This window comes from Streptomyces virginiae, from assembly GCF_040638905.1.
GTDB classification, from domain to species: Bacteria; Actinomycetota; Actinomycetes; order Streptomycetales; family Streptomycetaceae; genus Streptomyces; species Streptomyces virginiae_B.
Map to the genome: position 1 here is coordinate 1 of NZ_JBEZYV010000008.1, position 55,657 is coordinate 55,657.

55 protein-coding genes and 1 pseudogene (1 of these 56 cut by a window edge) are annotated in these 55,657 nt (G+C 72.7%); 26 read left to right on the plus strand and 30 right to left on the minus strand.

Annotated features, from left to right (window positions below; translation table 11 throughout):
- Nucleotides 1-680 precede the first annotated feature (680 nt).
- Complete coding sequence (trpS, locus tag AB0F82_RS13530) at nt 681-1,679, plus strand: tryptophan--tRNA ligase (protein WP_362626648.1); 999 nt, start codon at nt 681-683, stop codon at nt 1,677-1,679.
- A 52-nt stretch (nt 1,680-1,731) separates the two neighbouring features.
- Here trpS and proC read toward each other — a convergent pair whose 3' ends face one another.
- The 5 genes from proC to AB0F82_RS13555 all read right to left on the minus strand — a co-directional run bounded on the left by proC (nt 1,732) and on the right by AB0F82_RS13555 (nt 5,268).
- A complete protein-coding gene (gene proC, locus AB0F82_RS13535) occupies nt 1,732-2,541 on the minus strand; it encodes a pyrroline-5-carboxylate reductase (protein ID WP_356815480.1) in 810 nt (269 codons plus the stop codon).
- Between the two features lie 112 nt (nt 2,542-2,653).
- Nucleotides 2,654-3,391, minus strand: a complete 738-nt coding sequence (locus tag AB0F82_RS13540) for an ABC transporter permease (RefSeq protein ID WP_362626652.1) — start codon at nt 3,389-3,391, stop codon at nt 2,654-2,656.
- Nucleotides 3,388-4,188 carry an ABC transporter ATP-binding protein gene (locus AB0F82_RS13545; protein WP_362626655.1) on the minus strand — a complete coding sequence of 267 codons (801 nt, stop codon included), beginning with the start codon at nt 4,186-4,188 and terminating at the stop codon, nt 3,388-3,390. Before AB0F82_RS13545 ends, AB0F82_RS13540 begins: the two co-directional genes overlap by 4 nt.
- Nucleotides 4,189-4,272: 84 nt before the next feature.
- Entirely contained in the window at nt 4,273-4,866 is a 594-nt protein-coding gene (locus AB0F82_RS13550) for a hypothetical protein (protein ID WP_436842086.1), read from the minus strand.
- A gap of 99 nt (nt 4,867-4,965) precedes the next feature.
- Nucleotides 4,966-5,268 carry an SH3 domain-containing protein gene (locus tag AB0F82_RS13555; RefSeq protein ID WP_362626658.1) on the minus strand — a complete coding sequence of 101 codons (303 nt, stop codon included), beginning with the start codon at nt 5,266-5,268 and terminating at the stop codon, nt 4,966-4,968.
- Between the two features lie 106 nt (nt 5,269-5,374).
- Here AB0F82_RS13555 and AB0F82_RS13560 point away from each other — a divergent pair, with 106 nt between their 5' ends.
- Complete coding sequence (locus tag AB0F82_RS13560; RefSeq protein ID WP_362626661.1) at nt 5,375-7,519, plus strand: protein kinase domain-containing protein; 2,145 nt, start codon at nt 5,375-5,377, stop codon at nt 7,517-7,519.
- Nucleotides 7,520-7,625: 106 nt separating this feature from the next.
- On the opposite strand, the gene ilvD is transcribed toward AB0F82_RS13560, so the two are convergent.
- The 5 genes from ilvD to AB0F82_RS13585 form a co-directional block, all read right to left on the minus strand.
- Nucleotides 7,626-9,476 (minus strand): dihydroxy-acid dehydratase, encoded by a 1,851-nt coding sequence (gene ilvD, locus AB0F82_RS13565; RefSeq protein WP_356815487.1) that lies wholly within the window; start codon nt 9,474-9,476, stop codon nt 7,626-7,628.
- Nucleotides 9,477-9,601: 125 nt separating this feature from the next.
- On the minus strand, nt 9,602-10,222 hold the full coding sequence (locus AB0F82_RS13570; protein WP_362626664.1) for a TetR family transcriptional regulator: 621 nt from the start codon (nt 10,220-10,222) through the stop codon (nt 9,602-9,604).
- Nucleotides 10,219-11,046, minus strand: a complete 828-nt coding sequence (locus AB0F82_RS13575; RefSeq protein WP_362626667.1) for a sugar phosphate isomerase/epimerase family protein — start codon at nt 11,044-11,046, stop codon at nt 10,219-10,221. Before AB0F82_RS13575 ends, AB0F82_RS13570 begins: the two co-directional genes overlap by 4 nt.
- A gap of 68 nt (nt 11,047-11,114) precedes the next feature.
- Nucleotides 11,115-11,765 (minus strand): DUF7691 family protein, encoded by a 651-nt coding sequence (locus tag AB0F82_RS13580; RefSeq protein ID WP_362626670.1) that lies wholly within the window; start codon nt 11,763-11,765, stop codon nt 11,115-11,117.
- Nucleotides 11,766-12,138: 373 nt separating this feature from the next.
- Nucleotides 12,139-13,080: a Ppx/GppA phosphatase family protein gene (locus AB0F82_RS13585; RefSeq protein ID WP_362626673.1), complete on the minus strand. Its 942-nt coding sequence runs from the start codon at nt 13,078-13,080 to the stop codon at nt 12,139-12,141.
- 135 nt (nt 13,081-13,215) lie between these two features.
- Between AB0F82_RS13585 and AB0F82_RS13590 the strand changes: the two genes are divergently transcribed.
- The gene (locus tag AB0F82_RS13590; protein WP_436842092.1) at nt 13,216-14,016 is read left to right on the plus strand and encodes a hypothetical protein; all 801 of its coding nucleotides are present in this window, start codon (nt 13,216-13,218) and stop codon (nt 14,014-14,016) included.
- A 90-nt stretch (nt 14,017-14,106) separates the two neighbouring features.
- On the opposite strand, the gene AB0F82_RS13595 is transcribed toward AB0F82_RS13590, so the two are convergent.
- Nucleotides 14,107-15,873 carry a BACON domain-containing protein gene (locus AB0F82_RS13595; protein WP_362626679.1) on the minus strand — a complete coding sequence of 589 codons (1,767 nt, stop codon included), beginning with the start codon at nt 15,871-15,873 and terminating at the stop codon, nt 14,107-14,109.
- 207 nt (nt 15,874-16,080) lie between these two features.
- Between AB0F82_RS13595 and radA the strand changes: the two genes are divergently transcribed.
- The 3 genes from radA to disA all read left to right on the plus strand — a co-directional run bounded on the left by radA (nt 16,081) and on the right by disA (nt 18,869).
- Nucleotides 16,081-17,499, plus strand: a complete 1,419-nt coding sequence (gene radA / locus AB0F82_RS13600) for a DNA repair protein RadA (RefSeq protein ID WP_326475372.1) — start codon at nt 16,081-16,083, stop codon at nt 17,497-17,499.
- A gap of 29 nt (nt 17,500-17,528) precedes the next feature.
- Nucleotides 17,529-17,663: a hypothetical protein gene (locus AB0F82_RS13605; RefSeq protein WP_362626682.1), complete on the plus strand. Its 135-nt coding sequence runs from the start codon at nt 17,529-17,531 to the stop codon at nt 17,661-17,663.
- An 81-nt stretch (nt 17,664-17,744) separates the two neighbouring features.
- On the plus strand, nt 17,745-18,869 hold the full coding sequence (gene disA, locus AB0F82_RS13610) for a DNA integrity scanning diadenylate cyclase DisA (protein WP_356810152.1): 1,125 nt from the start codon (nt 17,745-17,747) through the stop codon (nt 18,867-18,869).
- A gap of 166 nt (nt 18,870-19,035) precedes the next feature.
- Here disA and AB0F82_RS13615 read toward each other — a convergent pair whose 3' ends face one another.
- Nucleotides 19,036-19,839 (minus strand): hypothetical protein, encoded by an 804-nt coding sequence (locus AB0F82_RS13615; protein ID WP_362626686.1) that lies wholly within the window; start codon nt 19,837-19,839, stop codon nt 19,036-19,038.
- 246 nt (nt 19,840-20,085) lie between these two features.
- Here AB0F82_RS13615 and AB0F82_RS13620 point away from each other — a divergent pair, with 246 nt between their 5' ends.
- The 6 genes from AB0F82_RS13620 (at nt 20,086) to AB0F82_RS13645 (ending at nt 25,942) form a co-directional block, all read left to right on the plus strand.
- Nucleotides 20,086-21,051 carry an A/G-specific adenine glycosylase gene (locus AB0F82_RS13620; protein WP_362626689.1) on the plus strand — a complete coding sequence of 322 codons (966 nt, stop codon included), beginning with the start codon at nt 20,086-20,088 and terminating at the stop codon, nt 21,049-21,051.
- A 299-nt stretch (nt 21,052-21,350) separates the two neighbouring features.
- A complete protein-coding gene (locus AB0F82_RS13625) occupies nt 21,351-21,917 on the plus strand; it encodes a SigE family RNA polymerase sigma factor (RefSeq protein WP_030027405.1) in 567 nt (188 codons plus the stop codon).
- A gap of 83 nt (nt 21,918-22,000) precedes the next feature.
- Nucleotides 22,001-22,642, plus strand: a complete 642-nt coding sequence (locus tag AB0F82_RS13630; protein WP_362626692.1) for a hypothetical protein — start codon at nt 22,001-22,003, stop codon at nt 22,640-22,642.
- A gap of 34 nt (nt 22,643-22,676) precedes the next feature.
- On the plus strand, nt 22,677-23,390 hold the full coding sequence (gene cseB, locus AB0F82_RS13635) for a two-component system response regulator CseB (RefSeq protein WP_356810157.1): 714 nt from the start codon (nt 22,677-22,679) through the stop codon (nt 23,388-23,390).
- The gene (cseC, locus tag AB0F82_RS13640; protein WP_362626695.1) at nt 23,387-24,727 is read left to right on the plus strand and encodes a two-component system sensor histidine kinase CseC; all 1,341 of its coding nucleotides are present in this window, start codon (nt 23,387-23,389) and stop codon (nt 24,725-24,727) included. The genes cseB and cseC overlap by 4 nt, the downstream gene beginning before the upstream one ends.
- A 54-nt stretch (nt 24,728-24,781) precedes the next feature.
- Nucleotides 24,782-25,942, plus strand: a complete 1,161-nt coding sequence (locus AB0F82_RS13645) for a LamG-like jellyroll fold domain-containing protein (RefSeq protein ID WP_362626698.1) — start codon at nt 24,782-24,784, stop codon at nt 25,940-25,942.
- Between the two features lie 105 nt (nt 25,943-26,047).
- Here AB0F82_RS13645 and AB0F82_RS13650 read toward each other — a convergent pair whose 3' ends face one another.
- Nucleotides 26,048-26,632 carry a M23 family metallopeptidase gene (locus AB0F82_RS13650; protein ID WP_362626701.1) on the minus strand — a complete coding sequence of 195 codons (585 nt, stop codon included), beginning with the start codon at nt 26,630-26,632 and terminating at the stop codon, nt 26,048-26,050.
- Between the two features lie 730 nt (nt 26,633-27,362).
- Here AB0F82_RS13650 and AB0F82_RS13655 point away from each other — a divergent pair.
- The gene (locus tag AB0F82_RS13655) at nt 27,363-27,536 is read left to right on the plus strand and encodes a hypothetical protein (RefSeq protein WP_362626704.1); all 174 of its coding nucleotides are present in this window, start codon (nt 27,363-27,365) and stop codon (nt 27,534-27,536) included.
- Between the two features lie 69 nt (nt 27,537-27,605).
- Here the strand turns inward: AB0F82_RS13655 and AB0F82_RS13660 are convergent, their stop codons facing one another.
- Nucleotides 27,606-30,131, minus strand: coding sequence for an ATP-dependent Clp protease ATP-binding subunit (locus AB0F82_RS13660; RefSeq protein ID WP_356810162.1), 2,526 nt, complete (start codon nt 30,129-30,131; stop codon nt 27,606-27,608).
- A 462-nt stretch (nt 30,132-30,593) separates the two neighbouring features.
- On the opposite strand from AB0F82_RS13660, the gene AB0F82_RS13665 reads away from it, so the two are divergent.
- On the plus strand, nt 30,594-31,178 hold the full coding sequence (locus tag AB0F82_RS13665; protein WP_362626707.1) for an SCO3374 family protein: 585 nt from the start codon (nt 30,594-30,596) through the stop codon (nt 31,176-31,178).
- Here the strand turns inward: AB0F82_RS13665 and AB0F82_RS13670 are convergent.
- From AB0F82_RS13670 to AB0F82_RS13700, 7 genes are all read right to left on the minus strand, one after another.
- Nucleotides 31,157-31,495 (minus strand): histone-like nucleoid-structuring protein Lsr2, encoded by a 339-nt coding sequence (locus AB0F82_RS13670; RefSeq protein ID WP_030656421.1) that lies wholly within the window; start codon nt 31,493-31,495, stop codon nt 31,157-31,159. The two genes, AB0F82_RS13665 and AB0F82_RS13670, sit on opposite strands and share 22 nt — an antisense overlap.
- Before the next feature lie 165 nt (nt 31,496-31,660).
- A complete protein-coding gene (locus AB0F82_RS13675; protein WP_030656423.1) occupies nt 31,661-32,191 on the minus strand; it encodes an amino-acid N-acetyltransferase in 531 nt (176 codons plus the stop codon).
- An 11-nt stretch (nt 32,192-32,202) separates the two neighbouring features.
- On the minus strand, nt 32,203-32,751 hold the full coding sequence (locus AB0F82_RS13680) for a BlaI/MecI/CopY family transcriptional regulator (RefSeq protein WP_362626711.1): 549 nt from the start codon (nt 32,749-32,751) through the stop codon (nt 32,203-32,205).
- Between the two features lie 122 nt (nt 32,752-32,873).
- Entirely contained in the window at nt 32,874-33,041 is a 168-nt protein-coding gene (locus tag AB0F82_RS13685; protein ID WP_030027391.1) for a hypothetical protein, read from the minus strand.
- Nucleotides 33,042-33,094: 53 nt separating this feature from the next.
- A complete protein-coding gene (locus AB0F82_RS13690; RefSeq protein WP_356810165.1) occupies nt 33,095-33,679 on the minus strand; it encodes a hypothetical protein in 585 nt (194 codons plus the stop codon).
- A 72-nt stretch (nt 33,680-33,751) separates the two neighbouring features.
- Nucleotides 33,752-33,937 carry a DUF397 domain-containing protein gene (locus AB0F82_RS13695; RefSeq protein WP_356810166.1) on the minus strand — a complete coding sequence of 62 codons (186 nt, stop codon included), beginning with the start codon at nt 33,935-33,937 and terminating at the stop codon, nt 33,752-33,754.
- A gap of 244 nt (nt 33,938-34,181) precedes the next feature.
- Entirely contained in the window at nt 34,182-35,312 is a 1,131-nt protein-coding gene (locus tag AB0F82_RS13700; protein WP_362626715.1) for a threonine aldolase family protein, read from the minus strand.
- A gap of 108 nt (nt 35,313-35,420) precedes the next feature.
- Here AB0F82_RS13700 and AB0F82_RS13705 point away from each other — a divergent pair, with 108 nt between their 5' ends.
- The 5 genes from AB0F82_RS13705 to AB0F82_RS13725 are packed head-to-tail and all read left to right on the plus strand — an operon-like array spanning nt 35,421 to nt 40,838.
- Nucleotides 35,421-36,332 carry a Rossmann-like and DUF2520 domain-containing protein gene (locus tag AB0F82_RS13705; RefSeq protein WP_362626718.1) on the plus strand — a complete coding sequence of 304 codons (912 nt, stop codon included), beginning with the start codon at nt 35,421-35,423 and terminating at the stop codon, nt 36,330-36,332.
- The gene (panC, locus tag AB0F82_RS13710) at nt 36,329-37,321 is read left to right on the plus strand and encodes a pantoate--beta-alanine ligase (protein ID WP_356810169.1); all 993 of its coding nucleotides are present in this window, start codon (nt 36,329-36,331) and stop codon (nt 37,319-37,321) included. The genes AB0F82_RS13705 and panC overlap by 4 nt, the downstream gene beginning before the upstream one ends.
- The gene (locus AB0F82_RS13715) at nt 37,318-39,054 is read left to right on the plus strand and encodes an L-aspartate oxidase (protein ID WP_356810170.1); all 1,737 of its coding nucleotides are present in this window, start codon (nt 37,318-37,320) and stop codon (nt 39,052-39,054) included. Before panC ends, AB0F82_RS13715 begins: the two co-directional genes overlap by 4 nt.
- A 2-nt stretch (nt 39,055-39,056) precedes the next feature.
- The gene (gene nadC, locus AB0F82_RS13720; protein WP_362627126.1) at nt 39,057-40,025 is read left to right on the plus strand and encodes a carboxylating nicotinate-nucleotide diphosphorylase; all 969 of its coding nucleotides are present in this window, start codon (nt 39,057-39,059) and stop codon (nt 40,023-40,025) included.
- Between the two features lie 3 nt (nt 40,026-40,028).
- Nucleotides 40,029-40,838: a type III pantothenate kinase gene (locus tag AB0F82_RS13725; RefSeq protein WP_030961766.1), complete on the plus strand. Its 810-nt coding sequence runs from the start codon at nt 40,029-40,031 to the stop codon at nt 40,836-40,838.
- 77 nt (nt 40,839-40,915) lie between these two features.
- On the opposite strand, the gene AB0F82_RS13730 is transcribed toward AB0F82_RS13725, so the two are convergent.
- Nucleotides 40,916-41,125 (minus strand): hypothetical protein, encoded by a 210-nt coding sequence (locus AB0F82_RS13730; protein WP_362626723.1) that lies wholly within the window; start codon nt 41,123-41,125, stop codon nt 40,916-40,918.
- A gap of 274 nt (nt 41,126-41,399) precedes the next feature.
- Between AB0F82_RS13730 and AB0F82_RS13735 the strand changes: the two are divergent.
- Nucleotides 41,400-42,525, plus strand: a pseudogene (locus AB0F82_RS13735) (DUF5937 family protein).
- A 252-nt stretch (nt 42,526-42,777) separates the two neighbouring features.
- A complete protein-coding gene (locus tag AB0F82_RS13740) occupies nt 42,778-44,331 on the plus strand; it encodes a M28 family metallopeptidase (protein ID WP_362626726.1) in 1,554 nt (517 codons plus the stop codon).
- Nucleotides 44,332-44,469: 138 nt separating this feature from the next.
- Here AB0F82_RS13740 and AB0F82_RS13745 read toward each other — a convergent pair whose 3' ends face one another.
- On the minus strand, nt 44,470-45,444 hold the full coding sequence (locus AB0F82_RS13745) for an SAM-dependent methyltransferase (RefSeq protein WP_362626728.1): 975 nt from the start codon (nt 45,442-45,444) through the stop codon (nt 44,470-44,472).
- A gap of 106 nt (nt 45,445-45,550) precedes the next feature.
- On the opposite strand from AB0F82_RS13745, the gene AB0F82_RS13750 reads away from it, so the two are divergent.
- Together AB0F82_RS13750 and AB0F82_RS13755 are read left to right on the plus strand one after the other, a co-directional pair.
- Nucleotides 45,551-46,753 (plus strand): sensor histidine kinase, encoded by a 1,203-nt coding sequence (locus AB0F82_RS13750; RefSeq protein WP_362626731.1) that lies wholly within the window; start codon nt 45,551-45,553, stop codon nt 46,751-46,753.
- Between the two features lie 17 nt (nt 46,754-46,770).
- Entirely contained in the window at nt 46,771-47,445 is a 675-nt protein-coding gene (locus AB0F82_RS13755; protein WP_356810176.1) for a response regulator transcription factor, read from the plus strand.
- An 80-nt stretch (nt 47,446-47,525) separates the two neighbouring features.
- Here the strand turns inward: AB0F82_RS13755 and AB0F82_RS13760 are convergent, their stop codons facing one another.
- The 4 genes from AB0F82_RS13760 to AB0F82_RS13775 all read right to left on the minus strand — a co-directional run bounded on the left by AB0F82_RS13760 (nt 47,526) and on the right by AB0F82_RS13775 (nt 50,743).
- Complete coding sequence (locus AB0F82_RS13760; protein ID WP_356810177.1) at nt 47,526-48,122, minus strand: hypothetical protein; 597 nt, start codon at nt 48,120-48,122, stop codon at nt 47,526-47,528.
- On the minus strand, nt 48,119-48,394 hold the full coding sequence (locus AB0F82_RS13765; protein WP_362626736.1) for a hypothetical protein: 276 nt from the start codon (nt 48,392-48,394) through the stop codon (nt 48,119-48,121). Before AB0F82_RS13765 ends, AB0F82_RS13760 begins: the two co-directional genes overlap by 4 nt.
- A 148-nt stretch (nt 48,395-48,542) precedes the next feature.
- Nucleotides 48,543-49,985 carry a PH domain-containing protein gene (locus tag AB0F82_RS13770; RefSeq protein ID WP_436842087.1) on the minus strand — a complete coding sequence of 481 codons (1,443 nt, stop codon included), beginning with the start codon at nt 49,983-49,985 and terminating at the stop codon, nt 48,543-48,545.
- Nucleotides 49,986-50,251: 266 nt separating this feature from the next.
- On the minus strand, nt 50,252-50,743 hold the full coding sequence (locus AB0F82_RS13775; protein ID WP_356810179.1) for a PH domain-containing protein: 492 nt from the start codon (nt 50,741-50,743) through the stop codon (nt 50,252-50,254).
- 31 nt (nt 50,744-50,774) lie between these two features.
- Here AB0F82_RS13775 and AB0F82_RS13780 point away from each other — a divergent pair, with 31 nt between their 5' ends.
- The 3 genes from AB0F82_RS13780 (at nt 50,775) to AB0F82_RS13790 (ending at nt 53,102) form a co-directional block, all read left to right on the plus strand.
- Nucleotides 50,775-51,917: an NADH-quinone oxidoreductase subunit D gene (locus AB0F82_RS13780; RefSeq protein WP_356810180.1), complete on the plus strand. Its 1,143-nt coding sequence runs from the start codon at nt 50,775-50,777 to the stop codon at nt 51,915-51,917.
- Nucleotides 51,918-51,986: 69 nt separating this feature from the next.
- Nucleotides 51,987-52,856: an arylamine N-acetyltransferase family protein gene (locus AB0F82_RS13785; protein WP_362626741.1), complete on the plus strand. Its 870-nt coding sequence runs from the start codon at nt 51,987-51,989 to the stop codon at nt 52,854-52,856.
- Between the two features lie 30 nt (nt 52,857-52,886).
- Complete coding sequence (locus AB0F82_RS13790; protein ID WP_030656464.1) at nt 52,887-53,102, plus strand: hypothetical protein; 216 nt, start codon at nt 52,887-52,889, stop codon at nt 53,100-53,102.
- Nucleotides 53,103-53,117: 15 nt separating this feature from the next.
- On the opposite strand, the gene AB0F82_RS13795 is transcribed toward AB0F82_RS13790, so the two are convergent.
- The 3 genes from AB0F82_RS13795 to AB0F82_RS13805 form a co-directional block, all read right to left on the minus strand.
- The gene (locus tag AB0F82_RS13795; RefSeq protein ID WP_362626745.1) at nt 53,118-54,116 is read right to left on the minus strand and encodes a hypothetical protein; all 999 of its coding nucleotides are present in this window, start codon (nt 54,114-54,116) and stop codon (nt 53,118-53,120) included.
- Between the two features lie 97 nt (nt 54,117-54,213).
- On the minus strand, nt 54,214-55,191 hold the full coding sequence (locus tag AB0F82_RS13800; protein ID WP_362626748.1) for an ABC transporter substrate-binding protein: 978 nt from the start codon (nt 55,189-55,191) through the stop codon (nt 54,214-54,216).
- Between the two features lie 43 nt (nt 55,192-55,234).
- On the minus strand, nt 55,235-55,657 hold the 3' portion of the coding sequence (locus AB0F82_RS13805; RefSeq protein WP_356810184.1) for an ABC transporter permease. It continues 246 nt past the right edge of the window; 423 of the gene's 669 nt are visible here — the last part of the coding sequence; its start codon lies off the right edge, out of view; the stop codon is at nt 55,235-55,237.

A 55,657-nucleotide genomic window follows, 5' to 3' on the forward strand; every position in this document is an offset into this window, starting at 1 on the left:
TCGCGGGCTTTCCTCCGGGCTTTCGTTCTGCTGTCTTGCGTTTCCGACTCTATCAGACTCTTTCGTGTCCGATTTCCTCGGCGCTTTCCAGGTTCTCGCTTTCGCGTTTCCCTTTCCGGCGGTGCCGACTCTATCAGATCCTTTCGGGCCTGACTCCCGGTCAGCGGGTTGTGCCGCTTGGGCTGTTGGCCCTTGCGGCGAGTGAGACAGTAGCGGATTCCTCGTCCCCGAACCTAATCGGCGACGGCGTCCTCGGACACGGATTCCTCATTCGCAAATACGCATGAAAACGAGACGGCAAAATGCGTCGTTCGTTCGAATGTGTAGTGCGGAATGGCTGTCCGGGGACCGACCGGGGTCGGCGCTCACGTCGGACAACTCGAAGAACCTTACGGACCGGGCACACCCGTGTCAACCCCTGCTGACCGCCGCCGCGCGGGGCGAGAGAAAGTCACCCCGTCCTCATCCCCGGAGGTCTACGCTGGCTCCCATGACTACGCATGCGCTCACGCTCAGCCTTCGCTGGTGGGCCGCCTGACGGCGGCCGACCTTCCACGCGAGCACGCATGCGCTCACGGCCGCCGCCCCGGCGGCCGTTCTGTTTTCTCCCTCCGGGGAGTGGCCCGGCCGCCCGAGACGGTGACCCGACTCCACTCACGCATTCACAGGGAGAGCAGGACATGACGAGGATCTTCAGCGGGATCAAGCCGACCGGTCACATGACCCTGGGGAACTACCTGGGTGCGGTCCGGCAGTGGGTCGCGGCCCACCAGGAGCCGGACGACGCCCTGTTCTGCGTCGTCGACCTGCACGCGTTGACCGTCGAGCACGAGCCGGCGCGCGTACGGAGGCTGAGCCGGCAGGCGGCGACGCTGCTGATGGCCGCCGGGCTGGAGCCCCAGCGCTGCACCCTCTTCGTACAGAGCCACGTCGACGAGCACACGCGGCTCGCCTACCTGCTGGAGTGCACGGCGACCGACGGGGAGCTGCGGCGGATGATCCAGTACAAGGAGAAGGCTGCGAAGGCGCAGGCGTCCGGCGAGGGCGTGCGGCTCTCCCTGCTCACCTATCCGGTGCTGATGGCCGCGGACATCCTGGCGTACGGGGCCGGGGAGGTGCCGGTCGGCGAGGACCAGCGGCAGCACGTCGAGCTGACCCGGGACCTGGCGGTGCGCTTCAACCAGCGCTACGGGCACACCTTCACCGTTCCCAGGGCCACCCTTCCGTCGGTGGCCGCGCGGGTCATGGACCTGCAGGATCCGACGTCGAAGATGGGCAAGTCGCACGCGAACGGTTCGGGGATCGTCTATCTGCTCGACGAGCCCGGGGTGGTGCGCAAGAAGGTGATGCGGGCTGTCACCGACAGCGGGGACGGTGCGGTGGTCTACGACCGGCAGGCACGGCCCGGGGTGGCGAACCTGCTGGACGTCCTGGCGGCGTGCACCGGCGGTGATCCGGCCGTCCTGGCGGACGGGTACGACGGGTACGGGGCGCTGAAGCGGGACGTCGCCGACGCGGTGGTCGAGCTGCTGCGGCCGTTGCAGGAGCGGCACGCGGAGCTGGCGGCCGATCCCGCGCAGGTGGACAAGGCGTTGCGGGAGGGCGCGGCGCGGGCCAGGGAGCTGGCGCGGCCCGTGGTGGACCGGGCGTACGAGGCGATCGGGCTGCTCGCGCCGTAGCCGGGGGTACGACGGGTACGGGCCCCGCCGCGGCGGGGCCCGTACCGGTGGTTCAGCTGTTGCCGGAGGCGAGCTCGCGGCTGCGGTCGCGGGCGGCTTCGAGGGCGGCGATCAGGGCGGCGCGTACGCCGTGCTTCTCCAGCTCGACGATCGCGTTGATGGTCGTGCCGGCGGGGGAGGTGACGGCCTCGCGGAGCTTGACGGGGTGTTCGCCGCTGTCGCGGAGCATCACCGCCGCGCCGATGGCGGCCTGGACGATGAGGTCGTGGGCCTGGGCGCGGGGCAGGCCGAGGAGGATGCCGGCGTCGGTCATGGCTTCGACGAGGAAGTAGAAGTACGCCGGTCCGGAGCCGGAGAGGGCGGTGGCCGCGTCCTGCTGGGACTCGGGGACGCGCAGGGTCTTGCCGACGCCGCCGAAGATCTCCTCGGTGTGGGCGAGGTGCTCGGCGGTGGCGTGGCTGCCGGCGGAGATGACGGACATGGCCTCGTCGACGAGGGCGGGGGTGTTCGTCATGACGCGCACGACGGGGGTGCCGGGGCTGAGGCGCTCTTCGAAGAAGGAGGTGGGGACGCCGGCGGCGCCGCTGATGACCAGCCGGTCGGCGGGGACGTGCGGGGCGAGCTCGTCGAGGAGCTTGGCCATGTCCTGGGGTTTGACGGTGAGGATCAGGGTGTCGGCGCGCTTGGCGGCCTCGGCGTTGGAGACGGCCTCGACGCCGTAGCGGGTGCGGAGCTCCTCGGCTCGCTCGCTGCGGCGCGCGGTGACGAGGAGCTTGGAGGCGGGCCAGCCGCCGCGGATCATTCCGCTGAGCAGGGCCTCGCCGATCTTGCCGGTACCGAGGACTGCGACTGTCTGGGTCATGCCCGATTCACCTCGCCGAACTGTTCTTCCGCCTGGGCTGCGTAGGCGTACGCGTACGCGTCCTCATCCTTGCACCCGGGTGGGGAGCGGGGCCGCGGTGTCCGCAGTGCGGTCAGGGGGTCCGGCGGCGGAGGGTGGCGGCGCCGAGGGCGAGTACGAGCAGGGCGCAGGCGGCGACGATCACGGCGTCGCGGACGAAGTCGGCGGTCATGTCGGTGTGGGTGAGGACCTGGGTCATGCCGTCGACGGCGTAGGACATGGGCAGGACGTCGGAGATGCCTTCGAGTACGGGGTGCATGGTGTCGCGGGCCGCGAAGAGGCCGCACAGGAGCAGCTGGGGGAAGATCACCGCCGGCATGAACTGGACTGCCTGGAATTCGGAGGCCGCGAAGGCCGAGACGAAGAGGCCGAGGGCGGTGCCGAGGAGGGCGTCGAGGAGCGCGACGAGGAGGAGCAGCCAGGGGGAGCCGACGACGTCGAGGCCGAGGACCCAGAGGGCGAGGCCGGTGGCGAGGAGGGACTGGACGACGGCGACGGCGCCGAAGGCGAGGGCGTAGCCGGCGATGAGGTCGCCCTTGCCCAGGGGCATGGCGAGGAGGCGTTCGAGGGTTCCGGAGGTGCGTTCGCGCAGGGTGGCGATGGAGGTCACCAGGAACATGGTGATGAGGGGGAAGATCCCGAGGAGTGACGCGCCGATGCTGTCGAAGGTGCGGGGGCTGCCGTCGAAGACGAAGCGCAGCAGGGTGAGCATCAGGACGGGCACCAGGACCATAAGGGCGATGGAGCGCGGGTCGTGGCGGAGCTGGCGCAGGACGCGGGCGGCGGTGGCGGCGGTGCGGGCGGTGTTCATCGGGTCTGCTCCTGGGCGGGAAGGGCGCCGGCCTGGTCGACGAGGCGGAGGAAGCCCTCCTCGACGGTGGCGGAGCGGGTGCGGGTGCGCAGGGCGTCGGGGGTGTCCTGGGCGAGGATGCGGCCTTCGCGCATGAGGAGCAGGTTGTGGCAGCGCTCTGCTTCGTCCATGACGTGGGAGGAGACGAGGATCGTGGCGCCGCGGGTGGCGGCGATGTCGTGGAAGAGGTTCCACAGGTCGCGGCGCAGGACGGGGTCGAGTCCGACGGTGGGTTCGTCGAGGACCAGCAGTTCGGGGGTGCCGAGCAGGGCTACGGCGAGGGAGACGCGGCTGCGCTGGCCGCCGGAGAGGTTGCCGGCGAGGGCGCCTGCCCGGCTGGTGAGGTCGACGTCGGTGATGGCGCGGTCCACGGCGTCGGTGCGGCGGGCGGCGGCGGCCCGGCCGGGGTCGAGGACCGCGGCGAAGTAGTCGAGGTTCTGGCGGACGGTGAGGTCGTCGTAGACGGAGGGTGCCTGGGTGACGTAGCCGATGCGGGAGCGCAGGTCGGGGTGGCCGGCGGGGTGGCCGAGGACGTCGAGGGTGCCGGTGACGTGCGCCTGGGTGCCGACGATGGCGCGCAGGAGGGTGGATTTGCCGCAGCCGGAAGGGCCGAGGAGGCCGGTGATGCGGCCGCGGGGGACGTCGAAGGCGATGTCGTCGATGACGGTGCGCGGGGTGCGGCCGGTGCCGCGGCGGACGGTGAGGCCATGGGCGTGCACGGCGGCGGCCGGTGCTTCACCGGCCTGCTTATTCATCATGTGATGAATAATGCTCCTGGCGGTGCCGGGCGTCAATCACCGGGGAGCCGGGCGGGGTGCGGAAGGCCCCCGCCGGCCTGCGGCCTACTTCTTGCGCTTGGGGCGGCGGGCGGCCGGGTTCCCCGTACGGGTGCTGCGGCGGCGCCCGTAGTCGGCCAGGGCGCGCTCGTACTCGGCGCGGCGGAGCTTCTCGCCGGGGGCCTCGACCAGGCAGCGCAGTGAGTAGGCGATGAGGGAACCGATGAAACCGATCGTCTTGAGGCCCTTGAGGGCGGCCTCGTCGGAGGACGGTGCCGGGCGCCGGTTGTAGGAGTCCCAGGTCTTCATGAAGGCGATGGAGCTGGCGATCGCGAAGAGGACGACGACGGAGATGCTGAGGAAGGGGCCGACGTTGCCGATCTCCAGGCCCTCGTAGGAGAGGCGGAGCAGCACGGCGGCGGCGGTGGCCGTGGCCAGGGAGCCGACGGCGAGGCCGGCGCGGCGCAGGCCGTAGCCGCTCTCGTGGTTCAGCCAGGTGGTGCCGAAGTACCGGATCGGCTCGGGCTGCGGGCCGGTGGGGACCGTAGGCGCGGAGGCGGAGCCGGAGGCGGACGCGGTGGCGGCCGAGGCCGCGCGGGCCGGGGCAGCCGCGCCGGCAGCCTGCTCGGCGGGGGTCTGGTCTCGCTGGTCGTCGCTCACAGCAGCGATTATCCCCCCGCCGGGCCGGTCGGGCCGGGTGTGTCTCACGTGTCAGACGGGTCGTACGCGACGTACGGGGTGGTTCCGCCGGGACCGCGGTCAGCCGCAGTGCGTGACCACGAAGCCGTCGCTGCCGGTCCGCACGTACGCGTCGGAGACGAACCGGCCGTTGCCGATGCAGTCCCAGATGTCGGTCGTGCCGTACGGTCCGGACACCGTGGTGCCCTCGGTCTGGCAGCGCAGCGTGACGGTCGCGCCGAGCGGCAGGACGTCGATCACCGAGTGGTTCGTGCCGGGACCGCTGCGGACGTTCAGCCGGTAGCCGGGAGCGACCGGGTAGGACGGGTAGCCGGAGCCGGAAGCCACGCTCTGGACTTGGCTCGAATCGTTCTCCACCGACATGCGAAATCTCCCCCCATGGGCGTTGCCGTGCGCAACTCGCGCAGGGTAGCAGGACCTTGGAGATGCGTAAGCGTCATCGACTAGGCTCCGGCGGGGGTGGTGAGCGGTGCATTCGCTGCGCGCGGACGACTACGCGGGCTTTCCGGAGTACGCCGGGCAGTACCGGCTCGAATCGGTGCTCGGCTCCGGAGGGATGGGCGTCGTCCACCTCGCCACCTCCGGCTCGGGGCTGAAACTCGCCGTCAAGATCGTGCATGCCGAGCACGCGGTGGACCCGGAGTTCCGGGCCCGCTTCCGGCAGGAGGTCGCGGCCGCGCGCAGGGTGAGCGGGGCGTTCACCGCACCCGTCGTGGACGCCGACCCCGATGCCGAACGGCCTTGGATGGCCACCCTGTTCATCGACGCGCCGACGCTCGCCGAGCGGGTACGGGAGCGGGTGCTGGACCGCACCGAGCTGACCCGGCTCGCCGCCGGCCTGGCGGAGGCGCTGCGGGACATCCACCGGGCGGGCGTGGTCCACCGGGACCTCAAGCCGAGCAACGTGCTCATGGCGCCCGACGGCGTGCGCGTCATCGACTTCGGGATCTCGCGACCGGCGGACAGCGACCTGCGGACCGAGACCGGGAAGCTGATCGGGACGCCGCCGTTCATGGCGCCCGAGCAGTTCCAGCGGCCCCGCGAGGTGGGGACCGCAGCGGACGTCTTCGCCCTGGGCGCTGTGCTCGTGCACGCGGCGACGGGCCGCGGGCCCTTCGACTCCGACAGCCACTACCTGGTGGCGTACCAGGTGGTGCACAGCGAGCCCGATCTGACCGGGCTGCCGCGCGGGCTCGTACCGCTCGTCGAACGGTGTCTGGCCAAGGATCCGCAGGAGCGGCCCACCGCCGCGGAGCTGATCGCCGAGATGCGGGCGGTCGCGTACCCGACCTCCGAGGACACCCAGGCCTTCATCCCCCGGCCGCGCCGGCCCGACGGCGCCGAGCTGCTCACCCACCGCAGGGAGCGGGCCCCCGCCGGGCCGGAGCCCCGGGCCCCGCGCCGGCGGCCGGGGCGCCTCGCCGTCGCGGCCGGGGTCGGGCTGCTGCTCGCGGGGGGCGCCGTAGGCGGCTACCTGCGCTTCGGGCCGGCCGCCGGGTCGTCGCCCGCCCAGATCGCGGGAATGTCGGATCCGGCGCCGGCGAAGGCCTTCACTCCCTGGTCGGTCCCGCTGGGCAAGCCCGGTACGGGCAGCCGGATCGGCGCCTGCTCCTGGCAGGCGGAGGCCCTGTACTGCGCCGCACCGGGCCTCGCCGCGGCCCGGCTGGACCCCGTGGACGGCAGCGCGGTGTGGAGTCTGGAGGCGTCCGCGACCGCCCCGGCGAAGGGGGCGGCGACCGCGGGCGCGCCCCTGCACGCCGGCGGACGGGTCCTCGTCGTGGTGCCGGGCAGCGAGACGCTCCAGGCACTGGACCCGGCCACGGGGGCCGAGCGCTGGCGGCACCGGCTCCCCGCCGGTTCGCAGGCGGTGGCCGCGGGCGCGCAGGTGCTGTTGGTGGGCACCCACGGCAGCATCAGCGCACTGGACGCGGCCGCCGGGACGACGCGCTGGACCCGGCAGATCGGCGGGGTCGGCTCCGTGTGGTGGACCGGCGGCGGGCCGGAGGGAGGCGGCGCGCCCGAGCTGTACGCGGCGACGCCCGACGGCGGCGGTTCCACACATCTCGCCGCGGTCGATCCGGCGACCGGGACCGTCGGCCGGCAGTTCCGTACGGCGGGGCGGCTGCGGCCGGTCGGGGCGGCGCAGGGCGGCCTGTACCTGATGGAGGTCGACGCGTCCGGCCGGACCACCGCCGTCGTGCGCGCCGATCTCGCGGCGCACACGGCACAGCGGGTGCGGCTCACGGCGCCGCTGTATGACGCGGAGGCGGCGGTGGACCGGGACGGGGTCACGTACCTGTTCGGGACCTCCGGTGCGCTGGTCGCGGTCGGGGCCGAGAAGGAGCGGTGGCGGCTGGAGACGGGCGTGACGGTGGCCTCGCGCCCGGTGCTCGCCGGCGGCCGGGTCCTCCTGACGGCGCCGGACGGCCGGCTGCTGGCCGTCGACGCCGCCGACGGCCGGCCGGCGGGCCAGACCAGGCCGCGGATGGCCGACGGCAAGGACACGTACGCCTCGACGCTGCCCGCGCCGGTGGCCGGGGGCGGGCGGGTGTTCGCGGGTGCGCCCGACGGCTCGGTGTTCGCGGTGGACGCGGGCGATCCGGCCCGGTGGTGAGCGCGGGGGCGCGCCGGCCCGGTGGTGAGCGCGGGGGCGCCGGGGTGAAACGCGGGCGCCCCCGCACCGGCGCGGTGCGGGGGCGTCGCTGCCGCAGGGGGCCGGGTCAGCCCAGCCGGGTGACGTCGCGGACCGCGCCCTTGTCGGCGCTGGTGGCCATCGCGGCGTAGGCGCGCAGGGCCGCGGAGACCTTGCGCTCGCGGTTCTTCGGGGCGTAGACGCCGCCGAGGGCCTCGTGGCGGGCTGCCAGGGTGGCGTCGTCGACGAGGATCTCGATGGACCGGTTCGGGATGTCGATGCGGATGCGGTCGCCGTCCTCGACGACGGCGATGTCGCCGCCGGACGCCGCCTCCGGGGAGGCGTGGCCGATGGACAGGCCGGAGGTGCCGCCGGAGAAGCGGCCGTCCGTCACCAGCGCGCAGACCTTGCCGAGGCCACGACCCTTGAGGAAGGACGTCGGGTAGAGCATCTCCTGCATGCCGGGGCCGCCGCGCGGGCCCTCGTAGCGGATGACGACGACGTCGCCCGCCTTGACCTCCTTGCGCAGGATCTTGTCCACGGCCTCGTCCTGAGACTCGCAGACGACCGCCGGGCCCTCGAAGGTCCAGATCGACTCGTCGACGCCGGCCGTCTTCACGACGCAGCCGTCGACGGCGATGTTGCCGCGCAGGACGGCCAGGCCGCCGTCCTTGGAGTACGCGTGCTGCACGGAGCGGATGCAGCCGCCCTCGGCGTCGAGGTCGAGGGTGTCCCAGCGCTCGGACTGGGAGAAGGCGCTCGCGGAGCGCTTGCAGCCGGGGGCCGCGTGCCACAGCTCCATCGCCGTGTCGCTCGCCGTGCCGGAGCGGGCGTCCCACTGCGCCAGCCAGTCCTCCAGGCCCGCGGAGTGGACGGTCGTCACGTCCTTGTTGAGGAGCCCGCCGCGGTGCAGTTCGCCGAGGATGGCGGGGATGCCGCCGGCGCGGTGCACGTCCTCCATGTAGTACGTGCCGCCGGGCGCGACGTTCGGGGCGACCTTGGCCAGGCAGGGGACGCGGCGCGAGACGGCGTCGATGTCCTTGAGGTCGTACTCCAGGCCCGCCTCCTGCGCGGCGGCCAGCAGGTGCAGGATCGTGTTGGTGGAGCCGCCCATGGCGATGTCGAGGGCCATGGCGTTCTCGAAGGCCTCGCGGGTGGCGATGTTGCGGGGCAGCACGGACTCGTCGCCGTCCCCGTAGTACCGCTTGGTGATCTCCACGACCGTGCGGCCGGCGTCCTCGTACAGGGCGCGGCGGGCGGTGTGCGTGGCGAGGACCGAGCCGTTGCCAGGGAGGGCCAGGCCGATGGCCTCGGCGAGGCAGTTCATCGAGTTGGCGGTGAACATGCCGGAACACGAGCCGCAGGTGGGACAGGCGTTCTCCTCGATGCGGAGCACGTCCTCGTCGGAGACGTTCTCGTTGGAGGCGTCCACCATGGCGTCGATCAGGTCCAGCTTGCGGACGGTGCCGTCGACGAGGATGGCCTGGCCGGCCTCCATCGGGCCGCCGGAGACGAACACGGCCGGGATGTTGAGGCGCATGGCGGCCATCAGCATGCCGGGGGTGATCTTGTCGCAGTTGGAGATGCAGATCAGGGCGTCGGCGCAGTGCGCCTCGACCATGTACTCCACGCTGTCCGCGATCAGGTCGCGGGACGGCAGGGAGTAGAGCATGCCGCCGTGGCCCATCGCGATGCCGTCGTCGACGGCGATCGTGTTGAACTCGCGGGGGATCGCACCGGCCGCGCGGATGGCGTCGGAGACGATCCGGCCGACGGGCGCCAGGTGCGTGTGACCGGGGACGAACTCGGTGAAGGAGTTGGCGACCGCGATGATCGGCTTGCCGATGTCCTCGCTCGCTACGCCCGACGCGCGCATCAGGGCGCGGGCACCCGCCATGTTGCGGCCGTGGGTGACGGTGCGGGACCTCAGCTCGGGCATGCGGTTCACTCCCCATGAGTACGGCTGGCTGTACGGTCAGCCGCGACTGCGGATATGGCTCAGCTACGAGGCTACGCCCACCGCCCGCGATCCGGACGGCGTGTCCGCATGGCGGGACGGGCGGCTCAGTCCTCGGTCAGGTACCGCTGAAGCGTAGGGGCCACGAGGGCCACGATGTCCTCCGGGTCCGCGGACGCGAGGGGCTCGACCCGCAGGACGTAGCGCAGGATCGCGATGCCGACCATGTGGGAGGCCGCGAGCTCGGCGCGGAAGGTCGGATCGGGCACGTCCAGGTCGGCGGCGACGCGCTCCAGGACCCTGCGCAGCACCAGCCCGCGCAGCACCTTCGCGGCTGCCTCGTGCGTGAGGGCGGACCGGATCACGGCGAGCAGCGGGGCCCGGGTGACCGGGTTCTCCCAGACCCCGAGGAAGTAGCGGGCGAGGCGCTCGCCGATGCCGTCGGGCCCCTCGCCGATGACGGCCGGGACCACCAGGGCCGGCTCCATGCTCATCTCGATGGCCGCGGCGAACAGGTCGTCCTTGCTGCCGAAGTAGTGGTGTACCAGCGCCGGGTCCACGCCGGCGACCTTCGCGATGCCGCGCACGGACGTCTTGTCGTAGCCGCGCTCCGCGAAGACCTCACGGGCGGCGAGCCGGATGCGCTCCTGGGTGCCCGGCCCCCCCTCGGCCTCGTCCTGGCGGGGCCGCCCAGGGCCCCGGCGGCGCGGCGCGCGCTCCCCGGTCACAGCCGGCGGGCCCGGTCGCGCCCGGCGGTGGCCAGGTGCAGGCGGGTGAAGGCCAGCGCCTCGGCGAGGTCGGCCTCGCGCTCGGCGGAGGACATCGCACGCCGCGTGTTGACCTCGATGACCACGTGGCCGTCGAAGAAGCTCCGGGCGAGGCGTTCCAGCAGTTCGGCGCAGGGCTGCGTACCGCGCCCCGGCACCAGGTGCTCGTCCTTCGCCGATCCGTTCCCGTCGGCGAGGTGCACGTGGGCGAGCCGCTCCCCCATCCGGTCGATCATCGCGGTCGCGTCCGTGCGGGCCGTCGCGGTGTGCGACAGGTCGACGGTGAAGTGCCGGTAGTCGTCCTTCGTCACGTCCCACTCGGGGGCGTAGGCGAGCATCTCGCGGTCGCGGTACCGCCAGGGATACATGTTCTCCACGGCGAACCGGACGTCGGTCTCCTCGGCCATCCGCCAGATACCGGAGACGAAGTCGCGCGCGTACTGGCGCTGCCACCGGAACGGCGGATGCACGACGACGGTGGACGCGCCGAGCTTCTCGGCCGCCGACCGGGCGCGCTGGAGCTTGACCCACGGATCGGTGGACCACACCCGCTGGGTGATCAGCAGGCACGGCGCGTGGACGGCGAGGATCGGCACCTGGTGCTGGTCCGACAGGCGGCGCAGCGCGTCGATGTCCTGGCTGACCGGATCCGTCCACACCATCACCTCGACGCCGTCGTATCCGAGGCGTGCGGCGATCTCGAAGGCGGTCGCCGTGGACTCCGGATAGACGGAGGCGGTGGACAGGGCGACCTTCGCGGTGGGGATGCGGACGGGTTCTGCCACGGGGACAGGGTACGGGGCCCGCGCCCGCCCGGTACGTGACGGCCGCCACGTGGGCCCGGTTCCGGCCGTCAGACGAGCCGGAAGAAGAGCGTGTCCTGGGTGTACCAGTCGAGGTCCCTCGTCGCGCGCTCCCACTCCTCGTGCTCGACGTCGAGCTTGTCGATGAGCTCCTGCACGTCGTAGTGGAAGTCCGGGTCCATCCGGCCCAGGACGGCCCGGTACGCGTCGGCCGCTGCCCTGGTCTTCGCGAGCGGCAGATGCCCGATGGCCGGGTAGCCGTCCACCGACCAGGGGATGGACGGGAATTCGTCGGGCGGCCCGCCGTAGAGGAACCCGTGCGGCAGCAGGTCGGCGGGCACGCCGAGGCGGCGCATCTCCTCGTCGACCAGGCCGAAGAAGGTGCTGGGCATGGAGTAGGTGCCCAGGTGGGAGTCGTCCGAGGAGTTGCAGTCGATGACGAACTGCAGGGCGGTGGTGTACGCGTTGCCGGCGCAGTCCGCGTCCGAGTCGGTGTGCCCGGCGATGAGGTGCTCAAGGGCGTCGGGGATGGACAGTCCCCACTCCACACCCTGACGGTCGAGACCGTCCTGGTAGGCCCGGGCGTTCCTGCGCATGATCTCCAGCCGGCGCAGCTGATCCGCCGTGAGATCGCCCTTGCTGCCGAGGTAGGCCAGCACGTCGGCCTTGTCCGCCGTCGAGTACGAGATGTTGTGACTCATGGTCACCAGCCTGCCAGTCGCCACCGACAGCCTTGTCGGTGGCGGCCCCTATCGTCCGCTCAGGACCTCGGAGCGGAGCGGGAATGGGTTTCAAGACGCGACCGAAGGGAGCGCCCTTGAGGGACCGGTCCGACACGGAGAGACGATGGGACTGACGGGAAACCCCCGGCCCATCTACGACACCGCCCCGGCAGACCGACCCACCGAAGCCCCCGCCCGGCAGACGACCGGCATCCGCCCCGCCGCCGCCGGGGGCGGGTGGGCAGCCACCGACGGAGAGCGGTGGAAGCCGCGGGGGTGAAGGCGCCGAGTGCGTGTGTACCCGTACACGCGCAGACACGCACCGCCCCGCGCGCGAAGCCCCCCGTACCCCCTACGCCGGCGCCGCGGTCGGGAGGTGGTCCAGGCGGCGGAGGATGACGCCCTCGCGCAGGGCCCAGGGGCAGATCTCCAGCTCGTCGACGCCGAAGAGGTCCATCGTGGCCTCGGCCACCAGCGCGCCCGCCAGGAGCTGGTTCGCCCGGCCCTCCGAGACTCCCGGGAGGGTGGAGCGCTGGGCCGTCGTCATCGCGGCCAGGCGCGGCACCCATTCCTCCAGGGCCTTGCGGCTGAGGTCGCGCTGCACGTACAGGCCGTCGGCCGAGCGGGCCGCGCCCGCGATGCGGGCCAGCTGCTTGAACGTCTTCGACGTCGCCACCACGTGGTCCGGGGCCCCGAAGCGGCTGAACTCGCGGACCGTCCGGGCGATCTCCGTCCGCACGTGCCGCCGCAGCGCCCGGACGTCGACGGCGTCCGGCGGGTCGCCCGGCAGCCAGCCCGCGGTGAGGCGGCCCGCGCCCAGCGGGAGCGAAACGGCCGCGTCCGGGTCCTCGTCGATGCCGTACGCGATCTCCAGGGAGCCGCCGCCGATGTCCAGGAGCAGCAGCTTCCCGGCGGACCAGCCGAACCAGCGGCGGGCGGCGAGGAAGGTGAGCCGCGCCTCGTCCTCGCCGCTCAGCACCGGCAGGTCGACGCCGGTCTCGGCCTTGACCCGGGCCAGGACCTCGTCCGCGTTCGTGGCCTCGCGCACCGCGCTGGTCGCGAAGGGCAGGACGTCCTCGCAGCCCTTGTCCTCGGCGGCCTGTACCGCTTCGTTGACGACCGAGAGGAGCCGCTCGACGCCCGCGGGGGTGACGGCGCCGGCGCCGTCGAGGAGCTCCGCCAGCCTTATCTCCACCTTGTGCGAGTGCGCGGGCTGCGGGCGCGCACCGGGGTGCGCGTCCACCACCAGCAGATGGACCGTATTCGAACCCACATCAAGGACACCGAGTCTCATAGGGGGAAACGCTACTGCGAGGAACACTCGGGGGTTGAGTAAGGGGCGCTTAGGCTTGGGTTTGTGCCACATACGAAGAAGGCCAACAAGACCCGGTCGCAGAAGGACACGGGCAAGGACTCAGGCAAGAACCCGATCAAGAGCACGGGCAGCGCCAAGGGCGGCAAGGCCGGGAAGGGCAAGGCCGTGGCTGACGAGAAGGGGCTCGACTTCCCCCGGGCCTGGGTGGAGTTCCCCGACCCCGCCGACGACGAGCAGGTCTTCCGCTGTGACCTGACCTGGCTCACCTCCCGTTGGACCTGCATCTTCGGCAGCGGCTGCCAGGGCATCCAGGCGGGCCGGGCCTCGGACGGCTGCTGCACGCTCGGCGCGCACTTCTCCGACGAGGACGACGAGAAGCGCGTCGCGCAGAACGTGGCCCGGCTGACGCCCGAGCTGTGGCAGTTCCACGACGTCGGCAGCGAGAGCGGGTGGACGCAGAACGACGACGACGGGGAGAGGCAGACCCGCCGCTGGGACGGCGCGTGCATCTTCCTGAACCGGCCCGGCTTCCCCGCCGGGGCCGGCTGCTCGCTCCACATCCTCGCCCTGAGGGAGGGCCGGGAGCCGCTGGAGACCAAGCCGGACGTCTGCTGGCAGCTGCCGATCCGCCGGACGTACGACTGGATCGACCGGCCCGACGACACCCGGGTGCTGCAGGTGTCGATCGGCGAGTACGACCGTCGCGGCTGGGGCCCCGGCGGCCACGACCTGCACTGGTGGTGCACGTCGGCGACGTCCGCGCACGGCGCCGGGGACCCGGTGTACGTGTCGTACCGCGCCGAGCTGACGGAGCTGATGGGCAAGGAGGGGTACGAGGCGCTGGTGCAGCTGTGCGAGGCCCGGCTGGCGTCGCTGCTGCCGATGGCTCCGCACCCCGCGGACCCGGCTCCGTAGACGGAGCGGAGCCGTCGGCGCTGCGACGTCGGCCGCCCGCGGGTCCCGACGGTACGACGTCGGCTCCCCGCGGATCCCGACGCTACGACGTCAGCCGCCCGCGGGTCCCGACGGTGCGGGGTCGGGCGCCGGGGAAGCCGTTCCGCCTGTGCCGTCCGTCGGGGACGGCGCGGGCGTCGGGGACGGCGGCGGGATCGTCGGCTCCGTCGGGGCGGGCGTCGGTGCCGGCCCCTGCGTCTGGTCCGGCGTCGGCGACGGGCTCGCGGGCTGCGTCGGCTGCGGGGTCGGCGTCGAGGCGGGCCGGCCGCGGCCGCGGATGGAGACCACCGCACCCGTCGGGTCGACCCCGACCCGGGCGGTCCAGGCGCCGACGGGCTGCGCCTCGGCATCCACTGCGATGCGTAGGGTGACCGATTCTCCGGGCGCGAGCGTGCCCGCGGTGCGGCTCGCGCGCAGCCAGGGCGCGTCGGACCAGAGCCGCCAGTCCACCGGGGCGCCGCCCGAGGCGGTGAGGGTGAGCAGGGTGAGTGCGCCCCGCGAGGACGCGGCCACGGAGAGGTGACCGCGGGCGCCGGCGTGGTCGGGGGTCGCGGGCGGGCCGGTGCTGATCACCTCGACGGAGACGTCGGAGGAGTCGCTGCTCTCGGCGAAGTCGGGGCCGCTGGTGGTGCCGGTGGCGTTCCCGGTGTTCTCGTAGGCGGTGAGCGGGCGGCCGTCGATCCGGGCGGTCGGCAGCTCGGTCTCGCTCGCGGAGATACGGGTGGAGCCGTTGCCGACGGAGTCGCCGGTGCCGTGCTCGCCGCGGTACGAGGCCCACAGCGCCAGGACCGGGGCCGCGACGACGGTGGCCACGACGGTGGTGGTCACGGCGCGGGCGCGCAGCCGGTCGCGGCGGGCGGCGCGGTCCTTGGGGTCCATCGGGAAGCCGGTGCGGTCGAAGCGCGGGCCGGGGCCGCGGCCCCGGCCGGAGCGGAGCATCGCCGCGTGGACCGCGGTGCGGGGGGCGGGCACGAGGGGCAGTGCGGCGGTGTTGACGCCGCCCGAGCCCGGCCAGGGGGCGGCGGCGCCCACCCGTTCGGCGACGCGCCGGCACCGGGGGCAGTCGTCGACGTGGCGGACGAGTTCGGCGCGCAGGGTGCTGGACAGCAGCACGTCGCCGTCGCCGCCGTTGCCGTCCGCGTCGCGGCCGGTGAGCTGGGAGACGCTGGGGCAGCTGCCGGTCTCGACGACGGCGAGGGCCGCGCGGGTGCGCTCCACCTCGCAGGCGGCACCGGTCAGGAGCTCCCGGGCGGCGGCGGCGGGTGTGCCCAGGACGGCGGCGAGTTCGGGGACGCCGAGGCGGTGGCGGACGGCGAGTTCGAGTGCCTCGCGCTGCGCGGGCGTGGTCCCCGCGGCCTCCGGCCACGCCAGACGGGCCAGCTCGGTGCGGCGGTAGGCACTGACGTCGATCTGCCGATGGGCGTCCACGGCCGGGCCGTCATCCGCTGCGCCCCCCGGCGCACTGTTGCGCGCGGTGTGCTCCGGCGCACGCCGAGCGGAATGCGCTCCCTGGCTTACGCGCCGCTGCTCGGCCAAGCGGCGCAGGCAGCCCCAGCGGGCGAGCGCGTAGAGCCAGGCCCGTCTGTCGCCCTCGTCGGGGCAGCGGCCGGGATGCCGCTCGGCCACGGCGAGGACGTCGCCGAGCACGTCGGTCGCGGTGTCGTGATCGCACAGGACCGACAGGCAGTAGGTGAACAGGCCGTCGAGATACGGCTCGTGCCGGAAGGGGCGCGGCGGCTCCTCTTCTTGGTGCGTGCGCCCGTGCGCCCGGTGTGCGCCGGTGCGCGGTGAGGGTGGTGCCTGGTCGCTGCTGTTCACCTGGCGACCGTAGGCGGCGCGCCGGTGGCGCCCTGGAAGCCTTCCCCGGTTTTAGCCCTTATGGGTGAACAGATCGTTGACACACTGACGGCGGGCCTGACGTGGGCGGTCCCGCCGCCGGGGGCGCCCCCGGCCGTCCCCGGCGCCGGGGGGGCCGGGCCCGCACCGCGGCCCGGGCTGTCGGTGCGGGCGGCTACCGTGGGCGCCATGGCTGCCCGCACTGCTCGTTCATCCGCCAAGGACCGTCCGTCCTACCGCTGCACCGAATGCGGCTGGACGACGGCCAAGTGGCTCGGCCGGTGCCCCGAGTGCCAGGCCTGGGGCACCGTCGAGGAGATGGGGGCGCCCGCCGTACGGACCACCGCGGCCGGCCGGGTCTCGACCGCCGCACTGCCGATCGCCCAGGTCGACGGGCGGACGGCGACCGCGCGCAGCACCGGTGTGGACGAGCTGGACCGCGTCCTGGGCGGCGGGCTCGTGCCCGGCGCCGTCGTGCTGCTGGCCGGCGAGCCCGGCGTGGGCAAGTCGACGCTGCTGCTGGACGTCGCCGCGAAGGCCTCCAGCGACGCGCACCGCACGCTGTACGTCACAGGTGAGGAATCGGCGAGCCAGGTGCGGCTGCGGGCCGACCGCATCAAGGCGCTGAGCGACCACCTGTACCTCGCCGCCGAGACCGACCTGTCGGCGGTGCTCGGGCACCTCGACGCCGTGAAGCCGTCCCTTCTGGTCCTGGACTCCGTACAGACCGTCGCCTCCCCCGAGATCGACGGCGCACCCGGCGGCATGGCCCAGGTGCGCGAGGTGGCGGGCGCGCTGATCAGGGCCTCCAAGGAGCGGGGCATGGCCACCCTCCTGGTGGGCCACGTCACCAAGGACGGCGCCATCGCCGGTCCCCGCCTGCTGGAGCACCTCGTCGACGTGGTGCTGAGCTTCGAGGGCGACCGGCACGCGCGGCTGCGGCTCGTGCGCGGCGTGAAGAACCGGTACGGAGCGACCGACGAGGTCGGCTGCTTCGAGCTGCACGACGAGGGGATCACCGGGCTCGCCGACCCGAGCGGACTGTTCCTGACCCGGCGCGCCGAGGCCGTTCCGGGGACCTGCCTGACCGTGACCCTGGAGGGGAAGCGGCCGCTGGTCGCCGAGGTGCAGGCGCTGACCGTGGACTCGCAGATCCCCTCCCCCCGGCGGACCACCTCCGGCCTGGAGACCTCGCGCGTCTCGATGATGCTGGCGGTACTGGAGCAGCGCGGCCGGATCACGGCCCTCGGCAAGCGCGACATCTACAGCGCCACCGTGGGCGGGGTGAAGCTCACCGAGCCCGCCGCGGACCTGGCGATCGCGCTCGCGCTGGCCTCCGCCGCCAGTGACGTCCCGCTCCCGAAGAACCTGGTGGCCATCGGCGAGGTCGGCCTGGCCGGCGAGGTGCGGCGGGTGACGGGCGTGCAGCGGCGGCTGGCGGAGGCGCACCGGCTGGGCTTCACGCACGCGCTGGTGCCGGCGGACCCGGGCAAGGTGCCGCCCGGGATGAAGGTCACCGAGGTCGCCGACATGGGCGACGCGCTACGGGTCCTGCCGCGCGGGCGCTCCCGTACACCGGCCAAGGAGCGGGCGGCGGCCGCCGAGTAGACCCCGCTCCGGGCGCGCCGCCTCCGACCATGATCGAACCGAGCGGACCCGTCATGATCGACCCGGCCGACCGACCGGTCGCCGCGCTGGTCAGGGGGCCCGTACGGGCCGCCGCCGGGCGGTACCTGGCCAAGCCACGGCGGGGCCGCAGCGCGCGCCGGTAGACTTTGTGCTGGTCCGCCCGGCCGTACGCACGTCCTCGTGCCCCCGCGCTGGGCGGCGCAACCCGCGACCGGAGGAGTGCAGTGGCAGCCAAGGACGGGGCATCAGCACCCGGGAAGTCCGGCGCGAGCTCCAAGCACGACGCGCTCATGCGCGCCTCGCTGAGCGCGGTCGCACCTGGTCAGCCACTGCGCGACGGCCTTGAGCGGATCGTCCGGGGCAACACCGGCGGCCTCATCGTCCTCGGCATGGACAAGGCCGTCGAGGCGATGTGTACGGGCGGCTTCGTCCTGGACGTGGAGTTCACCGCGACCAGGCTGCGCGAGCTGTGCAAGCTCGACGGCGCGCTCATCCTCGACAAGGACCTCACCAAGATCCTGCGGGCCGGCGTGCAGCTGGTGCCGGACGCGTCGATCCCCACGGAGGAGACGGGCACGCGGCACCGCACGGCCGACCGCGTCTCCAAGCAGTGCGGCTTCCCGGTGGTGTCCGTGTCGCAGTCGATGCGGCTGATCGCCCTGTACGTGGACGGGGAGCGGCGGGTCCTGGAGGAGTCCGGGGCGATCCTGTCGCGCGCGAACCAGGCGCTGGCCACGCTGGAGCGGTACAAGCTCCGCCTCGACGAGGTCGCCGGCACGCTGTCGGCGCTGGAGATCGAGGACCTGGTCACGGTGCGCGACGTGACGGCGGTCGGGCAGCGGCTGGAAATGGTCCGCCGGATCGCGACCGAGATCGCCGAGTACGTGGTCGAACTGGGCACGGACGGGCGACTGCTGTCCCTCCAGCTGGACGAGCTGACGGTGGGGATCGAGCAGGAGCGGGAGCTGGTCATCCGGGACTACGTGCCCGAGCCGACGGCGAAGCGTTCCCGCACGGTGGACGAGGCGCTGGCGGAACTGGACGCGCTGACCCACCCGGAGCTGCTGGAACTGCCCATCGTGGCGCGGGCGCTGGGGTACACCGGCTCGCCCGAGACGCTGGACTCGGCGGTGTCGCCCCGCGGCTACCGGCTGCTGGCGAAGGTACCGCGGCTGCCGGGCGCGATCATCGAGCGGCTGGTGGAGCACTTCGGCGGCCTGCAGAAGCTGCTCGCCGCGAGCGTCGACGACCTGCAGACGGTGGACGGCGTGGGCGAGGCGCGTGCGCGGAGCGTCCGCGAGGGGCTGTCACGGCTGGCGGAGTCGTCGATCCTGGAGCGGTACGTCTAGCCTGCGGCTCTGCTCGGCCGACCCGTCTCGGGTCCGTTGCCCGTTGGGCGCGCGCGCCGCTCCTGGGGCTCCACCCCGCGTCTCGAACCCCCGGCGGGGCGGGGCTGGGTAGTGCGCGCGCCGCTGCCTGGGGGCTCGGCCGCTGCCGAGGGCGCCGGCCCGGACGTCAGTCCTGCTTGAGGACGAATGAGGTCCGGGCGACCGGCATGCCGGGGGACTTGACCTCGACGACGTAGGTGTCCGGAGCGGCCGACCCCGCCGGAGGCGACTGGCACTGGTCGGCCGCACTGAACCTGCGGTCCCAGTCCAGCGCATGCTTGGTCTCGCCCTGCGCCGGGAGGCGGAAGAAGGCGTTGCCCGCGCCCGTCGGGCAGTCCGCCGAGGACCACACCGCCTTGTTGTTACTCGCCTGAAGGATGGTCAGGACCGCCTGCTTCGGGCCAAGATCGACCTTGCAGGTGGTTCCGGAGGTGTTGCGGGCGATCAGTTCGAGGCGGGGCTTCTCGTTCGCCTCGTACTCGTTCTTCGCGCTCTTGACCTCCCACTGCAGCGCGCTCGCCGCGCACGTGGGGAGCGGGGAGTCGGCGGGGACCGCCGCCGGACCGCCCGCGCCGCCGCTGCCGGCGGAGCCCGAACCCCCGCCCGCGCCCGCGCCGGTGCCCGGTTCGCCGTTCTTGCCCGCACCGCCGCCGGAGCCGCCTTCGGACCCGCTGGTCCCGCCGCCGGACTCGGGGCGCCCGCCGGGCGCGGCGCTGATGGCGGGGCCCGTGCCGGACGGGCCTGGAGTGATCGAGGTGACGGGGTCGGGACGGCCCTCGCCCTTTCCGTTCGTACTCGTCTTCCCCCCACCGGAACTGACGGTCCATACGGCGAGGAGCGCGAGGAGCGCGACGACGGACGCCAGCACAGCCCTCCGTCGCCAGTAGATGGAGGAGGGGAGCGGCCCGACCGGATTGCGCAGAGATCCCACGGAGGGAACTTTACGAGAGTTCGCGGCCCGATCAGTGCCCCACATGCCGCGCATCGCACTCGATTTGCCGATGATCATCCTGCGGGCCGAAGCGGAGGCGGTGAGAACCGGCCAAAGGGCTGACATGGAGATTAATCCGGTTTGTGTACGTTCGGTGACCATGGACGCCTTCGGCTTCTCCCGCGGGCCCGGTCCGGACGGCAAGTCGGGCTCCGGGGTCCGAAACGTGCCAGGATGCCGTATGCCATGACTGCATCCCCCTCTTCCTCCCCCGACGTGTCCCCGGACGTGTCCCGCGACCTGACCGCCTGCGCGTCCGCCGGCCCCTCCCACGCGCTGCACTCCCCCGTCATCGCGTGGTTCGAGCAGCACGCCCGCGACCTGCCCTGGCGCCGCCCCGAGGCCGGCCCCTGGGGCGTCATGGTCAGCGAGTTCATGCTCCAGCAGACACCGGTCAGCCGGGTCCTGCCGGTCTACGAGCAGTGGATCGCCCGCTGGCCCAGCCCCACCGACCTGGCCGCCGAGGCCCCCGGCGAGGCCGTACGGGCCTGGGGGCGGCTCGGCTACCCGCGCCGGGCCCTGCGGCTGCACGGTGCGGCCGCCGCGATAACGGAGCGCCACGGGGGCGACGTACCGCAGGAGCACGCGCAGCTCCTCGCGCTGCCCGGGGTGGGCGAGTACACCGCCGCGGCGGTGGCCTCGTTCGCGTACGGGCAGCGGCACGCCGTCCTCGACACCAACGTCCGGCGGGTCTTCGCGCGCGCCGCCACCGGTGTCGAGTACCCGCCGAACGCGACAACGGCCGCCGAACGGCGTCTGGCGCGCGAGCTGCTGCCCGAGGACGAGTCCACCGCGGCGCGCTGGGCGGCGGCCTCGATGGAGCTCGGCGCGCTCGTGTGCACCGCCAAGAGCCCGGACTGCGTCCGCTGCCCGGTGGCCGGGCTGTGCGCGTGGCGGCTGGCGGGGAAGCCGGCGCACGACGGGCCGCCGCGGCGCGGACAGACGTACGCGGGGACCGACCGGCAGGTGCGCGGCAAGCTCCTGGCCGTCCTGCGGGAGGCGGTGGGGCCCGTTCCGCAGGCCGTGCTCGACACGGTGTGGAACGAACCGGTGCAGCGGGCGCGCGCCCTCGACGGGCTGGTCTCGGACGGACTGGTGGAGCCCCTCGACGGCGGCCTCTACCGGCTGCCGCAGACCCGGCCCGGGGCGTGACCGGCAAGGCCGCGACAGCAGGCCGCGGTGGCAGGCCGCGGGCCCGGTCCGGGGGCCGGCCGGGGCGGGTGGGGAACGGACCGTGCACCGGTCGGGAACCGCCCGTAGCCGCACCTGAAGCTGAGTCAGGGATTCCGCTTGTGGCCGCCAAACCCCAGCTCACGGGCGCTGTTACACAACCTATGGGTGTCCGTGCTCCCACCGAAGGCTTGCTCGCACAGGCCCGTGACAACCCCTCCGTACCGTCGTCCCCGTAAGCCAGCGGTGGAGCGGTCGGACGGGAACGGAGGCGGTCTGAAATGGTGCAGGCGCATGGCGAGGTACTCGGGTTCGAGGAGTACGTACGCACCCGGCAGGACGCCCTCCTGCGCAGTGCCCGACGCCTGGTCCCGGACCCCACCGACGCCCAGGACCTCCTCCAGACGGCCCTCGTGCGCACGTACGGCCGGTGGGACGGCATCGCCGACAAGTCCCTGGCCGACGCCTACCTCCGCCGGGTCATGATCAACACCCGTACCGAGTGGTGGCGCGCCCGCAAGCTCGAAGAGGTCCCCACCGAGCAGCTCCCCGACGCGTCCGTCGAGGACGGCTCCGACCAGCGCGCCGACCGCGCCCTGCTGATGGACATCCTCAAGGTGCTCGCGCCCAAGCAGCGCAGTGTGGTCGTCCTGCGACACTGGGAGCAGATGAGCACCGAGGAGACGGCCGCGGCGCTCGGGATGTCGGCGGGAACCGTGAAGAGCACTCTGCACCGCGCCCTGGCCCGCCTCCGGCAGGAGCTGGAGAGCCGAGACCTGGACATGCGTGCGCTGGAGCGCGGTGACCACACCATGCGGTACGAGGGGCGTGAGCGGTGCGCGGCCTGAACGGCCAAGATCTGAACGGCAGGAGCTCTCCCCCCGTATTCGGCGGTCGGTCCGTATTCGGGGGTCGGGGCAATCTGGTGCTGGTGTCGGCGGGGACGATCGTCCTCGTCGGCACTGCCGTGTTCGCGGTCGGTTGCGCGACCGGCGGGACCGGCCTGCGTGACGGCGGCCCCGCCCGCACCGACACCGTCGCCAGGACCGCGCCGCCCGGCTCGTCCCCGGCCGACGGCGACTCGGCGTCGGCCTCCCCGTCCGGCACGCCCCTGAAGAAGGTGGACCCGGTCAGGCTGCTCATGGCGGACCCCAAGGTCAGCACCGACGTCAAGCGGGACCTCAAGCCCTGCACGGGCAAGGAGTACCCGGTGGACGTGAGCTACGGGAAGGTCACCGGCGGCCCGGTCGCAGACATCGTCGTGAACGTCCTGTCCTGCGCCGACGCCCTGGGCCGCGGCACCTACGTGTACCGGGCGGACGGCGCCGAGTACGAGAATGTGTTCGCGGACGAGCGGCCACCCGTCTACGCGGAGATCGACCGGGGCGACCTGGTGGTCACGAAGCAGGTCTACGGAAAGAGCGACGCGCTCGCCTATCCGTCGGGCGAGGACGTGATCACGTACCGCTGGAACGGGGAGAAGTTCACCGAGCAGGACCGGGTGCACTCGGAGTACAGCAACGTGGTCGACGGCGGCGCCCAGCCGGCCCCGGCCACGAGTCAGAAGAACTGAGCACTGAGCAAGAAGAACGAGGCGAGGCTTGCGCATGGCCGAGACCCATGTCCTGTTCGTGGAGGACGACGACGTCATCCGTGAGGCAACGACCCTGGCGCTGGAGCGCGACGGGTTCGTGGTCACGGCCATGCCCGACGGCTTGTCCGGCCTGGAGTCCTTCCGCGCGCGCCGGCCCGACATCGCCCTGCTGGACGTGATGGTCCCGGGCATGGACGGCGTGAGCCTGTGCCGCCGCATCCGCGACGAGTCCACCGTCCCCGTGATCATGCTGTCGGCGCGCGCCGACAGCATCGACGTGGTGCTGGGCCTGGAGGCGGGCGCCGACGACTACGTCACCAAGCCCTTCGACGGCTCGGTGCTCGTCGCCCGGATCCGCGCCGTGCTGCGCCGCTTCGACCACTCCGGCGGCCCCCAGAACGGCGCTGGTGGCGCCCTCGACGACGGCCCGGACGCCGAGCGCGGCGTGCTGTCCTTCGGCGACCTGGAGGTGGACACCGAGGGCATGGAGGTCCGCAGATCGGGTGCCAACGTGGCCCTGACGCCGACCGAGATGCGGCTGCTGCTCGAGTTCTCCTCCGCACCCGGCACCGTGCTGTCCCGTGACCGGCTCCTGGAGCGGGTCTGGGACTACGACTGGGGCGGCGACACCCGCGTCGTGGACGTCCACGTCCAGCGCCTGCGCACCAAGATCGGACAGGACCGGATCGAAACGGTCCGAGGCTTCGGATACAAACTCAAGGCATGAGACGGTTCACCCTCCGCACGGGGATCCGCTGGAAGATCACACTCGCCATCGCAGCCGTGGGCGCCCTCGTCACGATCGCGCTGAGTCTGGTGGTGCACAGCGCTGCCCGCGTGTCGATGCTGGGGAGCGCGCGCGAAGTCCAGCTGGAGCGCGTGCAGTTCATCTCCCGCAATGCCGACGCCGGGCGCAAGCCCCCCATGGGGGCCAAGGTCAACGATCCCGAACTGCCCGCGGAACTGAGGCAGAAGGCGCAGTCGGGCCGGCGCGGCACCTATATCCAGGAGCGGCCGCACGGCGTGCCCGAGGTGTGGGCCGCCGTACCGCTCGGCAACGGGCAGGTGCTCTCGCTGCACACGCCGTTCCGGGAGAGCGCCGATCTGCTCCCGGACCTCGACCGGGCCCTCGTCGTCGGCGGACTCGCCGCCGTCATCGGCGGATCGGCGCTCGGCGTCCTCATCGGCGGGCAGATCTCGCGCCGGCTGCGCAAGGCGGCCGCCGCCGCGCAGCGGGTCGCCCACGGCGATCCCGACGTAAGGGTGCGGGACGCGGTCGGCGGTGTCGTCCGTGACGAGACGGACGATCTCGCGCGGGCCGTGGACGCCATGGCCGATGCCCTCCAGCAGCGGCTGGAGGCCGAGCAGCGGGTGACCGCGGACATCGCGCACGAGCTGCGGACCCCGGTGACGGGCCTGCTCACCGCCGCGGAACTGCTGCCCCCGGGGCGGCCGACGGAGCTGGTCCGGGACCGGGCGCAGGCGCTGCGCGCCCTCGTCGAGGACGTGCTGGAGGTGGCCCGGCTGGACAGCGCCTCGGAGCGGGCGGAGCTCCAGGACGTGGCACTGGGCGAGTTCGTGAGCCGGCGCGTGAGGGTGCTGATGCCGGAGGCGACCGTACGGATCGTCGCGGACGAGGTCGTGAGCACCGACCCGCGGCGGCTGGAGCGGATCCTGGGCAACCTGCTCGCCAACGCCGCCCGGTACGGGCGGCCGCCGATCCAGGTCGACGTCGAGGGCCGGGTCGTACGGGTCCGCGACCACGGGCCGGGTTTCCCCGAGGCGCTGCTGCGCGAGGGGCCGAGCCGGTTCCGTACCGGGTCGACGGACCGCGCGGGTGTGGGGCACGGGCTGGGGCTGACCATCGCGGAGGGCCAGGCGCGGGTGCTGGGCGCCCGGTTGACCTTCCGCAACGTGGCGGCTCCCGGTGTCCTGGACCGCTCGCCGACGGCGGCGGGCGCGCCCGTCGGCGCGGCGGCCGGGGCGGTCGCGGTGCTGTGGCTGCCGGAGCACGCGCCGACGGCGACGGGCAGCTTCCCGGTACTGAAGCCGCCTCAGGGCTGACGGACGGGGACCGGGCCGTGCCCGCGCACGGGTGCGTGTCTTAGGCTCCGTGCCATGACCGACGGCACGAATCCCCCGAGCAGCCCGCAGCCCGAGCCCGCCCACGGCAGCGGCGGATACGGGTTCCCGCCGGGACCGCCCGCCCAGAGCGGTTACGGCTACCCGTCCGGAGGCGGCGGCTACGGCTATCCGCAGTCCGGGCAGCAGCCGAACCCGTACCAGCAGGACGCGCAAGGGCAGCCGTGGCAGCCGGCGCCCGCCCCGGCCCCGGCCCAGCCGGGCTTCACGCGGCTGGCCGGTCCGGACATACCCGGCGCGTCGGAGCAGCCGGACTGGGAGGCCATGGCCGACCGTTCCGAGGCCGCACGACGCAAGAAGAAGCGGTGGGCGCTGGTCGGCGGGGTGACCGTACTGGCGCTGCTGGCCGGTGGTGGGACGTTCTTCCTGCTGGCCGGCGACGGCGACGGCCCGGAGGGGACGAACGCCCAGCCCTCGGCGTCCGCCTCACCGGAACCGGAGGACTCGAAGTCGCCGGCGGCCTACACGGCCACCGTCGCGGGTGACGACACCCTGCTGCGTGACAGCTACGGCTCCACGGGCATCCGGCTGGGCCCCGACCTCAAGGTCGGCCCGCTGGGCAAGCGCTTCCAGGTCGTCGGCAAGGGCAACGGGAACTCGTGGGGGCAGTCCGCCGAGCCCGTCGTCGACGTCACCAAGAGCTTCACGATCACGGCGCGCGCCTACAGCTCCGCCACCAAGGGCTCGCGGATCGTCATGAGCCAGGGCGACGGGGAGTCCTTCTCGTTCGAGCTCGGCGTGAACGAGGTGAACGGCAAGCAGGCGTGGATCTTCCGGGTGCAGACGGGCGACAAGGGCGCCGCGGCGACCACGAAGACCGTCGCCGCCGAGGGGCTCACCATCCTCAAGACACCGACCCTGGTGATGGCCACGTACGACGCGGAGAGGAAGAACATCGCCCTCTACGTGGACGGCAAGAAGGCCGGTGAGACCGAGGTTCCGGCCATCTGGCAGGCTCCCGGCCCGCTCCAGCTCGGCCGGTCCAAGCACCACAACATCTGGACGGGCCCGTGGCAGGGCGCGCTGCACAACATCAAGATCTACAACGCGGCCTTCTCGGCGGAGCAGGCCGCCGCGTACAAGGAGGGCAAGCTCGGCCCGGCGCCGAAGCCGGCCCACGCCTGGCTGCTGACCTGACCGACCCGACCTGACCCGACCGGACGGGACGGCCTCGGCCGGACACGACGACGCCGACCGGCCACGGGGGCCGGTCGGCGTCGGTGACGGTGCGTGTGGCGCAGGTCAGATGCTGACGCCGTTGGTGCGCAGGAAGGACACCGGGTTGAGGGCCGAGCCGTAGTTCGGGGTGGTGCGGATCTCGAAGTGCAGGTGCGGGCCGCTGGAGTTGCCGGTGTTGCCGGACAGGGCGATGCGCTGCTTGACGGAGACCTTCTGGCCGACCTTGACCTTGATCTTCGACAGGTGCGCGTACTGCGAGTACGTGTTGTTCGCGTGCTTGATCACGATGGCGTTGCCGTAGGCGGGGCCGTCGCCGCCACCGTTCGGGCCGGCCTTGACGACGACGCCGGCGGCGGCGGCCTTGACCGGGGTGCCGACCGGGACGGCGAAGTCCTGGCCGGAGTGCTTGCGGGCCCACATGCTGCCGCCCTTGCCGAAGGTCGCGGACAGCGTGTACTTCTCCAGCGGCTTGTCCCAGAGGCCGGCCTTCTTCTTCGCCGCAGCGGCGACGTCGGCGGTGGCGGCGGGAGCCGTCTGCGGGGCGTCGGCGAAGGCGGCGGTCGTCCCGGCCCCGAGAGCCAGCACAGCACCGAGGGTTGCGCCGACGGTGATACGGGTAGAACGGGTGATGACGCGCTTCGCGGACATAGAGCAGACCTCCGGGGCCGGGGATGTGGGCGATTACGCCCATCTCGGGCATGAAGTGACCCGGCACGCTCAGCCATGTGCCGGGTTGGCTCATCTTTGGTAACCCGAATGCCCGGACTTCCCCAAACGTCCCCGTTTACTACCGGGGCTCGTAGCCGTGCCGGGGTGACGTGCCCCGTTGACGGGATCCACCTGGGGCGAAGACCCCTCGACAGGGGCTGCTCGATCTACGAAACCCCCTAGTATGTCCGATTTATCCTGTGTGGCTTGTCACCGGCCACCGGCCCGGGCCGCCGGTTCAGACCCCTTCCAATGTGACCGGCGCTACGCCCCGACCTCGTGGACGCATCCGTGGTGGGGATCAGGCTGGCCTCGGGGGTCTTGGCCCCCCTCGTCAGGAAGCTCTTACAGGGGGAAGGAGCGGGCGCCGGCCTGGTGAACCGCCCGGTCCCGGTGCGGCTCTCCTCCTACGCGGCCTGGCGCGAGAAACGCGGCCTCGACGCGGCGGACCTTCGCAAGCCGGCCGACCGCCTGGTCCGCGATGCCCTGTGGGCCCGGGCGAGCGGCCGCTCCCGCCCGGCGAGGAAGCCGGCGTGGCGGCGGCGCTCGCGGCGACCTTCCACGCCTTGGGCGACCTCGCCCTACCTGGCCCGCCGCCACAGCGGCCTGACCATCTTCGGCCTGGACCTGCCCCCCGACTCCACGCCGCTGGCCCCTGGACACCGCCTACGTGTCGCTGGAGGTCTCCCGCCCGCTGCCGGAGCCCAATGTCCGGGCAGCGCCCGACACCCGGGCCGCGGGCGCGGCCGCTCCCGGACCGGGCGCCTCCCCGTACGCCCTGTCCGCCGACGAGGCCCTCACCCGGCACCGCCGGGTCCTGCTCCGCGGTGAGGTGACCGGCTGACGGGCAGGACAAAGGGGCGGCCCCGGGACGTGAAGTCCCGGGGCCGCCCCTTTTACCGCTCAGTCGCGCCTACGCGCCCTTCGACAGGTCCGGGCCGGAGCCCGTGGCCTCGATCGGGGGGAGGTCGGGCAGGGCCGACTTCTCCTCGCCGCGGAAGGTGAACTTGGCTTCCTCGCCCTCACCCTCCTTGCCGACGACCACGATGTGACCGGGGCGCAGCTCGCCGAAGAGGATCTTCTCCGACAGGATGTCCTCGATCTCGCGCTGGATGGTCCGGCGCAGCGGCCGGGCACCCAGGATCGGGTCGTAGCCGCGCTTGGCGAGCAGGAGCTTGGCGTCGCCGCTCAGCTCGATGCCCATGTCGCGGTCCTTCAGGCGCTCGTCCACCTTCGCGATCATCAGGTCGACGATCTGGATGATGTCTTCCTCGGTGAGCTGGTGGAAGACGACCGTGTCGTCCACACGGTTGAGGAACTCGGGCCGGAAGTGCTGCTTGAGCTCTTCGTTGACCTTCGCCTTCATCCGGTCGTAGCCGGTCTTGGTGTCGCCCTGAGCCGCGAAGCCCAGGTTGAAGCCCTTCGAGATGTCCCGGGTGCCCAGGTTGGTCGTCATGATGATGACCGTGTTCTTGAAGTCCACGACCCGGCCCTGGGAGTCGGTCAGGCGACCGTCCTCCAGGATCTGGAGAAGGGAATTGAAGATATCCGGGTGGGCCTTCTCGACCTCGTCGAAGAGGACGACGGAGAACGGCTTGCGGCGCACCTTCTCGGTGAGCTGGCCGCCCTCTTCGTAGCCCACGTAACCGGGGGGCGAACCGAAGAGGCGGGAAACCGTGTGCTTCTCGCTGAACTCCGACATGTCGAGGGAGATCAGCGCGTCCTCGTCGCCGAAGAGGAATTCGGCGAGCGTCTTGGAGAGCTCGGTCTTACCGACACCGGACGGGCCGGCGAAGATGAACGAGCCACCCGGGCGCTTGGGGTCCTTCAGACCCGCACGGGTACGGCGGATCGCCTGGGAGAGCGCCTTGATGGCGTCCTTCTGGCCGATGACCCGACGGTGGAGCTCGTCCTCCATGCGGAGCAGTCGCGAGGACTCCTCCTCGGTGAGCTTGAAGACGGGAATGCCGGTCGCGGTCGCGAGGACCTCGGCGATGAGCTCGCCGTCGACCTCGGCGACGACGTCCATGTCGCCGGCCTTCCATTCCTTCTCGCGCTTGGTCTTCGACGCCAGCAGCTGCTTCTCCTTGTCGCGGAGAGAAGCCGCCTTCTCGAAGTCCTGGGAGTCGATGGCCGACTCCTTGTCCCGGCGGACGGCCGCGATCTTCTCGTCGAACTCGCGGAGGTCCGGCGGCGCGGTCATCCGGCGGATGCGCATCCGGGAGCCGGCCTCGTCGATCAGGTCGATCGCCTTGTCCGGGAGGAAGCGGTCCGAGATGTACCGGTCGGCCAGCGTCGCCGCCTGGACGAGGGCCTCGTCCGTGATGGAGACGCGGTGGTGGGCCTCGTAGCGGTCGCGCAGGCCCTTGAGGATCTCGATCGTGTGGGGGAGGGAAGGCTCCGCCACCTGGATCGGCTGGAAGCGGCGCTCGAGGGCCGCGTCCTTCTCGAGGTGCTTGCGGTACTCGTCGAGCGTCGTGGCCCCGATGGTCTGGAGCTCACCACGGGCCAGCATGGGCTTGAGGATGCTGGCGGCGTCGATCGCGCCCTCGGCGGCACCCGCACCCACGAGGGTGTGGAGCTCGTCGATGAACAGGATGATGTCGCCGCGGGTGCGGATCTCCTTGAGCACCTTCTTCAGGCGCTCCTCGAAGTCACCGCGGTAGCGGGAACCGGCGACCAGGGCGCCGAGGTCAAGCGTGTAGAGGTGCTTGTCCTTGAGGGTCTCGGGGACCTCGCCCTTGACGATCGCCTGCGCCAGGCCCTCGACGACGGCGGTCTTGCCGACGCCGGGCTCGCCGATGAGGACCGGGTTGTTCTTGGTACGGCGGGACAGCACCTGCATGACCCGCTCGATCTCCTTCTCGCGCCCGATGACCGGGTCGAGCTTGGATTCGCGGGCCGCCTGGGTGAGGTTGCGGCCGAACTGGTCCAGGACGAGCGAGGTCGAGGGCGTGCCCTCGGCCGGGCCGCCGGCCGTGGCCGACTCCTTGCCCCCGCCGGTGTAGCCGGAGAGCAGCTGGATGACCTGCTGCCGGACTCGGTTGAGATCGGCGCCCAGCTTCACGAGGACCTGGGCGGCGACGCCCTCGCCCTCGCGGATCAGGCCGAGCAGGATGTGCTCGGTGCCGATGTAGTTGTGGCCGAGCTGGAGGGCCTCTCGGAGCGAAAGCTCCAGGACCTTCTTCGCCCGCGGGGTGAAGGGGATGTGGCCGGACGGGGCCTGCTGCCCCTGACCGATGATCTCCTCAACCTGCTGGCGAACAGCCTCGAGCGAAATCCCGAGGCTCTCCAGGGCCTTAGCGGCGACACCCTCACCCTCGTGGATCAAGCCCAGGAGGATGTGCTCGGTGCCGATGTAGTTGTGGTTGAGCATCCGGGCTTCTTCCTGAGCCAGGACGACAACCCGCCGCGCGCGGTCGGTGAACCTCTCGAACATCGTTTATCGCTCCTCAGAGCGGTCGGGCAGTTCGGGGTCGGTCCCCGCCCTGTCCTTCCGCATGCTAGTCCCGTGGGGCGGGACAGCTCATTCCAACTGCCGACATCCGTCCACGGCTCACCCCTGCATCAGCGGGAAAACCGGCTTGAAGAGCCGACAACTGCTCCAACTCGATGGTGCGAGACGATGTTCCCGCAGGCCAGGCAGATACCCGTCATGCGTGTACGCCGACGGCGAACGGAAGCCGGTCAAATCAGCGTGTCGCCCCGATCCACTAGGAATGTCTTACCCGTAAGGGCTGACACTCCATGCCGGTGGCGCCGGTTCCCTCCGCTGAGGGCGAACAGGGTTCCGTCTCGAATGTGGGACTCCGACCCCATGGGCGTTTACGTTCCGCACATCTTCGAGTGCGGAAGGTGACGTCCACCGTAACCCCCGCGCGATTCCGCAGTTGCTCCGGGTATGGCCGCAACCGTCCTGCCGACCGTCCCGCCGCCCCGCGTCGCGCCCGAGGAGGACGCGTACGCCGCCTGGTACGGGAGGGTGCTCGGCTGGACCGTCACGGGCGGGCCGCCGGTCCAGCTCGTGACCGGGATCGGATTCGACGTGCTGGAGCTGCCGTCGGACGCTGGGACGGCGCTGTTGCGCCGGCCGGTCGCCACGGGTCCGGTGGCCGTGATGGGGCGCCGGATGCGGTTCCTGGTGGCCCCTGGGAGCGCAGAGGAGCTCGACGGGCTGCTCGACTGGCTGGAGTGGGGCGGGGTCGCCCTGGATCTGGCCGCCCTGGGTGCGGGCGGGCGGATCGCCGCCCCGGCTCCACCGGGGCTGCCCCCCGGAGGAAGCCCTCGGGGGGCCGCCGTGTGGCTGCGACCCCCCGAGCAGGGGTGTGAGGCGCTGCTGCCGGCCCTGCCCGGTCCCGGGCGGGCCGCAGGGCCCGCTCGCGGGCCCGACCTCGTACGCCTGGTCGCCGCGGCGGCGACGGAATGCCACCGGGCGCGGCTGGGGCGGCGTACGAACGGGGTCCGTCAGCCCTTGGCCTTCTCGTAGGCCTCGCGGATCTCGGCCGGGACGCGGCCGCGGTCGTTCACGTTGTAGCCGTTCTCCTTGGCCCACGCGCGGATCTCGGCGGTGTCCGGGTTGCCGGTCGCCGCGGCGGCGCGGCCCTTGGCACGGGCCGCGGTGGCACGGCCACCGGTGCGGCGGCCGCCCTTGGTGTACGGGTCGAGCAGACCGCGGAGCTTTTCAGCGTTGGCGGTGGTGAGGTCGATCTCGTAGGTCTTGCCATCCAGAGCGAACGTCACCGTCTCGTCCGCCTCGCCACCGTCGAGGTCGTCGACAAGAAGGACCTGAACCTTCTGTGCCACCGGGATTTCCTTTCATCGAAAAGCAGTACGCGGAAAGGAAACCGCTTTTGCCTGGAAAACACAAACCCCCCGGGAGAGGTTCGAGACCGCAACGAGGCGGGAAACGTGCGCGATTCGGACATAGGCCACAGGTGCGCGGAGCGCCGGAAAAGCTGAGGCCATCGATCAGAGGTGCAGAAGCATCCGACTGTTGCCCAAGGTGTTGGGCTTCACTCGTTCGAGACCGAGGAACTCGGCGACGCCCTCGTCATAGGAACGCAAGAGCTCCATGTAGACATCGGTGTCGACCGGGGTCTCGCCGATCTCGACGAAGCCGTGCTTCGCGAAGAACTCGACTTCGAAGGTCAGGCAGAAAACCCGGCTCACGCCGAGCGTGCGGGCGGTGCTCAACAACTGCTGGAGCACCTGGTGGCCGACGCCGGCGCCCTTCAAGTCGCGGTCGACGGCGAGAGTGCGCACTTCGGCGAGGTCTTCCCACATCACGTGGAGTGCACCGCAGCCCACCACCTGTGAGTCGGAGTCGCGTTCCGCGACCCAGAACTCCTGGATGTCCTCGTAAAGGACGACGGGTGCTTTGTCGAGCAGGATCCGCTGCTGCACGTACTGGTCGAGGAGGCGGCGCAGCGCGGGAACATCGCGTGTGCGGGCACGGCGGATCGTCACTGTTTCTGCGTGTGCAGAGGAAAACTCTCCCATGGCTGCGGACGCTATCGCCCCGGCGGCCCCGGGTGCCCGGCGGTCCGCCCTTCGGCTTCCGGTGCCGCGGAAGGTTCCGGGGAGTGTTCCGGGGAGGGTGCGGGGGAAGTTTCGCCGGAAGGCGTGGAAGGGGGTTCCGCGGGCGCTTCCGCGCGGGGTTCACCGCGGGGTTCCGCGGGGGTGTCGGCGACGGACTCGTCGTCGTACTGGACGACCCGGACGGCGTCGCGGAGCGCATCGCGCTGTTCCGCGGACATCATGCCGAAGAACGCGACGAGAGCGGCGGCGGGGTTGTCGCTCGTCGACCAGGCTTCGTTCATCAGTGCGGCCGAGTAGGCGGCGCGGGTGGAGACCGCCGTATATCGATAGGCGCGGCCTTCGGCTTCCCGGCGGACCCAGCCCTTCTGATGGAGATTGTCCATAACGGTCATGACCGTGGTGTACGCGATGGACCGTTCCTGCTGGAGGTCTTCCAGGACTTCCCGAACGGTGACCGGGCGGTTCCACTGCCACACCCGCGTCATGACGGCGTCTTCGAGTTCTCCCAAGGGGCGAGGCACAACAGCACGATAGTGCGGTCTGTGCGGAATTGCCCGACTATTCACCCGGCAACGCGCAACGAAATCGGGCGCACGGCCCGTACGGCCGCGCACCCGCGCGAGATGCCCGCGGGCACCCCGACCTAGTTCTGCTGCTGGCGGGCGGCCTCCGCCCGGGCGATCACGGCGTCGACCGCCGCGTCCTCCTTGGACTTGTTGGAGCCGCCCTGGCTCTTCACGATCGTCACGACGAGGGCGATGAAGAACGCGGCCATCACGAAGGGGGGCACGAGCGCGGAGACGTAGTCCATGCCCCCCAGCCTAGCCAAGCGGACCCGGGCCGGTCCTGGCGGCCCGGGTCCGTTCACACGACGGCGAGCCCGGACGCCGGGGGCGGGGTGGGCTTGCGGCGCGGCGGGAAGACCTCCCCGGGCGTCGGCACCGGCCGCTCGGGGCGCGGGCGCTCCTTGGGCGCGGGCGCCGGCCGCGGCGGCTCCTCCCGGGCGCCCGCCAGGGTCAGCCGTCGGGTCCGGGGCGCGGGGTTCGCCGTCAGGCGGCGCCGCACGGAGCGCTCCGCGACGGCCCGGGCCCCCTCCAGCAGCGCGGCGGCGGCCGGGTTGGCGCGGAGCGCGCGCAGGGCGGCGAGGTCGTCGGGAGCCGGCTCGTAGCCCGCGGCGAGGGCTTCCCGGAGCAGTTCCAGGTAGCCGGACAGGCTGCCGGGCAGGGCGCTGCGGTAGCGGGCCAGATCGTCCAGGAGGAAGGCTCTGAGCCGGCCCGCCTCCCGGGCCGCTTCGTCCACCGACTGCGCCAGGCGCAGGCAGTCCTGGACCTCCTCGGCCGCCAGGGGCGCCGAGGAGGACTGAAGGGCGTGGGCGAGCGAACGCCTGAGCACGTGCAGCTCGGCGGCGCTGAACGCCATGCCGCCGCGGGATCCGTAGGGCGTGGGCATGGGGCCGAAGATACGCGCTAATCGGACAAAATCCCCTCAGGAGGGGTGGGTGCGGCGCGGCGCGGGCCCCGCTCAGCCGGTCTGCTTGACCGCGTTCAGGAAGTCCGCCCAGGCGGCCTGGGTGGTGGCGAGGACCAGGTGGGCGGGGTCGACCCGGTCGGCGACCTTCACGAGGGCTCCGGGGCTGACGGCGACGTAGACGCAGGCGTCGCCGTCGCCGCAGAACGAGGACTTCCGCCACGCGGGCTGAGCGGTCATGGTGTCTCCTCCGGGCACGGTGGCCGGTAATTGCGGTCAAGGGACGGTAACTCCGTGGCCGGTCCGCACCGGCGACTTTCGCGCAATTCGGCGTTTCGCCGCTTCCCTGCGGGGGTGCGGGTGGTACACGGCGCAGCCGGCCGCGCGCAGGCCGGCGGGCGTACGAGCACTGTTCGGCGGGGGCCTGCGGGTCCGCGCCGGCGGGCCCCGGGCGGGGCCGTTTCCGGCCCCGCCCGGGGCGGCGTCAGATGCGGGCCACGAAGGCCGCAACCGCGTCGTGGACGTCGGATTCGCTCCAGGACAGGCCCGGCTCCGTGATGTCCAGCTCGGTCACCGCGAGGCCCGGCGGCCCCCCGGCCGACCAGCGGCGGAAGAAGACCGTGCCCGTCTCCTCCGCCTGCCGCAGGCCCGCGTCCGTCAGCCGGTCCGGCTCGTAGGGCAGCCACACCTGGAACTGGTGCGTGTGCGGTTCCTCGGGGTGGACGCGCGACCACGGGACACCGGACTTCGCCAGCGCCTCGCGCAGCGCCCCGGCCACCATCCGCGCCTGGGCCACGTACGACGGCAGCCGCGGCAGTTCCCGTTCCAGTCCGGCCAGCGCGGACAGTGCCTGCGGGAACTGCCGGAAGATCTGGCCCCCGTAGCGGTGGCGCCAGACCCTGGTCTCCTCCACGAACTCCCGCGACCCGGCCAGGGCCGCTCCGCTCAGGCCGCCGAGCGACTTGTAGAACGAGACGTACACGGAGTCGGCGAGCCCGGCGATCTCCGGCAGCGGACGGCCGAAGTGGACGGTGGACTCCCACAACCGGGCGCCGTCGAAGTGGATCGCCGCCTCCCGCTCGCGGCCCGCCTCCACCAGCGCCTGAAGCTCCTCCCACGTGGGCAGCAGGAATCCGGCCTCACGCAGCGGAAGCTCCAGCATCAGCGTGCCGAACGGCTCCCCGACGTCCCCGACCTCCTCCGGCGTCGGCTGGCGCGCCTCGGTGGTCGGGTGGACCACCCGCAGCCCGGAGACCGTCGACAGGGCGTCGCCCTCCCACATCTCCGGGTGGCTCATCGGGTGCAGCGCCACGACCGGGTTGCCGGTCCGGCCCGCCCAGCAGCGCAGGGCGATCTGCTGCGCCATCGTCCCGCTGGGGAAGAACGCCGCGTCCTGCGTCCCGAGCAGTTCCGCGACGCGCCGCTCCAGCTCGGCGACGATCCCGTCGCCGTAGATGTCGCCGGGCGCGTCCATGTCGTACGGGGCCTCGGCGAGCCGCGCCAGCGACTCGCCGACCGTGGCTTCGCGCGGGCTGCGCGTCAGGGTCCGTCCCGCCGCCCGCCACGCCGCCACGAGCCGCGCCGTACGTTCCGTTTCCTCATTGCCGTCGCTCATGACCCCTGATCCTCGCCCCTCGTCCCCGACCGGCCAAGACCCCCACGGGCTAGCATGGCGGCGTATCGTCCGGTACCCCCGCGGACTGGAACGGAAGGCATTCCCCGCGTGAATCATTCACAGCAGCCACGCCCTGCCCGGCTCGCCGTCGGCGTCGTCGGGGCGGGCCGCGTCGGCCCGGCGCTGGCCCGTGCGCTCCAGCAGGCGGGCCACCGCCCGGTCGCCGTGTCCGGAGTGTCCGACGCCTCCGTGCGCCGTGCCGCGCGGATGCTGCCCGACGTACCGCTGGTGCCGCCCGGGCAGGTCCTGGAACTGGCCGACCTGGTCCTGCTGACCGTCCCCGACGACGCGCTGCCGTCGCTCGTGGAGGGGCTCGCGGAGACCGGGGCGATCCGCCCCGGCCAGCTCCTCGTGCACACCTCCGGCCGGTACGGGACCGCCGTGCTCGACCCGGCGCGCCGCGCGGGCGCCCTGCCGCTGGCCCTGCACCCCGCGATGACCTTCACCGGTACCGAGGTCGACGTACAGCGGCTGGCCGGCTGCTCCTTCGGCGTCACCGCCCCCGGCGAGCTGCGGCTGGCCGCGGAGGCCCTGGTCATCGAGATGGGCGGGGAGCCCGAGTGGATCGCGGAGGAGAACCGCGCGCTGTACCACGCGGCCCTGGCCCTCGGTGCGAACCACCTGGTCACGCTCGTCGCCCAGTCCCTGGAGCTGCTGCGCAAGGCCGGGGTCGGGCACCCCGACCGGATGCTCGGCCCGCTGCTCGGCGCGGCCCTCGACAACGCCCTGCGCTCCGGGGACGCGGCCCTGACCGGGCCGGTGGCACGCGGGGACGCCGGGACGGTCGCCGCGCACGTCGCGGAGCTGCGCCGGCACGCGCCGGGCACGGTCGCGGGATACCTGGCCATGGCCCGCACCACCGCCGACCGGGCCCTCGCGCACGGTCTGCTCAAACCCGAACTCGCCGAGGACCTGCTCGGCGTACTCGCCGACACGGACCCTGACGGGGGCGATCAGTGACCGAGCTGCTGCTGCACACCGCCGATGAGCTGCACAAGCTGCCGCGCACCGGACGGCGGGCCGTGGTGATGACCATGGGCGCCCTGCACGAGGGCCACGCCACCCTGGTCCGCGCCGCCCGTGAACTGGCCGGGCCCGAGGGCCAGGTCGTCGTCACCGTCTTCGTCAACCCGCTGCAGTTCGGGGCGGGCGAGGACCTGGACCGGTATCCGCGCACCCTCGACGCGGACGTGGCGGTCGCCGAAGCGGCGGGCGCCGACGCGGTGTTCGCCCCCGCCGTCGACGAGGTCTACCCGGGCGGGGACCCGCAGGTGCGGATCTCCGCCGGCCCGATGGGCGAGCGCCTCGAAGGCGCCGCCCGGCCCGGCCACTTCGACGGGATGCTGACCGTCGTCGCCAAGCTGCTCCACCTGACCCGCCCCGACCTGGCCCTCTTCGGCCAGAAGGACGCGCAGCAACTGGCCCTGATCCGGCGGATGGTGACCGACCTGAACTTCCCCGTCGAGGTGGTCGGCGTACCGACCGTCCGCGAGGAGGACGGCCTGGCGCTGTCGTCCCGCAACCGCTACCTCTCCCCCACGGACCGGCAGACGGCGCTGTCGCTGTCGCGCGCCCTCTTCGCGGGGCGCGACCGGCTCGCCGCGCAGGCGGCGCTGCGGGCCCGCGCCGAGGCCGCCCCGGCCACCGACCAGCGGGCCACAGCCCTGGCCAGGCTGGGCGAGATCCGCGCCTCGGCGGACGCGCACGCCGTCTCGGCGGCCTGCGCGGGCCTGCCGGACGCGGTCCGGGCCGCGGCGGGCCACGTCCTGGCGGACGCGGCCCGTTCGGAGCCGCCGCTCGTGCTGGACTACCTGGCGCTGGTGGACCCGAAGGACTTCACAGAGATCGGTCCCGACTTCACCGGGCAGGCCGTGCTGGCCGTCGCCGCGAAGGTGGGCACGACCCGGCTGATCGACAACATCCCATTGGAATTCGGAGCACACTCGTGAGCACCCCTGGCAGAGGCCCCGCCGGCAGCACGGGCATACGGCTGCACGCGCCGGCGCCCGGCTGGTCCCTCGACGCCGACGTCGTGGTCGTCGGATCCGGCGTGGCGGGCCTGACCGCCGCGCTGCGCTGCGCGGCCGCGGGCCGCCGTACGGTCGTGGTCACCAAGGCCCGCCTCGACGACGGCTCCACCCGCTGGGCCCAGGGCGGCATCGCCGCGGCCCTCGGCGACGGCGACACCCCCGAGCAGCACCTCGACGACACCCTGGTCGCGGGCGCCGGCCTGTGCGACGAGGAGGCCGTCCGGCTTCTCGTCACCGAAGGCCCGGACGCGGTACGGCGGCTGATCGACACCGGCGCGGTCTTCGACACCTCCGCCGAGACCGGCGAGATAGAGCTGACCCGGGAGGGCGGCCACCACCGCCGGCGGATCGCGCACGCGGGCGGCGACGCCACCGGTGCCGAGATCTCGCGGGCGCTGGTCGAGGCCGTGCACGCCGCGGGCATAGAGACCGTGGAGAACGCACTCGTACTCGACCTCCTCCAGGACGCGCAGGGCCGTACGGCCGGGGTCACGCTGCACGTCATGGGCGAGGGGCAGCACGACGGCGTCGGCGCCGTCCACGCGCCCGCCGTGATCCTCGCGACCGGCGGCATGGGCCAGGTCTTCTCCGCGACGACGAACCCCTCGGTGTCCACCGGCGACGGCGTGGCGCTCGCGCTGCGCGCCGGAGCTGAGGTCTCCGACCTGGAGTTCGTGCAGTTCCACCCGACGGTGCTCTTCCTCGGCCCGGACGCCGAGGGGCAGCAGCCGCTGGTGTCGGAGGCGGTGCGGGGCGAGGGCGCGTACCTCGTCGACGCCGACGGCGTCCGCTTCATGACCGGACAGCACGAGCTCGCCGAGCTGGCTCCGCGCGACATCGTCGCCAAGGGCATCATGCGCCGCATGCAGGAGCAGGGCGCGCAGCACATGTACCTGGACGCCCGGCACTTCGGCGCCGAGATGTGGGAGCAGCGCTTCCCGACGATCCTGGCCGCCTGCCGCGCGCACGGCATCGACCCGGTGACGCAGCCGATCCCGGTGGCGCCCGCCGCGCACTACGCCTCCGGCGGTGTCCGCACCGACCTGCAGGGGCGCACCACCGTCCCCGGCCTGTACGCCTGCGGCGAGGTCGCGTGCACGGGCGTGCACGGCGCGAACCGGCTCGCCTCCAACTCCCTGCTGGAGGGCCTGGTCTTCGCCGAGCGGATCGCCGAGGACATCACCGCGCAGGAGTACGGCGGCAACGGCCCCGGCGTGCCGGTCCCCTCGACCGGTCCGCTGCAGCCCGCCGGGGCCCGGTACGAGGTCCAGCGGATCATGACGGACGGCGCGGGCGTGCTCCGCTCCGCCGCGTCGCTGGCCGCGGCGTCCGAGGCCCTGGAAGGGCTGTACGCGACCGCCCTGAACGAACTCGAAGCGCACGGCAAGACCGCCGAGCCGGGTGTGGACACCTGGGAGGCCACGAACCTGCTGTGCGTGGCGCGGGTCCTGGTCGCCGCCGCGCAGCGCCGCGAGGAGACCCGCGGCTGCCACTGGCGCGAGGACCACCCCGACCGGGACGATGCCCGGTGGCGCCGCCACCTGGTGGTCCGGCTCTCGGCCACCGAGAGGCGGGCCCTGGTCGTCGTACCCACCGACTCCGCGGACTTCCCGTCCGTGCACCCCCTGAGCACCCCGAGCCTGGAGCAGTGACCGTGAGCACCCCCGAACTTCCCCTCATCGACCAGAACGACGGCGGCTGCGGCGACGACTGCGCCTGCGGCGACGGCGAGGAGAGCGGCCTCGACCCGGCGCTGGCCCAGCTGCTCGCGGACGCGGGCCTGGATCCGATCGAGGTCGAGGACATCGCCCACATGGCGCTCTCCGAGGACCTCGACGGCGGCGTGGACGTCACCACCGTGGCCACGGTCCCCGAGGACGCCGAGGCCATCGCCGACTTCGTCGCCCGCGAGGACGGCGTCGTGGCGGGCCTGCGCATCGCCGAGGCGGTGTTCTCCGTGGTCTGCACGGAGGCCTTCGAGGTGGAGCGGCACGCGGAGGACGGCGACACCGTCAAGGCCGGCGAAGTGCTGCTGTCGGTCCGCGCCCGTACCCGCGACCTGCTGACGGCCGAGCGCAGCGCGCTGAACATCCTGTGCCGGCTCTCCGGCATCGCGACGGCCACCCGCCGCTGGGCGGACGTCCTGGAGGGCACCAGGGCCAAGGTTCGCGACACCCGCAAGACCACGCCGGGCCTGCGCTCGCTGGAGAAGTACGCGGTCCGCTGCGGCGGCGGCGTCAACCACCGCATGTCGCTGTCGGACGCGGCGCTGGTGAAGGACAACCACGTGGTCGCCGCGGGCGGTGTCGCGCAGGCCTTCAACGCGGTGCGCGAGGCCTTCCCGGAGGTCCCGATCGAGGTCGAGGTCGACACGATGCACCAGGTCCGCGAGGTCCTGGACGCGGGCGCCGACCTGATCCTGCTGGACAACTTCACCGTCCCGGAGACCGAGGAGGCCGTCACGCTGGTGGCCGGCCGCGCGGTGCTGGAGTCCTCGGGCCGGCTGACCCTGGACACCGCGCGGGCGTACGCGGAGACCGGCGTGGACTACCTGGCGGTCGGCGGGCTGACGCACTCCTCGCCGATCCTGGACATCGGTCTCGATCTGCGCGAGGCGGTGTAACCGGTGCTCCTCACCATCGACGTAGGCAACACCCAGACGGTCCTGGGCCTGTTCGACGGTGACGAGATCGTCGAGCACTGGCGGATCTCGACCGACCCCCGGCGCACGGCCGACGAGATGGCCGTGCTGATGCAGGGCCTGATGGGCATGCACCCGATGCTCGGCAGCGAGCTCGGCGACGGGATCCACGGCATCGCGATCTGCTCGACGGTGCCGTCGGTCCTGCACGAGCTGCGCGAGGTCACCCGGCGCTACTACGGCGACGTGCCGGCGGTGCTGGTGGAGCCCGGCATCAAGACGGGCGTGCCGATCCTGATGGACAACCCCAAGGAGGTCGGGGCGGACCGCATCATCAACGCGGTCGCGGCGGTCGAGCTCTACGGGGGCCCGGCGATCGTGGTCGACTTCGGTACGGCGACCACCTTCGACGCGGTGTCCGCGAAGGGCGAGTACGTCGGCGGGGTGATCTCGCCGGGGATAGAGATCTCGATGGAGGCGCTCGGCGTACGGGGCGCCCAGCTGCGCAAGATCGAGCTGGCCCGGCCGCGGCACGTGATCGGCAAGTCGACGGTCGAGGCGATGCAGTCGGGCGTCATCTACGGTTTCGCGGGCCAGGTCGACGGGGTCGTGGCCCGGATGGCCAAGGAGCTGGCCGGGCCGAACGGCGATCCGGACGACGTCCGCGTCATCGCCACGGGCGGCCTGGCCCCGATGGTGCTGGGCGAGTCGTCGGTGATCGACGACCACGAGCCGTGGCTGACGCTGATCGGCCTGAGGCTGGTGTACCAGCGCAACGCGCCGAACTTCGAGTAGGCGGTCCCGGTCCGGCCCCTCCCGTCACGGGCGGGATCCGGACCGCGCGGCCGCGGCCCGGGCCTGCGCGCCGGGCGTCAGCACGGACGCGGGCGGGTCAGCATCCGGCGCAGGGCCGCTCTCCAGGGGCGGCGGGCCTCGCCGCCGTCCACGACGGCCCGGAACTGCTGGTAGGAGTGGGCCGAGCGGACGACGGCGACGTCGTCCCGGCCGGGCGGCGGGGGCATGCGCTCGCCGTGCTGGGAGGCGCGGTAGGTGTCGATGAGGTACTGCTCTATCGCTGTCATGCATCCACCCTCACCCCGTCGGCCCCGCCGCGCACGACGGTTGACGTTCCCCGTCAACTGTTCGGCCGGGAAGCGCCCGCGGGGCGGGCCGGAGGGCGGCCGGCAGGGCGCCCGCGGGGTGGTCGCGGGTGGTCGCGGGTGGTCGCGGGGTGGTCGTCCGCCGGTCGTGATCACTCGTCCGGCCGCCGCGCCGGGGCCCGCGCCGCCACCCGTACGGCGGTGCGGAAGGCCGGACCGGACGTTCCTGACGTGCGGGAACGGACAGAATGGCCCGATGAGCGTCACCATCGACATCGCCGGGCTCCCCCACGAGCGGATCACCTTCGCGCCCTCACCGCTCGCGGAGCTCTGCATGGCCCTGCACGCGCTCTCGCAGCCGGGGCACCACCCGCGGCTCACCTCATGGACCACCGCCACCTCGGCCTCGCTCGATCCGTGTCTCGCGGACCGTCTGCTGGAGGCCGAGTTCATGTGGCGCAGCTCCTTCTCCGACATCTTCATGCCCTTCGCCGGGATCCCCGGGGAGGCCGGGCGGCCGGCGGCGACGCTGGCCGAGGAGCTCGACGTACTGGACCGGCTGGACGACGAGCGGTTCGTGGGAGCGGCCCTGGAGCACTGCTGGCTGGCGCTCTACAACGAGGGCGGCGTGCCCTCGCCGCTGAAGGACCCGGCGGCCCGGGCCAAGGCGCTGGAGGCGGCCGCCGCCCGCGGCCCGCGCCAGCTGGACTTCTCCGTGCGGCTGCTGGACGACCCCGCGGCCGTACGGGTGTGGCTGCGGCGGCTCCTGGAGGACTGCGACGAGGCGTTCTTCGCCGAGACCTGGAAGCGCCTGGAGCCGGGGCAGAGCGCCGACGCCCGGCACCAAGGCGGAGCTGCTGCGCCGCAAGGGCCTGCCGGCCGCGCTGAAGGACGTCTCGACGGCCCTGAGCGTCGACGAGGGCCTCACCACCATCACCGCCGACAAGATGGTCCACGGCACGGCGACGGCCACCGATCCGCGCATAGGCAGCGGCCTCGTCTTCGTGCCGACCAACTTCGGCTGGCCGCATCTGCTGGTGCTGCACGCACCGGACTGGCGGCCGGTGGTCCACTATCCGCTCGGTACCCCCGAGCCGGCCTCCGGGCCGGGCTCGGTGGAGCTGCTCCAGCGGCGGATGGAGGCACTGGCGCACCCGATGCGGATGATGCTGTGCCGGAGCCTGGCCCGCGCGCCGTACACGACGAGCGAACTGGCGACCGTGTACGGGATCACCGCGCCGGAGGTGTCGCGGCATCTGGCCGTCCTGAAAAAGGCCGGTCTGATGCATACGCGAAGGCAAGGCCGTTATGCCCAGCACGAGTTGGATCTGACCGCCGTCGCCCGCATCGGCTCCGACTTCATCGAGGGCATCCTCCGGTAGCGGCAACGGGCGTGCGGCTGGCCGGATCCCACCGGCCCAGACTCACCGATATACGGAATTCATAAACCGAAATCAGCGAAAACTCTGGCCATGATGGCCACTTGCTGTCTAACGTGCGCTCACTGTTCCCCCACGTACCGCGCACCGCCTCCGCAAGTCCGGCCCGTCGCGTTCCGCCGCGCCGTGCCCCGCTCCGCCCCGTCGTGCCCGTCTTTCGCCTGCCCTGCTCGCCTTTGTCGTGGAAGGACCTCCATGCCCTCACGCCGTATAGCCGCAGCAACCGCCGCCCTGGCAGCCGCGGCCCTCGTCTCGCCCCTGCTGCTCGCCGGACCGGCCGGTGCCACCGGGAGCCCGCAGAGCGACGCCGCCAAGGGCGACGCGCTGGCCCGCAAACTGGTCAAGGACGCGACCGGCAAGGGCGCCTTCAACCACCTCAAGGTCCTGCAGTCGATCGCCGACTACAACAACGGCAACCGGGCGGCCGGTTCGAAGGGGCACGAGCAGTCGGCCAAGTACATCGAGGCCGTGATGAAGGCGGCCGGCTACCAGGTCACCCGCAACGAGTTCGACTTCGTCTTCGTCGAGACCATCGAAGAGAAGCTGACGGTGAACGGTGCGAGCGGGCGCGACGTACCGATCCACCTGATGACCTACACGGCCAACTCCCCCGAGGGCGGCGTGACGGCCCCGGTCGCCGTCGCCCCGGTCGACGCGGACGGGACCAACGGCTGCGAGCCGGGCGACTTCGCCGCCGGCGCCTTCACGGGCAAGATCGCCCTGGTCAAGCGCGGCGGCTGCACCTTCGCGGTCAAGCAGCAGAACGCGGCCGCGGCCGGCGCGGTCGGCGCGATCATCTACAACAACACCGCGGGCGCCCTGAACGGCACCATAGGGGACCCCGCCGCGGGCAAGGTCCCCACCGGCGGCATCACCCAGGCGGACGGCGAGAAGCTGGCCGCCGAGGCCGCCGCCGGCCCGGTCGAGGTCACCCTTGACATCCGTGAGCTGCGCGAGAACCGCAAGACCTTCAACGTCATCGCCGAGACCAGGGGCGGCGACGAGAACAACACCGTCTTCCTCGGCGCGCACCTCGACTCGGTCGCGGCCGGCCCGGGCATCAACGACAACGGCTCCGGCTCGGCCGGCATCCTCCAGGTCGCCCAGCGGCTCGCGAGCGAGCAGAAGAAGGTCAAGAACAAGGTCAAGTTCGCCTGGTGGTCGGCGGAGGAGTTCGGCCTGCTCGGCTCCGAGGCGTACGTCGCCGGCCTGACGGACGCGCAGAAGAAGCAGATCAAGCTCTACCTGAACTTCGACATGATCGGCTCGCCGAACGCCGCGTACTTCGTCTACGACGGCGACGACTCGGACGGCGTCGGCTCGGGCCCCGGCCCGGAGGGCTCCGCCCAGCTGGAGAAGGGGATCACCGACTTCCTCGACTCGAAGAAGATCCCGCACGCGGGCACGGACTTCTCCGGCCGCTCGGACTACGGCCCGTTCATCGAGGTGGGCATCCCGTCCGGCGGCACCTTCACCGGCGCCGAGGGCATCAAGACGGCCGAGGAGGCCGCGAAGTTCGGCGGCCAGGCCGGTGTCGCCTACGACGTGAACTACCACGGCGAGGGTGACGACATCACCAACATCGACCACAAGGCGCTCGACATCAACGTCGACGTCATCGCGGACGCGGTCGGCCACTACGCCCACGACCTCGCCCCGCTGTCGAAGCCGGTCGTGTCGACGCCGACCCCCGGCGGCAGCGGCGGTGGCGGCGGCCTGCACACGGGCCACGACGAGGTGGACCAGTGAGCCGCTCCGGGCGGTAGCACGGTGTCATGAGGAGGGGCCGGATTCCCTGGGGGTCCGGCCCCTCCCGCGTGGCGCGGACCGCGCACCGCGCGTTCGCTCCGGTCACGGCTCCGGCTTCGGATCCGGTTGCGGCTCCGGTTACGGCTTCGGCCAGGGCGGGATGCCGACCGGCTGGACCAGCCAGCCGAAGGCGCCCAGACCGGCCCGGGAGGTCAGCTCCGCCGCCTCACCGGCCGAGGCCAGCGCCCTGACGTAGGTAGCCGGGTCCGAGGAGGCCAGGGCCAGCGGGGGCCTGTCGCCCGAGACCCCGAGGTCGGTCAGGGCCTCGCGCTGCGTCAGCAGGACCGAATCCGGCCCGGCGCAGGAGTCCAGCGCCACGTGGGCGGTGACGTCGCAGGACCCGTCCGGGACCGGCGGGACCTCCCGGCCGTCCCGGAATCCCGTCATGGTGCCGTACGGGGGCCGGGCCTCCCGGGTGTGGGCGTAGTCCACCGCCACCGCCAGGCCCCGCTCCAGGGTGCGGGTGGCCGCCGCCCACGCCTCGTCGCGCGTCCGGCCGATCTCCGCGCGGCCTCCGCCCGGCCACCACCGCTCCAGCCAGGCCCGGTCGGCGTCCTCCAGCGGGCCGCCCCGGCTCTCCGTACCGTCCGGCGCGACCAGGACGTAGTGCCCGTCCTCGGCGACGTCCAGGGGGACGTTGTCCAGCCATTCGTTGGCGAACAGCAGCCCGGTCACGCCCTCGGGCGGCTGCGCGGTCCAGCGGATCCGCGGGTCGAGCCCGCGGGGCCGCTCCGCCCGTTCCACGGCGTACGGGCGCACCCGCGCGGCCGTCTCCGTATCCAGCGCGGCGAGCACTCCGGCCAGCAGCTCCGCCCGACCGGCCCCCACGTCCACGAGGTCGAGTCGCCGCGGGTGCCCGAGCTCGGCGTCCACCCGGCGCAGCAGCCGGGCCACGGCCCCCGCGTACAGGGCGGAGGCGTGCACGGAGGTACGGAAGTGGCCGGCCGGCCCCGGACCACCGGAGCGCACGTAGAAACCGCCGGGCCCGTACAGCGCGGCTTCCATCGCGCTGCGCCACCGGACCGCAGCGGTGGGTCCACCAGAAGTGCTCATCACCGAAGGCTATGCTCACCCTCCACCTTGGGGAGTATGTCCCCGGTGTCAGGTTCGGACCTCTGGTTGACTCCAGCACCTATCACCGTTCCCTACTCTGGGTTACGTGCAGCGCCTCTACGACTTCCTCCGCAGACACCCGACGGGCGTCGACAGCTTCTGGGCTGTGCTCTTCTTCGGGGTCTCGATGCTGAACGTCGTGGGCGAGCCCGACATCAGCCGGCCCCTCAAGATCGCCGCGGTCCCCGTCGTGCTCGCGCTGAGCACGGCCCTGGCCCTGCGCCGCAAGTGGACGCAGGCGATGTTCTGGCTCACCCTCGCAGCGGGCCTGCTCCAGCTGGCCGCGGGAATCGTCGCGGGGTTCTACGACATCGCCATGTTCGTAATCCTCTACACGGTCGCCGCGAGCGAGGTCCCCCGCTGGGTCTCGCGCACCGCCCTGGGCTGGGGGCTGGCGGCCGCGCCGCTCTACTTCCTGCGGTACGGCGTGGACAAGGGCACCAACGACGTCGACAACGTCCTCTTCGCCGTCTTCATGATCGTCCCCTTCGCCCTGGCCTGGGTGCTGGGCGACTCCCTGCGCACCCGGCGGGCCTATTACGCCCAGCTGGTCGAGCGCAACCAGCGGCTGGAGAAGGAGCGCGAGGCCCAGTCGAAGGTGGCCGTGGCCGCCGAGCGCGCCCGGATCGCCCGCGAGCTGCACGACGTCGTCGCGCACAACGTCTCGGTGATGGTGGTCCAGGCGGACGGGGCCGCCTACGTCATGGACGCGGCGCCCGAGCAGGCCAAGGAGGCCCTCCAGACCATCTCGGGCACCGGCCGCCAAGCCCTCGCCGAGATGCGCCGCCTGCTCGGCGTCCTGCGCACGGGCGAGCCGCAGGAGTCCGAGGACTACGTGCCGCAGCCCGACGTCGAGCAGATCGAGGTCCTCGTCGAACAGGTACGGGCGGCCGGTCTCACGGTGGACTTCGAGGTCGAGGGCGCCCCGCGGCAGCTGCCCAGCGGCGTCGAGCTGACGGCGTACCGGATCGTGCAGGAGGCCCTCACCAACACCCGCAAGCACGGCGGCCCCGACGCGAAGGCCAGCGTCCGGCTGGTCTACTTCGATGACGGGCTCGGTCTGCTGGTCGAGGACGACGGCCGGGGCGCGGCACACGAGCTGTACGAGGACGGCGGCGCGGACGGCGCCGGACACGGGCTGATCGGCATGCGCGAGCGGATCGGTATGGTCGGCGGAACCCTGGACGCGGGGCCGCGGCCCGGTGGCGGCTTCCGGATCAGCGCACTGCTTCCCCTGAAGAAGATATGACGAGGACGAGGTAACTGATGTCCATCCGAGTGATGCTGGTCGACGACCAGGTCCTGCTGCGCACCGGCTTCCGGATGGTGCTCGCCGCCCAGCCGGACATGGAGGTGGTCGCCGAGGCGGGTGACGGCCTGGAGGCGCTGGAGGTGCTGCGGGCCACGAAGGTGGACGTGGTGCTGATGGACGTCCGCATGCCCAGGCTGGACGGCGTCGAGGCGACGCGGCGGATCTGCCGGCCCGAGGAGCACCCGAAGGTGATCATCCTGACCACCTTCGACCTGGACGAGTACGCCTTCTCCGGCCTGAAGGCGGGGGCCAGCGGCTTCATGCTGAAGGACGTGCCGCCGGCCGAACTGCTGGGCGCCATCCGCTCGGTGCACAGCGGGGACGCGGTGGTGGCGCCGTCCACGACGCGGCGCCTGCTGGACCGCTTCGCGCCGATGCTGCCGACGACGACGCAGAAGCCGGAGAACAAGGAGATCGAGCGGCTGACGGAACGCGAGCGCGAGGTCATGCTGCTCGTCGCGCAGGGGCTCTCGAACGGCGAGATCGCGGCGCGGCTGGTGCTGTCGGAGGCGACGGTGAAGACCCACGTGGGCCGCATCCTGACCAAGCTGGGGCTGCGCGACCGGGTCCAGGTCGTGGTCCTGGCGTACGAGACGGGCCTGGTCCGCGCGGGCGGCGGGGCCGGATAGCCAGCCCCCGCCGCACCCGTCGGGCCGGTCCGCCGGGTCCGGCCGGACCGGCCGGGTCCGGACCGCTTCGGCGGAGCCCCTCAGCCGCCCGGGTTGAGGGGCCGCTTGTAGTAGCGCCAGGGGAACCAGCCCGCACCGACCGGGATCCATCCTTCCGATTCCAACAGCCGGTGCCGCGCGGCGAACGGGAGCGTCACCCGGCAGTGCTCCCAGGGATGGTCGGAGGCCTCCACCTCGTGGAAGAAGGGGCCGTAGCCCACCACGTGCCAGCCGTCGCGGCCGGCCTCCTCCAGGGCGGCCATCTCGTTGAAGGCGGTCAGGCCGCCGAGGGTCCGGCGCCCGGGGGCGTCCGCTCCCCCGACGGGCGGCACCGACGGGCTCGCGCCGCCCGCCGCCTTGCCCGCGAAGCGCTGCTGGGCGGCCTGGCGGCTCACGCCCAGGACGCGGCCCACCGCGTCCCAGCTGTGGCCGGCGGCCCTGGCGCCGTGCACGGCCTCCCGCAGCAGCCGGCTCGCCTCCTCGGCGCCGACGCGCGAGGCGTCCACCAGGCGCAGGTACCCGTGGGGGTCGTGTTCGAGCGATTCGGCCAGCCCCTCGGGTGCGCCGAGGACGGCCGCGGCGATCCCTTCCCGGATGCGGTCCATCTCCACCGGCTCGACCAGCGGTCCGTCGCTCATCGGCGCAGTCCGGCGAGGGGTTCGAGGGCGTCGAGGACCGCTTCGTCGCGGCGCGCCCGCTCGAGGTCCGCCGCCGCCCGGGCGGCCAGTCCGGCCGTGCAGGCGATGATCACGAGGCCCACGAGGATCAGGGCGAGGGTGGCGGGGGTGCCGAGCCGGTCGCCGAACATCACGCTCAGGGCGGGCAGAGCCACGCCGAGCGGCAGGGCGGCGGCCATGGAGGGGGTGGCGGGAAAGGGGTCCCGGTGGCCCTTCGATCGCAAGATCAACATGCGTCAAGGAAACCTTGACATGACCATCTTGTCAAGACTTCGTTGACGCTGACGCTGACGCTGACGCGGGCGCTGGCGCTGGCGCTGGCGCTGGCGCTGGCGCTGGCGCTGGCGCTGGCGCTGGCGCCGGCCCGGGGACGTGGCGGACTCACGCCTCGGGGCCGGACTCGGTCATCCAGCGGTCCGGGCGGGCCGACGCGCGGGAGGTGTGCGAGCGGGCGGCCTGCTCGTGCAGGAGCCGCGCGGCCGCGGAGGCCTCCCGCAGCCGGGCGGTGACCGTGCCGTTCGCGCCGGTGTCCACGTGCACGTCGGCGACACCGCGGGCCCGGGCCCACGGCCCCTGGGTGAACCGGACGCTCTGCACCTTGGCGTGCGGAACGATCTCCGTACGGCGGCACAGGCGGCCGTGCCGGGCGGCGAACACCTCCGGGGAGACGGCCAGGGCGTAGCCCTTCCACCACACCGGGACCACCCATCGCGAACCGGTGTCCGGGGAACCGGAGAAGGACAGGCCCGCCAGGTCCACCCCGGGCAGGACCCGCGCGATCACGGCGTACGCGGCGGCCCGCGAGGCCACCGGCACCAGGACCTCGTTCTTCGACCCGGCCACCGCCAGCTCCACCCGGACCCGGTCGCTGCGCCGCCACAGCAGCGGCTCCACGATCCGTACGGTCTGCACGCGCCCCGGCGGCACGGTCTCGTGGGCCCGGTCCAGCATCCCGTGGTCCAGGCGCAGCCCGTCCGGGGACTCGGCGACCCGCCAGTCGTACTCGGTGAGGAAGCGGCCGACGGTGCCCGCCCAGACCGCGCCCAGCATCGGGAGCAGGGTGGCGAGGGCCACCCACGGGCTGGAGCTGAACCACCACACGACGAACGGGGCGACGATCCCGCCGGCCAGCGCTGCCAAGACGCCGAGGCTGAGCGCCAGCGACACGGCGAGTTCGCGCGGGGTCACCCGCAGCAGTTCGCGCTGCGGGGCCTCGCCGAGGCGCACCGCCTCCTCGGGGGCGAAGCCGGCGGCGCGGGCCAGGAGCTCGGCGCGCAGGGCGACGGCCTCCTGCTCGCCGAGGAAGGCCAGCCGGTCCTTCTCCTCGGTGCCGATCACGTCGAGCCGCAGGCTGGCGACACCGGTCAGCCGGGCCAGCAGCGGCCGGGTGACGTCCACGGCCTGGAGCCGGTCCAGCCGGATGTGCGCGGTGCGGCGGAAGAGCAGCCCGGTGCGGATGCGCAGTTCGGTGTCGGTCACCGCGTAGTGGGTGAACCACCAGCTCAGGAACCCGTACACGCCGAACATCAGCACCACCCCGGCCAGCGTCACCAGCCGCAGGAGCGTGGACAGGTCCGCCACCCAGCGCGCCGCCCGGTCGCCCTGCTGGGCGAGGACGCCGACGGTCGCGGCGATCGGCACCCAGGCACGGCGCAGCGGAGTGAAGGGGTGCAGCCGGCGCTCGGTCACGGCCCGCCCGGCCGGCTCCCCCGCGGCGCCGCCCGGCGTGCCGGTCCGGACCGGATCCCCGCCCGCCGGACCACCCGGATCGCCTCCGGCCGCACCGGAGACCACCGGCCCGCCGCCCTCCGGACCGGAAGCCACAAGCCCGCCGCCCTCCGGACCGGAAGCCACAGGCCCGCCGCCCTCCGGACCGGAGGTCACCGGTTCATCGCCCACCCGACCGGAGGTCACCGGCTCATCGCCCCCCGGGCCGGAGGCCACCGGCTCGTCGCCCGCCCGACCGGAAACCACAGGCCCGTCACCCACCCGACCAGAAGTCACAGGCCCGTCGCCCACCCGACCGGAGGTCACCGGCTCATCGCCCCCCGGGCCGGAGGCCACCGGCTCGTCGCCCGCCCGACCGGAGGTCACAGGCCCGCCGACCTTGCCTCGCCGAGGGCGGCGAGCCGGTCGCGCAGGCGCTCCGCCTCGGCCGGCGCCAGCCCGGGGATCCGGGCGTCGGTGGCCGCCGCCGCCGTGTGCAGCTGGAGGGAGGCCAGGCCGAAGCGCCTCTCCACCGGGCCCGAGGTGACCTCGACCAGCTGCATCCGGCCGTACGGGACCACGGTCTGCTCCCGCCACAGCACTCCCCGGCTGATCAGCAGGTCGTCGGCGCGCTCCGCGTACCGCCAGGACCGCCAGTTCCGGCCGAGGAGCACCCAGCCCCAGACCCCCGCGGCGAGCCAGAACGCCCCGGCCGCCGCCCACTGCGGACCCACGAGCAGCCCGAGCAGCAGCCCGGTCGCCACCGCGAGCAGGCAGGCCCAGCCCACGAGCAGCGTCCGCCGCATGGTGAGCAGCCCACCGGGCAGTCCCACCCACCGCAGGCCGTCCGTCTCACCCTTCGTCCCCGTATCCATCCCCCCAGCGTAGGGCTGAGACAATGCCCGCATGACGGAGACCACGGTCGGCATCGGCGGCGCGGCGGAGAGCACCGACATGGTGCTCAACATCGGCCCCCAGCACCCTTCCACGCACGGCGTTCTGCGCCTGCGCCTCGTCCTGGACGGCGAGCGGATCGCCGGCGCCGAGCCGGTGGTCGGCTACATGCACCGCGGCGCCGAGAAGCTCTTCGAGGCCCGTGACTACCGGCAGATCGTGATGCTCGCGAACCGCCACGACTGGCTGTCCGCGTTCTCCAACGAGCTCGGTGTGGTCATGGCGGTCGAGCGGATGCTCGGCATGGAGGTCCCCGAGCGGGCCGTGTGGATGCGGACGCTGCTCGCCGAGCTGAACCGGGTGCTGAACCACCTGATGTTCCTCGGCTCGTACCCGCTCGAACTGGGCGGTATCACGCCGATCTTCCACGCGTTCCGCGAGCGCGAGGAGCTCCAGGCCGTCATGGAGGAGATCTCCGGCGGCCGCATGCACTACATGTTCAACCGCGTCGGCGGCCTCAAGGAGGACCTCCCGGCCGGCTGGCTCGGCCGGGCCCGCGCCGCGATCGCCGACGTCCGCACCCGGATGGACGTCTACGACAAGCTGGTCCACGGCAACGAGATCTTCCGCGGCCGCACCCGCGGCGTCGGGGTCCTGTCCGCCGGGGCGGTGCACGCGTACGGGGTCTCCGGCCCGATCGCCCGCGCCTCCGGCGTCGACTTCGACCTGCGCCGCGACGAGCCGTACCTGGCCTACGGCGAGCTCCAGGACGTCCTGAAGGTGGTCACCCGCACCGAGGGCGACTGCCTGGCCCGCTTCGAGTGCCTGCTGGAGCAGACCCACAACTCCCTCGACCTCGCCGTGGCCTGCCTGGACCGGATGGACGGCCTCCCGCCGGGCCCCGTCAACCAGCGCCTGCCAAAGGTCCTCAAGGCGCCCGAGGGCCATACCTACGCCTGGACCGAGAACCCCCTGGGCATCAACGGCTACTACCTCGTCTCGAAGGGCGAGAAGACCCCGTACCGGCTGAAGCTGCGCAGCGCCTCCTACAACAACATCCAGGCGCTGGCCGTACTGCTGCCGGGGCAGCTGGTCGCGGACATGGTGGCGATCCTGGGCTCGCTGTTCTTCGTGGTCGGCGACATCGACAAGTAGCCGAAATTCACAGGGAGTAGCCGCCGGACAGCCCCTGAGGGCCGTCCCGACAGCCCTTAGCCTGGCCGGATGATCCCAGACTTCTTCGACGGCTACCTGCGCCGCCTCGGCGTCACCGACCCCGGCGCGCCCAGTGCCGCCGGGCTGTTCGCGCTCCAGCGCGCGCACCTGGAGCGCATCCCCTACGAGAACGTCGACATCCAGCTCGGCCGGCCGCCGGGCATCGACCCCGAGCTGTCGGTGCGGCGGTTCGCCGCCGGCCGGGGCGGCTACTGCTTCCACCTCAACGGGGCGTTCGGGGCGCTCCTCGAAGCCCTGGGCTACGACGTGACCCGCCACGTGGGCGCCGTCAGCGCCGACGCGGCGTCGCGCGCGGTCCGGGGCGACCACCTCGTCCTGACCGTCCGCGTCGAGGGCGCGGAGTACTGGGTGGACGCCGGGCTCGGGGACATGGGCCCGTACGATCCGCTGCCGCTGTGCGCGGGCACATACGAGCAGAATGGTTTCTCCTACTCACTGGCACGGCTGGACCCGCTGGAGGGCGAGGGCCCCGGCTGGTCCTTCTTCCCCTCGTCCGGGGGCGCGCGGCGGATGAACTTCCGCGACGCCCCGGCGCGGACGGCCGACTTCGAAGCGATGCACGCGTGGCTGTCCACCGACGCGGAGTCGCCGTTCGTGCGGACCTTCGCGCTGTTCCGGCGCGACGCGGAGGGCACGGACGGCCTGCGCGGCAAGGTCCTGATCCGCACGGAGCGCGGGAAGCAGACCGACGAGCGGGTGCTGACCGGGCCGCAGGACCTCTTCGAGACCCTGGAGGGCTTCGGCCGGGCCACGGGCGACCTGACCCCCGCCGACCGGGCCGCCCTGTGGGCCCGGGTGGAGCGGACGCACGAGACCTGGCTGGCCGAGCGGCGGACCGCGGAGGTCGTGCGGGACTGATTGTCGGTACGACAGGGCAGACTTGGCGGCATGTCCCACTCCCCCCGCCGGGCCTGCCCCGTCTGCGGCCGCGACTGCGCCGTCACCGCGGGCCGTATCGCCCGCCACGACCCTCCCGCCCCGCGGGACCGCGCGGACCTGGTGTCCTGCCCCGGCTCCCGGGCCCGGGTGGTGCTCGGCGCCGCCGCTCCGACGCTGGACGGCTTCGTCCTGCCCGAATTCCCCGGGCAGCTGCCGCTCTTTTGAGAAGGCCCCAGGCCCCTACGAGATCGCGGTGCGCAGGCGGACCACGTCGATCGGCTCGGTCTCGTCGTGGGCCGTCAGGTCGATGACCTGACCCACCGCGCGGGTCTCCTCGGTCGGCGGCTTCAACTCCGGCTCGGCCGTCTCCTGGGCGGACTCCGCCTTGTGGACGGCGAGGGCCTCGGCACCCACCACGTCGGCCAGGTCCTCGTTCTGGACCGCCTCGATCGCCGCGCGTGCCTGCGCCGAGTTCTTGGTGCCGAAGAAGTCGAAGCCGCCCTCGACGCGGGAGGCCGTACGCCGCTGGGCCGCGTACGGGGCCACGGCGGCCGCCGGGCGGCGGGCCGGGACGGAGCCGGCGGCGGCCGGCGGCGCCGTGGGCAGCTCGCCCACGGCCCGCGCCCTGGGCAGGGCCCGCTCCTGCGCCTTGCGGGCCAGCGCGGCCACGGCCGCATGGGCCCGGGCGTAGCCGACGGAGGTGGGCGCACCCGCCGAGGTGCGCTCCTCGGTGACGGCCGGGAGCTGCTTGGTGTCCTTCGGCGCCGGGGCGGCGGAGGCCTCGATGGCCAGCAGACGGCGCTTCTCCAGGGCGCTGGCGCGCTCGGTCTCGGCCGTCGCGTACCGGCGCAGCAGGGCCGCGTGCTCGCCCCGCAGACCCGCCAGTTCGACGCGCTTGGCGCGCAGCTTGGCGTCGAGCCTGGCCCGCAGCATCCGGGCCTCTTCGAGGTCGGACTCCAGCTCGGCTATCCGCTCGTCGGTCCGCCACTCGTCCTTGACCCGCTCACGGGCCAGTTCCGCGACCCGGCGGCCCGCGGCGCGGTCCCAGGAGCGCATCATGACGGCGCCGGCGATCCCGGCGGCCGCGGCGAGGGCCACGAGCAGCCTCAGCGCCGTCGCGTCTTCGGGGCCGGCCAGCAGCCAGGCCGATCCGGCGCTGGCGACGGAGACGGCGGCGACGGCCGACGGAGTGAGCAGCCGGTGCAGCGGTTCGGGATTGCGGTGGCGTCCTCGGGGCATGGCCTGAAATTTACAGGGAGTAGAGGTCATGTGGGATACCCACCCGGCAATCTGTTCCCGGGCGGTTACCCCACATTCCTCCACCAACCCGTAGGCACTACTTCTTCAGAAGGCCCTTCGACTCCAGGTAGCCCTTGGCGACGTCGGCGGGCTTGGCGCGCTCGGCGTCCACCTTCCGGTTCAGGTCGACCAGATCGGCGGTCGTGAGGACCTTGGTCAGCTTGTCGAGGGCGGCCGCGACCTCGGGTGCTCCGGCGTCCTTGGCGTTGACCACCGGGAGGACGTTGTCCGCGTTCTGGAGCTTCTTGTCGTCCTCCAGCAGGACCAGGCCGAAGCTGTCGAGGGTGGCGTCCGTGGTCGTGGTGAGCACCAGCTGGTCGACGCCGTCCTTGACGGCCTGCTTGGCCTGCGGGGTGCCGACGCCCTTCGGGTCGACACCGGAAACCTGAATTCCGTATGTCTTCGCCAGCCCCGGGCCGCAGAAGGGTCGGACGGCGCATTCGTCACCGGCCGCGATCTTCACCTTCAGCCCCGACTTTCCAAGATCGGAAAGCGTCTTGAGGTTGTTCTTCTCGGCGAATTCCCTGGTCACCGCGAATGCGTTCTGGTCGACCGCGGCGCCCGCCGGCAGCACCTTCAGTCCGAGCGGGGCCGCGAGCTTCTCCAGGCCCGCCACCGTCGCCGCGACGTCGCTGGAGGCGACCGGCTTCTCCTCGGGCGCCTTCGGCCCGTTCACCTTGGCGTTGAGGAACTCCGCGAGCGTGGCGGCGTACTCCGGGACGAGGTCGATCTCGCCCTTCTCCAGCGACGGCTCGTACAGCTCCCGGTTGTTGACCGTCTTGACGGAGGTGCTGTAGCCCGCGTCCTTCAGGACCTGCGCGTACAGCTCCGCCAGCACGTTGGACTCGGTGAACCCGGCCGCGCCGATCACCAGGCTGCCCTTGCCGTCGGCGGCCGGGGCGGAGGAGCCGCCGTCCTTGCTCTTCTCCAGGCTGTCACCGCCGCACGCGGCCAGCGACACCGTCAGGGCCAGCGCGCCCAGGGACGCGCCGAGGACGCGCGTGGTCTTGGTCATGGAGTTGCTCCGTTCGAGGGAAGAGAAGGAAGGGGAACGAAAATCAGCGGTGGGCGCCGGCCCGGCGCAGCAGCCGGTCCGCCGCCACCAGCACACCCTCCACCAGCAGGGCCAGGGCGGCCACGAGCAGGGCTCCGGCGACGACCTGCGGGGTGTTGTAGGTGTTGAAACCGGCGGTGATGATCCGGCCCAGGCCGCCCTGGCCGACCATGGCGGCGATCGTGGCCGTGGCGATGACCTGCACGGCGCCCGAGCGCAGACCGGTCATCACCAGGCCGCGCGCGAGCGGCAGTTCCACCCGCCAGAAGAGCTGCCCGCCGGACATGCCCATCCCGCGGGCGGCCTCCACGACCGAGCGGTCCACCTCGCGCATGCCGACGTACGCGTTCGTCAGCAAGGGCGGGACGGCGAACAGCACGAGGGCGGCGACGGTCGGCAGATGTCCCGCGTTGCGCAGCGGGGAGAC

Coding starts and splice junctions, on each gene's coding strand:
- AB0F82_RS13790 (WP_030656464.1), top strand. CDS start 52,887: ATGTCCCACTCCCCCCGCCGGGCCTGCCCCGTCTGCGGCCGCGACTGC.
- AB0F82_RS13545 (WP_362626655.1), bottom strand. CDS start 4,188: ATGATGAATAAGCAGGCCGGTGAAGCACCGGCCGCCGCCGTGCACGCC.
- AB0F82_RS13695 (WP_356810166.1), bottom strand. CDS start 33,937: ATGACCGCTCAGCCCGCGTGGCGGAAGTCCTCGTTCTGCGGCGACGGC.
- radA (WP_326475372.1), top strand. CDS start 16,081: ATGGCTGCCCGCACTGCTCGTTCATCCGCCAAGGACCGTCCGTCCTAC.
- AB0F82_RS13645 (WP_362626698.1), top strand. CDS start 24,782: ATGACCGACGGCACGAATCCCCCGAGCAGCCCGCAGCCCGAGCCCGCC.
- AB0F82_RS13785 (WP_362626741.1), top strand. CDS start 51,987: ATGATCCCAGACTTCTTCGACGGCTACCTGCGCCGCCTCGGCGTCACC.
- AB0F82_RS13745 (WP_362626728.1), bottom strand. CDS start 45,444: ATGAGCACTTCTGGTGGACCCACCGCTGCGGTCCGGTGGCGCAGCGCG.
- AB0F82_RS13760 (WP_356810177.1), bottom strand. CDS start 48,122: ATGAGCGACGGACCGCTGGTCGAGCCGGTGGAGATGGACCGCATCCGG.
- AB0F82_RS13660 (WP_356810162.1), bottom strand. CDS start 30,131: ATGTTCGAGAGGTTCACCGACCGCGCGCGGCGGGTTGTCGTCCTGGCT.
- AB0F82_RS13650 (WP_362626701.1), bottom strand. CDS start 26,632: ATGTCCGCGAAGCGCGTCATCACCCGTTCTACCCGTATCACCGTCGGC.
- AB0F82_RS13765 (WP_362626736.1), bottom strand. CDS start 48,394: ATGTTGATCTTGCGATCGAAGGGCCACCGGGACCCCTTTCCCGCCACC.
- ilvD (WP_356815487.1), bottom strand. CDS start 9,476: ATGCCCGAGCTGAGGTCCCGCACCGTCACCCACGGCCGCAACATGGCG.
- AB0F82_RS13775 (WP_356810179.1), bottom strand. CDS start 50,743: ATGGATACGGGGACGAAGGGTGAGACGGACGGCCTGCGGTGGGTGGGA.
- AB0F82_RS13625 (WP_030027405.1), top strand. CDS start 21,351: ATGGTGCAGGCGCATGGCGAGGTACTCGGGTTCGAGGAGTACGTACGC.
- AB0F82_RS13700 (WP_362626715.1), bottom strand. CDS start 35,312: ATGAGCGACGGCAATGAGGAAACGGAACGTACGGCGCGGCTCGTGGCG.
- AB0F82_RS13585 (WP_362626673.1), bottom strand. CDS start 13,080: ATGAGACTCGGTGTCCTTGATGTGGGTTCGAATACGGTCCATCTGCTG.
- AB0F82_RS13555 (WP_362626658.1), bottom strand. CDS start 5,268: ATGTCGGTGGAGAACGATTCGAGCCAAGTCCAGAGCGTGGCTTCCGGC.
- AB0F82_RS13685 (WP_030027391.1), bottom strand. CDS start 33,041: ATGGACTACGTCTCCGCGCTCGTGCCCCCCTTCGTGATGGCCGCGTTC.
- AB0F82_RS13740 (WP_362626726.1), top strand. CDS start 42,778: ATGCCCTCACGCCGTATAGCCGCAGCAACCGCCGCCCTGGCAGCCGCG.
- proC (WP_356815480.1), bottom strand. CDS start 2,541: ATGACCCAGACAGTCGCAGTCCTCGGTACCGGCAAGATCGGCGAGGCC.
- AB0F82_RS13620 (WP_362626689.1), top strand. CDS start 20,086: ATGACTGCATCCCCCTCTTCCTCCCCCGACGTGTCCCCGGACGTGTCC.
- AB0F82_RS13605 (WP_362626682.1), top strand. CDS start 17,529: ATGATCGAACCGAGCGGACCCGTCATGATCGACCCGGCCGACCGACCG.
- cseC (WP_362626695.1), top strand. CDS start 23,387: ATGAGACGGTTCACCCTCCGCACGGGGATCCGCTGGAAGATCACACTC.
- AB0F82_RS13795 (WP_362626745.1), bottom strand. CDS start 54,116: ATGCCCCGAGGACGCCACCGCAATCCCGAACCGCTGCACCGGCTGCTC.
- AB0F82_RS13780 (WP_356810180.1), top strand. CDS start 50,775: ATGACGGAGACCACGGTCGGCATCGGCGGCGCGGCGGAGAGCACCGAC.
- AB0F82_RS13800 (WP_362626748.1), bottom strand. CDS start 55,191: ATGACCAAGACCACGCGCGTCCTCGGCGCGTCCCTGGGCGCGCTGGCC.
- AB0F82_RS13755 (WP_356810176.1), top strand. CDS start 46,771: ATGTCCATCCGAGTGATGCTGGTCGACGACCAGGTCCTGCTGCGCACC.
- AB0F82_RS13730 (WP_362626723.1), bottom strand. CDS start 41,125: ATGACAGCGATAGAGCAGTACCTCATCGACACCTACCGCGCCTCCCAG.
- AB0F82_RS13690 (WP_356810165.1), bottom strand. CDS start 33,679: ATGCCCACGCCCTACGGATCCCGCGGCGGCATGGCGTTCAGCGCCGCC.
- cseB (WP_356810157.1), top strand. CDS start 22,677: ATGGCCGAGACCCATGTCCTGTTCGTGGAGGACGACGACGTCATCCGT.
- AB0F82_RS13675 (WP_030656423.1), bottom strand. CDS start 32,191: ATGGGAGAGTTTTCCTCTGCACACGCAGAAACAGTGACGATCCGCCGT.
- AB0F82_RS13540 (WP_362626652.1), bottom strand. CDS start 3,391: ATGAACACCGCCCGCACCGCCGCCACCGCCGCCCGCGTCCTGCGCCAG.
- AB0F82_RS13580 (WP_362626670.1), bottom strand. CDS start 11,765: ATGAGTCACAACATCTCGTACTCGACGGCGGACAAGGCCGACGTGCTG.
- trpS (WP_362626648.1), top strand. CDS start 681: ATGACGAGGATCTTCAGCGGGATCAAGCCGACCGGTCACATGACCCTG.
- AB0F82_RS13665 (WP_362626707.1), top strand. CDS start 30,594: ATGGCCGCAACCGTCCTGCCGACCGTCCCGCCGCCCCGCGTCGCGCCC.